The sequence below is a fragment of the Streptomyces sp. NPDC002004 genome (assembly GCF_053593975.1).
In genome coordinates this window covers 1-57,671 of sequence record NZ_JBSFDP010000005.1, presented here as the reverse complement: position 1 = coordinate 57,671, position 57,671 = coordinate 1, and the positions used below count along the sequence as shown (strand labels likewise).

At 73.1% G+C, this 57,671-nt stretch carries 44 protein-coding genes and 1 rRNA gene; 23 read left to right on the top strand and 22 right to left on the bottom strand.

What is annotated here, in order from left to right:
• The first annotated feature begins 64 nt into the window (after window positions 1–64).
• From ACWCP6_RS10555 to fxsA, 3 genes are all read left to right on the top strand, one after another.
• Window positions 65–1,681, top strand: coding sequence for an amidohydrolase (locus tag ACWCP6_RS10555; RefSeq protein WP_450931997.1), 1,617 nt, complete (start codon window positions 65–67; stop codon window positions 1,679–1,681).
• A gap of 524 nt (window positions 1,682–2,205) precedes the next feature.
• Window positions 2,206–3,015, top strand: coding sequence for a polyprenol monophosphomannose synthase (locus tag ACWCP6_RS10550; protein ID WP_450931996.1), 810 nt, complete (start codon window positions 2,206–2,208; stop codon window positions 3,013–3,015).
• Between the two features lie 83 nt (window positions 3,016–3,098).
• Window positions 3,099–3,674, top strand: coding sequence for an FxsA family membrane protein (gene fxsA, locus ACWCP6_RS10545; RefSeq protein ID WP_450931995.1), 576 nt, complete (start codon window positions 3,099–3,101; stop codon window positions 3,672–3,674).
• Window positions 3,675–3,952: 278 nt separating this feature from the next.
• Here the strand turns inward: fxsA and ACWCP6_RS10540 are convergent, their stop codons facing one another.
• The 4 genes from ACWCP6_RS10540 to yczE form a co-directional block, all read right to left on the bottom strand.
• Entirely contained in the window at window positions 3,953–4,327 is a 375-nt protein-coding gene (locus tag ACWCP6_RS10540) for an RNA polymerase-binding protein RbpA (protein WP_003977404.1), read from the bottom strand.
• A 255-nt stretch (window positions 4,328–4,582) separates the two neighbouring features.
• A complete protein-coding gene (locus ACWCP6_RS10535) occupies window positions 4,583–5,944 on the bottom strand; it encodes an MFS transporter (RefSeq protein ID WP_450931994.1) in 1,362 nt (453 codons plus the stop codon).
• 47 nt (window positions 5,945–5,991) lie between these two features.
• Complete coding sequence (locus ACWCP6_RS10530; protein WP_450931993.1) at window positions 5,992–6,759, bottom strand: glycerophosphodiester phosphodiesterase; 768 nt, start codon at window positions 6,757–6,759, stop codon at window positions 5,992–5,994.
• Window positions 6,756–7,448 (bottom strand): membrane protein YczE, encoded by a 693-nt coding sequence (gene yczE / locus ACWCP6_RS10525; protein ID WP_450931992.1) that lies wholly within the window; start codon window positions 7,446–7,448, stop codon window positions 6,756–6,758. The genes ACWCP6_RS10530 and yczE overlap by 4 nt, the downstream gene beginning before the upstream one ends.
• 116 nt (window positions 7,449–7,564) lie before the next feature.
• Here yczE and ACWCP6_RS10520 point away from each other — a divergent pair, with 116 nt between their 5' ends.
• Window positions 7,565–9,064 (top strand): SCO1417 family MocR-like transcription factor, encoded by a 1,500-nt coding sequence (locus tag ACWCP6_RS10520; protein ID WP_450931991.1) that lies wholly within the window; start codon window positions 7,565–7,567, stop codon window positions 9,062–9,064.
• Window positions 9,065–9,284: 220 nt separating this feature from the next.
• Here ACWCP6_RS10520 and ACWCP6_RS10515 read toward each other — a convergent pair whose 3' ends face one another.
• Window positions 9,285–10,919 carry a hypothetical protein gene (locus ACWCP6_RS10515; protein WP_450931990.1) on the bottom strand — a complete coding sequence of 545 codons (1,635 nt, stop codon included), beginning with the start codon at window positions 10,917–10,919 and terminating at the stop codon, window positions 9,285–9,287.
• A gap of 40 nt (window positions 10,920–10,959) precedes the next feature.
• Window positions 10,960–11,154: a hypothetical protein gene (locus ACWCP6_RS10510; protein WP_450931989.1), complete on the bottom strand. Its 195-nt coding sequence runs from the start codon at window positions 11,152–11,154 to the stop codon at window positions 10,960–10,962.
• A 330-nt stretch (window positions 11,155–11,484) separates the two neighbouring features.
• Here ACWCP6_RS10510 and ACWCP6_RS10505 point away from each other — a divergent pair, with 330 nt between their 5' ends.
• From ACWCP6_RS10505 to ACWCP6_RS10485, 5 genes are all read left to right on the top strand, one after another.
• A complete protein-coding gene (locus ACWCP6_RS10505) occupies window positions 11,485–11,877 on the top strand; it encodes an ankyrin repeat domain-containing protein (protein ID WP_450931988.1) in 393 nt (130 codons plus the stop codon).
• 302 nt (window positions 11,878–12,179) lie between these two features.
• Entirely contained in the window at window positions 12,180–13,604 is a 1,425-nt protein-coding gene (locus ACWCP6_RS10500; RefSeq protein WP_450931987.1) for a HEAT repeat domain-containing protein, read from the top strand.
• A gap of 438 nt (window positions 13,605–14,042) precedes the next feature.
• Complete coding sequence (locus tag ACWCP6_RS10495) at window positions 14,043–15,167, top strand: glycosyltransferase family 4 protein (RefSeq protein ID WP_450931986.1); 1,125 nt, start codon at window positions 14,043–14,045, stop codon at window positions 15,165–15,167.
• Entirely contained in the window at window positions 15,164–16,360 is a 1,197-nt protein-coding gene (locus ACWCP6_RS10490) for a glycosyltransferase (protein WP_450931985.1), read from the top strand. Before ACWCP6_RS10495 ends, ACWCP6_RS10490 begins: the two co-directional genes overlap by 4 nt.
• Window positions 16,357–17,208, top strand: a complete 852-nt coding sequence (locus ACWCP6_RS10485; RefSeq protein WP_450931984.1) for an SGNH/GDSL hydrolase family protein — start codon at window positions 16,357–16,359, stop codon at window positions 17,206–17,208. The genes ACWCP6_RS10490 and ACWCP6_RS10485 overlap by 4 nt, the downstream gene beginning before the upstream one ends.
• A gap of 93 nt (window positions 17,209–17,301) precedes the next feature.
• On the opposite strand, the gene ACWCP6_RS10480 is transcribed toward ACWCP6_RS10485, so the two are convergent.
• From ACWCP6_RS10480 to ACWCP6_RS10460, 5 genes are read right to left on the bottom strand one after another with little or no spacing between them, the layout of a single operon-like run.
• The gene (locus tag ACWCP6_RS10480) at window positions 17,302–18,159 is read right to left on the bottom strand and encodes a 5-oxoprolinase subunit C family protein (RefSeq protein WP_450931983.1); all 858 of its coding nucleotides are present in this window, start codon (window positions 18,157–18,159) and stop codon (window positions 17,302–17,304) included.
• Window positions 18,156–18,773 (bottom strand): 5-oxoprolinase subunit PxpB, encoded by a 618-nt coding sequence (gene pxpB / locus ACWCP6_RS10475; protein WP_450931982.1) that lies wholly within the window; start codon window positions 18,771–18,773, stop codon window positions 18,156–18,158. Before pxpB ends, ACWCP6_RS10480 begins: the two co-directional genes overlap by 4 nt.
• Window positions 18,770–19,534, bottom strand: coding sequence for a LamB/YcsF family protein (locus tag ACWCP6_RS10470; protein ID WP_450931981.1), 765 nt, complete (start codon window positions 19,532–19,534; stop codon window positions 18,770–18,772). The genes pxpB and ACWCP6_RS10470 overlap by 4 nt, the downstream gene beginning before the upstream one ends.
• 27 nt (window positions 19,535–19,561) lie before the next feature.
• Window positions 19,562–20,392 (bottom strand): putative hydro-lyase, encoded by an 831-nt coding sequence (locus tag ACWCP6_RS10465; RefSeq protein WP_450931980.1) that lies wholly within the window; start codon window positions 20,390–20,392, stop codon window positions 19,562–19,564.
• Window positions 20,389–21,705 carry an MFS transporter gene (locus ACWCP6_RS10460; RefSeq protein ID WP_450931979.1) on the bottom strand — a complete coding sequence of 439 codons (1,317 nt, stop codon included), beginning with the start codon at window positions 21,703–21,705 and terminating at the stop codon, window positions 20,389–20,391. Before ACWCP6_RS10460 ends, ACWCP6_RS10465 begins: the two co-directional genes overlap by 4 nt.
• Window positions 21,706–21,822: 117 nt before the next feature.
• Here ACWCP6_RS10460 and ACWCP6_RS10455 point away from each other — a divergent pair, with 117 nt between their 5' ends.
• From ACWCP6_RS10455 to ACWCP6_RS10440, 4 genes are all read left to right on the top strand, one after another.
• On the top strand, window positions 21,823–22,512 hold the full coding sequence (locus ACWCP6_RS10455; RefSeq protein ID WP_450931978.1) for a GntR family transcriptional regulator: 690 nt from the start codon (window positions 21,823–21,825) through the stop codon (window positions 22,510–22,512).
• Window positions 22,513–22,606: 94 nt separating this feature from the next.
• The gene (locus ACWCP6_RS10450) at window positions 22,607–24,133 is read left to right on the top strand and encodes a hypothetical protein (RefSeq protein ID WP_450931977.1); all 1,527 of its coding nucleotides are present in this window, start codon (window positions 22,607–22,609) and stop codon (window positions 24,131–24,133) included.
• Window positions 24,134–24,188: 55 nt separating this feature from the next.
• Window positions 24,189–25,082, top strand: coding sequence for a hypothetical protein (locus ACWCP6_RS10445; RefSeq protein ID WP_450931976.1), 894 nt, complete (start codon window positions 24,189–24,191; stop codon window positions 25,080–25,082).
• Window positions 25,083–25,128: 46 nt separating this feature from the next.
• Window positions 25,129–29,811: a hypothetical protein gene (locus ACWCP6_RS10440; protein WP_450931975.1), complete on the top strand. Its 4,683-nt coding sequence runs from the start codon at window positions 25,129–25,131 to the stop codon at window positions 29,809–29,811.
• A gap of 115 nt (window positions 29,812–29,926) precedes the next feature.
• Here ACWCP6_RS10440 and ACWCP6_RS10435 read toward each other — a convergent pair whose 3' ends face one another.
• Window positions 29,927–30,352 carry a hypothetical protein gene (locus ACWCP6_RS10435; RefSeq protein ID WP_450931974.1) on the bottom strand — a complete coding sequence of 142 codons (426 nt, stop codon included), beginning with the start codon at window positions 30,350–30,352 and terminating at the stop codon, window positions 29,927–29,929.
• Window positions 30,353–30,798: 446 nt separating this feature from the next.
• Between ACWCP6_RS10435 and ACWCP6_RS10430 the strand changes: the two genes are divergently transcribed.
• The 5 genes from ACWCP6_RS10430 to ACWCP6_RS10410 are packed head-to-tail and all read left to right on the top strand — an operon-like array spanning window position 30,799 to window position 38,696.
• Window positions 30,799–33,621 (top strand): sensor histidine kinase, encoded by a 2,823-nt coding sequence (locus ACWCP6_RS10430; protein ID WP_450931973.1) that lies wholly within the window; start codon window positions 30,799–30,801, stop codon window positions 33,619–33,621.
• A complete protein-coding gene (locus ACWCP6_RS10425; protein ID WP_450931972.1) occupies window positions 33,618–34,058 on the top strand; it encodes a roadblock/LC7 domain-containing protein in 441 nt (146 codons plus the stop codon). Before ACWCP6_RS10430 ends, ACWCP6_RS10425 begins: the two co-directional genes overlap by 4 nt.
• Before the next feature lie 9 nt (window positions 34,059–34,067).
• A complete protein-coding gene (locus ACWCP6_RS10420; protein ID WP_450931971.1) occupies window positions 34,068–34,463 on the top strand; it encodes a DUF742 domain-containing protein in 396 nt (131 codons plus the stop codon).
• Window positions 34,464–34,486: 23 nt separating this feature from the next.
• On the top strand, window positions 34,487–38,110 hold the full coding sequence (locus tag ACWCP6_RS10415; protein ID WP_450931970.1) for a hydantoinase B/oxoprolinase family protein: 3,624 nt from the start codon (window positions 34,487–34,489) through the stop codon (window positions 38,108–38,110).
• Entirely contained in the window at window positions 38,091–38,696 is a 606-nt protein-coding gene (locus ACWCP6_RS10410) for a GTP-binding protein (RefSeq protein ID WP_450931969.1), read from the top strand. The genes ACWCP6_RS10415 and ACWCP6_RS10410 overlap by 20 nt, the downstream gene beginning before the upstream one ends.
• Window positions 38,697–38,807: 111 nt before the next feature.
• On the opposite strand, the gene glpK is transcribed toward ACWCP6_RS10410, so the two are convergent.
• The 6 genes from glpK to ACWCP6_RS10380 form a co-directional block, all read right to left on the bottom strand.
• Complete coding sequence (gene glpK / locus ACWCP6_RS10405; RefSeq protein ID WP_450931968.1) at window positions 38,808–40,328, bottom strand: glycerol kinase GlpK; 1,521 nt, start codon at window positions 40,326–40,328, stop codon at window positions 38,808–38,810.
• Window positions 40,329–40,354: 26 nt separating this feature from the next.
• A complete protein-coding gene (locus ACWCP6_RS10400; protein WP_450931967.1) occupies window positions 40,355–41,080 on the bottom strand; it encodes an MIP/aquaporin family protein in 726 nt (241 codons plus the stop codon).
• Window positions 41,081–41,498: 418 nt separating this feature from the next.
• Window positions 41,499–43,124 carry an EAL domain-containing protein gene (locus tag ACWCP6_RS10395; protein WP_450931966.1) on the bottom strand — a complete coding sequence of 542 codons (1,626 nt, stop codon included), beginning with the start codon at window positions 43,122–43,124 and terminating at the stop codon, window positions 41,499–41,501.
• A 116-nt stretch (window positions 43,125–43,240) separates the two neighbouring features.
• Complete coding sequence (locus ACWCP6_RS10390) at window positions 43,241–44,431, bottom strand: lipid-transfer protein (protein WP_450931965.1); 1,191 nt, start codon at window positions 44,429–44,431, stop codon at window positions 43,241–43,243.
• On the bottom strand, window positions 44,428–44,874 hold the full coding sequence (locus ACWCP6_RS10385; protein WP_450931964.1) for a Zn-ribbon domain-containing OB-fold protein: 447 nt from the start codon (window positions 44,872–44,874) through the stop codon (window positions 44,428–44,430). The genes ACWCP6_RS10390 and ACWCP6_RS10385 overlap by 4 nt, the downstream gene beginning before the upstream one ends.
• A 289-nt stretch (window positions 44,875–45,163) precedes the next feature.
• Window positions 45,164–45,970 carry a M15 family metallopeptidase gene (locus tag ACWCP6_RS10380; protein WP_450931963.1) on the bottom strand — a complete coding sequence of 269 codons (807 nt, stop codon included), beginning with the start codon at window positions 45,968–45,970 and terminating at the stop codon, window positions 45,164–45,166.
• 71 nt (window positions 45,971–46,041) lie between these two features.
• On the opposite strand from ACWCP6_RS10380, the gene ACWCP6_RS10375 reads away from it, so the two are divergent.
• Window positions 46,042–46,578: an NUDIX domain-containing protein gene (locus ACWCP6_RS10375; protein ID WP_450931962.1), complete on the top strand. Its 537-nt coding sequence runs from the start codon at window positions 46,042–46,044 to the stop codon at window positions 46,576–46,578.
• A 49-nt stretch (window positions 46,579–46,627) separates the two neighbouring features.
• Here ACWCP6_RS10375 and ACWCP6_RS10370 read toward each other — a convergent pair whose 3' ends face one another.
• Complete coding sequence (locus ACWCP6_RS10370; protein ID WP_450931961.1) at window positions 46,628–48,976, bottom strand: glycoside hydrolase family 31 protein; 2,349 nt, start codon at window positions 48,974–48,976, stop codon at window positions 46,628–46,630.
• 212 nt (window positions 48,977–49,188) lie between these two features.
• Here ACWCP6_RS10370 and ACWCP6_RS10365 point away from each other — a divergent pair, with 212 nt between their 5' ends.
• Entirely contained in the window at window positions 49,189–51,156 is a 1,968-nt protein-coding gene (locus ACWCP6_RS10365; RefSeq protein WP_450931960.1) for an acetoacetate--CoA ligase, read from the top strand.
• Here ACWCP6_RS10365 and ACWCP6_RS10360 read toward each other — a convergent pair whose 3' ends face one another.
• On the bottom strand, window positions 51,157–52,476 hold the full coding sequence (locus ACWCP6_RS10360; RefSeq protein ID WP_450931959.1) for an aminotransferase class I/II-fold pyridoxal phosphate-dependent enzyme: 1,320 nt from the start codon (window positions 52,474–52,476) through the stop codon (window positions 51,157–51,159).
• Between the two features lie 45 nt (window positions 52,477–52,521).
• On the opposite strand from ACWCP6_RS10360, the gene ACWCP6_RS10355 reads away from it, so the two are divergent.
• Together ACWCP6_RS10355 and ACWCP6_RS10350 are read left to right on the top strand one after the other, a co-directional pair.
• A complete protein-coding gene (locus ACWCP6_RS10355) occupies window positions 52,522–53,793 on the top strand; it encodes an MFS transporter (RefSeq protein ID WP_450931958.1) in 1,272 nt (423 codons plus the stop codon).
• Between the two features lie 24 nt (window positions 53,794–53,817).
• A complete protein-coding gene (locus ACWCP6_RS10350) occupies window positions 53,818–54,711 on the top strand; it encodes a hypothetical protein (RefSeq protein ID WP_450931957.1) in 894 nt (297 codons plus the stop codon).
• 127 nt (window positions 54,712–54,838) lie between these two features.
• On the opposite strand, the gene ptsP is transcribed toward ACWCP6_RS10350, so the two are convergent.
• Both ptsP and ACWCP6_RS10340 read right to left on the bottom strand, forming a co-directional pair.
• Window positions 54,839–56,509 carry a phosphoenolpyruvate--protein phosphotransferase gene (gene ptsP, locus ACWCP6_RS10345; RefSeq protein ID WP_450931956.1) on the bottom strand — a complete coding sequence of 557 codons (1,671 nt, stop codon included), beginning with the start codon at window positions 56,507–56,509 and terminating at the stop codon, window positions 54,839–54,841.
• 73 nt (window positions 56,510–56,582) lie between these two features.
• Window positions 56,583–57,032 carry a PTS sugar transporter subunit IIA gene (locus ACWCP6_RS10340; RefSeq protein ID WP_450931955.1) on the bottom strand — a complete coding sequence of 150 codons (450 nt, stop codon included), beginning with the start codon at window positions 57,030–57,032 and terminating at the stop codon, window positions 56,583–56,585.
• A 555-nt stretch (window positions 57,033–57,587) separates the two neighbouring features.
• Here ACWCP6_RS10340 and ACWCP6_RS10335 point away from each other — a divergent pair.
• Window positions 57,588–57,671, top strand: a 16S ribosomal RNA gene (locus tag ACWCP6_RS10335); the annotation flags it as partial.

The window sequence follows — 57,671 nt, the reverse complement described above, 5'->3', positions numbered from 1 at the left end:
CGCCGGACGTCACCGCGGTGACCTGCGTACGGACCACCGCGGGCGGGGCGGGACACTGTTGTCCATGACAGAGCGCACGGTCCTCCTCCGCGGGGGCGACATCCACAGCCCCGCCGATCCCTTCGCCACCGCGATGGTCGTGGAGCGCGGCCATATCGCCTGGGTCGGATCGGAGGGCGCGGCCGACGCCTTCGCCGGCGGAGCCGACGAGGTCGTCGACCTGGACGGTGCCCTGGTCACCCCCGCGTTCACCGACGCACACGTCCACACGACGTCGACGGGATTGGCCCTCACCGGACTGGACCTGACCGGCGCGAGCTCCCCGGACGAGGCGCTGGAACTGGTCCGCTCGCACGCCCGTGAGCGCGCTTCCGACCGTGTCCTGCTGGGCCACGGCTGGGACGCATCGCGCTGGCCGGGCGGCCGCCCCCCGACCCGCGCCGAGCTCGACGCGGCCACCGGCGGGCGCCCGCTGTACCTGTCCCGGATCGACGTCCACTCGGCGGTCGTGACCACGGCGCTGCTCGACCTCGTGCCCGGCATCACGGACCGCGCCGGGTACCGGCCGGACGGTCCGCTGACCGGCGACGCCCACCACGCCGTCCGCGGGGCCGCCCTCGGAGCGATCACCCCGCAGCAGCGCACCGAGGCCCAGCGCGCCGCCCTGCGGCACGCCGCCTCCCTCGGCATCGGATCCGTGCACGAGTGCGGCGGCCCCGAGATCTCCAGCGAGGACGACTTCACGGGCCTGCTGAAGCTCGCAGCCGATGAGCCGGGGCCCCGGGTGGTCGGCTACTGGGCCGAACAGCTGGCGAGCGCGGCCGACGCCGACCGCATCCGCGAACTCGGGGCGATCGGAGCCGCCGGGGACCTCTTCGCGGACGGCGCCCTCGGCTCGCACACCGCCTGTCTGCACGAGCCGTACGCCGACGCCGGCCACCGCGGCACCGCCTACCTCGACGCCGCCGCGATCGCCACCCATGTCACGGCCTGCACCGAGGCGGGGCTGCAGGCCGGCTTCCACGCCATCGGCGACGCGGCCGTGACGGCCGTCGTCGAAGGGGTCCGGGCCGCCGCCGACAAGCTGGGGACGGCCCGTATCCGCGCCGCCCGGCACCGGGTCGAGCACGCCGAGATGCTCAGCCCCGAGACGATCGCCGCGTTCGCCGAGCTCGGCCTGACCGCCTCCGTACAGCCGGCGTTCGACGCCCTGTGGGGCGGTGAGGACGGTATGTACGCCCAGCGGCTCGGCGTCGAAAGGGCCCGCACCCTCAACCCGTTCGCGGCCCTGCTGCGCACCGGAGTGCCGCTCGCCTTCGGTTCCGACAGCCCCGTCACGCCGCTCGACCCGTGGGGCACCGTCCGCGCCGCAGCCTTCCACCGCACGCCCGAGCACCGGGTGTCGGTGCGCGCCGCGTTCACCGCGCACACGCGGGGCGGCTGGCGGGCCATCGGCCGCGACGACGCGGGCGTCCTCGTGCCCGGCGCGCCCGCCGACTACGCCGTGTGGCGCACCGGCGACCTCGTGGTCCAGGCCCCGGACGACCGGGTCGCGCGCTGGTCGACCGACCCGCGCTCCGGCACGCCCGGGCTGCCCGATCTCACCCCGGACACCGCGCTTCCGGTCTGCCTGCGCACCGTGGTCGGCGGCCGGACCGTCTTCGTGCGCCCGGACGAGTGATGTGCCGGGGCGGCGTACCGCCGAACGCGGTCCGCGGCCCCGTCGCGCGACCTGCGTGTCCTGGGCCCTGACCAGGAGACTTTCCGAATCGTCGCAGTTCAAGGGGCTGTTGACAGAACGCAGCCGTCGGCCGGTAGGTTCGGCCGGGTCCACCACTGGACGTCCGACCGGGGAACCTCCACGCAGTCGTCGAAAGCGGCTGGGTCATGGGGTGGTGCACCGCACCGGGGCACCACCGCTGGGAGCCAGGCCCAGCGCCCGCACCACGGGGGCGAGGGAACGTTCCGGCCGATTCGGGGGTCCCTCCTGCTCCTCGGGAGCCTGGGGGTAGGTGTGACCCGGGTCGGGCCCGGACGCTCAGTAGACAACGGCTCTCGGTCGATCCGCAGCCAGCGGGTACCAGGTCGGCCCGAAGGGCGCCGGGCCCCGATCCGCAGAACGTCGGCCGTTCCCGTCGTGCCGCGGCAACACCGCAGGCCGTGGCCACTATGGTGGTGCTCTGCGTACGACATGAAGGGGCAGCAGTGAACGACGGCGACGGGACCCCCGCGGCTTCCACGGCCTCGGCGGGAGAGACCCGGACGAGGCAGTTCGGCCCGCTCGGCACGACCTTGGTGATCATCCCGACCTACAACGAGGCGGAGAACATCAAGCAGATCGTCGGCCGGGTGCGCACCTCAGTCCCGGAGGCGCACGTCCTCGTCGCGGACGACAACAGCCCCGACGGCACCGGCAAGCTCGCCGACGAGCTGTCCGTCGGCGACGACCATGTGCACGTCCTGCACCGCAAGGGCAAGGAAGGCCTCGGCGCGGCCTACCTGGCGGGCTTCCGCTGGGGCATGGAGAACGGCTACGGCGTGCTCGTCGAGATGGACGCCGACGGCTCCCACCAGCCCGAGGAGCTGCCGCGGCTGCTGACCGCGCTCAAGACCGCCGACCTGGTGCTCGGCTCCCGCTGGGTGCCCGGCGGGCGCATCGTGAACTGGCCCAAGTACCGCGAGTTCCTCTCGCGCGGCGGCAGCACCTACTCGCGGCTGATGCTCGACGTACCCGTGCGCGACGTCACCGGCGGCTACCGCGCCTTCCGGCGCGAGACCCTCGAGGGGCTCGGCCTCGACGAGGTCGCCTCGCAGGGGTACTGCTTCCAGGTCGACCTGGCGCGCCGCGCGGTCAGGGCGGGCTACCACGTCGTCGAGGTGCCGATCACCTTCGTCGAGCGCGAGCGCGGCGACTCCAAGATGAACCGCGACATCGTGGTCGAGGCCCTGTGGAGGGTCACGGCCTGGGGCGTGGGGGAGCGGGCGGGCCGGCTGCTCGGGCACAAGCGCACCTGACCGCACGCCGCACGGGCTCCCCGCCCGGCCGGGACGAGCACCTGCTTACGCGGCACTGAGACGGAGCCAGGCACACTGGGAGCATGACGACTGGCGCATCCTCCGTCCGCCCCCAGCCCCGCCCCCGATCCCGTGTCCGTACGTTCCTGCCGCTCGGCATCGCCGCGTGGCTGGTGCTGGAGATCTGGCTGCTGACCCTGGTGGCACATGCGGCCGGCGGGCCGACCGTCTTCCTGCTGCTGGTCGCCGGGGGTGTCGGCGGCGCCGCCGTGATCAAGCGGGCCGGGCGCCGGGCCTTCCGGAACCTGACGGAGACCCTCCAGGCGCAGCAGCGGGGCACGGCCCCCGAGAGCGGTGGACAGGGCGAGGGCAACGGCCTGCTGATGCTGGCCGGACTGCTCCTGATGATTCCGGGGCTGATCTCGGACCTGTTCGGTCTGCTGCTGCTCCTGCCGCCGGTGCGCGCGGTGGCGGGGCGGTTCACCGGGCGCGCCGTCGAGCGCGGGATGCGGGGCGCCTCGCCGGGCACGCTGGGCAACGCCTTCCAGCAGGCACGCATCCACCGTCCCGACGGGAAGGTCGTCCAGGGTGAGGTCATCCGCGACGACGCACCGCCGGCATGGCGCGAGGCCGATTCTCGGCCGCCGCTGAACCCGTAGCGGAGCGTCGCACCGGGGCCCGGCCGGCCGGGGGCCCCGGGAATCACGTTCCCCGGGCCCTGGGAATGCGGCACGGCACCGCGTCGCGTGCCGCAGCAGCCATGCTCCGGCCGGGGGACGACCGGATGCACCGCAGCCGCTCTGCTGCAGTCGGCGGACAACCGGCCGGCACGGAACGCCGACGGCACGGCGGAGACGTGAAAAACCGCGGGCGCCGCACACACGAAGTGTGCGGCGCCCGCGGTATTGACGTATGCCGCCCGGCCCCGGAAAGGGGGCTATGCGGACTTGCGGCTGTCCCGCGGATGTACGGCGATGTTCATGGCGCCGGAACGCAGGACGGCAAGACGCTCCTCGAGGACCTCTTCGAGCTCCTCACGGGTGCGCCGCTCCATGAGCATGTCCCAATGCGTTCGGGCGGGCTTCGCCTTCTTCTCCTCGGGACCGTCGCCATCTACCAGGAGTGCCTGGGCCCCGCAGACCTTGCACTCCCACTCCGGCGGGATCTCCGCCTCGACCGAGAAGGGCATCTCGAAGCGGTGCCCCTTCTCGCATGCGTACTCCACGGCCTGGCGCGGGGCCAGGTCGATGCCGCGGTCCGTCTCGTAGCTGGTCACCACGAGGCGCGTGCCGCGAAGAGCTCGCTCACTCATGAATCGTGCCTCCCGGGCTTGTCGCCCACAGGACAGGTGTCGCTGTCGTCGTCATCCGGTCAACGTCCGGTCGGCGGTAAAGATTCCCGTTCCGGGTCATGCGTCGCCGTCGTAGCCGCCCCTTGTTCTACCCACCGACGCCCGGTTTGTCACATCTGGCAGGAGATGTCACCCAACGCTGATCGTACTTTGGCGCGCAGTAACGGTACGCCTGGCAGGCCAAAGGCGTACACTACCGGCCTTTGGCCCCAGTTGTTAAATCCGGTCCGGAACGGGGTTGCCCGCGTCGCGCACCGCGCGCCGCACCGGAACCCTCGCGAGCAGGGCGAATCCGATCACGAAGAAGGCCACCAGCGAGATGATCGCGTCGCGGTAGCTCCCGGTCAGCTGGTAGGTCAGGCCGAAGAGCAGCGGCCCCAGCCAGGACATCCCCCGGTCGCTCATCTCGTACGCCGAGAAGTACTCCGCCTCCTTGCCCGGCGGCACCAGATGCGAGAAGAGCGAGCGCGACAGGGCCTGGGAGCCGCCGAGCACCAGCCCGATCCCGCCGGCCAGCACGAAGAACCCGACCGGCGCACCGGCAGGCAGGAAGTACCCCGCCCCGAGGGTCAGCGTCCAGGCGACGAGCGAGCCGAGGATCGTGCGCTGCGCGCCGTAGATCCGGGCCAGGCGGCCCATGCCGAGGGCTCCGACCACTGCCAGGACCTGCACCAGCAGCACCGCCACGATGAGCGTCGACTGGCTGAGCCCCAGCTCCTGGGAACCGTAGACGGACGCCTGCGAGATCACGGTCTGGATGCCGTCGTTGTAGATGAGGTAGGCCAGCAGGAAGGAGAGCGTGAGCGGGTGGCGGCGCATGTCCCGCACGGTCGCCGCGAGCTGCCGCCAGCCCGCGGCCGTCGGTGCGTCCCCGCTCGCCGCGGGCCGGCCCCGGTCCCTCAGCCGTCGCAGCGGCACCAGGGTGAACGCGCCCCACCACAGGCCCGCCGACGCGAGACAGATCCGCACCGCCGTGCCCTGCGAGACCCCGAAGGTGTCGTGGGCGGTGAACAGCAGCAGATTCGCCAGCAGCATGCTGGATCCGGCCCCGTATCCGAAGGCCCAGCCCTTGGACGACACCGCGTCCCGTTCCTCGGGCGGTGCGATCTGCGGCAGATAGGAGTTGTAGAGGACCATCGAGACGGCGAGCGAGGCGTTCGCGACGATCAGCAGCAGGCCGCCCAGCAGATAGCGGTCGCCGTTCAGGAAGAACATGCCCGTGGTCGCGGCCGCACCCACGTAGGCGGCGGCGCCGAGCAGCGGCTTCTTGCGGCCCGTGCGGTCGGCGGCGGCGCCCGCGAGCGGCATCACCAGGATCGACAGGATCACCGACGCGGACACGGAGTACGCGAAGAACGAGCCCGCGCGGACGGGCACGCCCAGCGGATGGACGTAGCCCTCCGGGTCGGCGGCCGACTCGGCGACCGCCGTGAGGTAGGGGCCCAGGAACACCGTCAGGACGCTCGTCGAGTAGACGGAGCACGCCCAGTCGTAGAAGTACCAGCCGCGTTGTTCGCGCCGCCGCTCGGCCGTCTCGTCGCCGGCCTCTGTCCGTGCCCGCACGGTGTCGGTCCCCACCCGTGCCCTCGCTTCCCCGTTGAACGCCCCCGCGCGCGTGGCGGCCCTCAGACCCAGGTGCCCCGGTCCTTCAGCACCGCCCGCAGCGTGTCGATGTGGTCGGTCATGATGCCATCAACACCGAGGTCGAGGAGCCGGTGCATCCGCTTTTCCTCGTTCACCGTCCACACATGGACCTGAAGCCCCCGCGCGTGGGCGGCACGCACGAAGCGGCGGTCGACCACCCGGATGCCCGACTGGACCTCGGGAACCTGTGCGCAGACCGCGGAGGAGCGCAGCGGGAACGGTACGCCGTACGACCGCAGGCGCAGGCCCACGACGCCCCGGGTGCCGTACGAGGTCGCGAGCCGGGGCCCGGCGATGCGCTGCGCGCGGGCCACCCGGTCCTCGGAGAACGAGCCGACGCAGATCCGGTCCCAGGTGTCCGTGCGGCGCATCAGGTCGAGAAGCGGGAGCAGCGCGGGTTCGGCCTTGACGTCGATGTTCCAGCGGACGTCGGGGAACGCTTCGAGGAGCTCCTCGAAGAGTGGCACCCCTTCGGTGCCCGCCACGCGCGCCTGCTCCACCTCGGACCACGGGAGGTCGGCGATCCGGCCGGACGCGTCGGTGACCCGGTCGAGCGTCTCGTCGTGGAACGCGACGAGCCGGCCGTCGGCCGTCAGGTGCACGTCCGTCTCCATGTAGCGGTAGCCCGCGTCGACCGCCCGCCGGAAGGCGGCCACCGTGTTCTCCAGGCCGTCGGCGGCGCCGCCGCGGTGGGCGAAGGCCAGCGGGCCCGGGTGGTCGAGATAGGGGTGGCGTCGTTGCGTGGTCACGGCCGCAGTATCGCCCGAACGGGTGACCCACCGGCAACCACGGTGCTGCGCGACGGTGCAGGCCGGACGGCGAAGAGGCGCAGGAAGAGCTGGGCGAGCGGGCCGATGGCGAGCGCGTACAGGACGGTGCCGACGCCGAGGGTGCCGCCGAGTGCGAAGCCCGTCCCCACGACGGCCAGCTCGATCGCTGTGCGCACCAGACGGATCGAGCGGCCCGTGCGCCGGTGCAGTCCGGTCATCAGACCGTCGCGTGGGCCGGGGCCGAAGCGTGCGGCGATGTAGAGGCCGGTCGCCGCGCCGTTCAGCACGATCGCCGCGGCCATCAGGGGAATCCGCACGGCGAATGCGTGCAGGCCCGGGACGACGGCGAGGGTGCCGTCCATCGCGACACCGACCACGAACACGTTGCACACCGTCCCGAGCCCGGGACGCTGGCGCAGCGGGATCCACAGCAGCAGCACCGCGGCGCCGACGACGATCGACACGACCCCTATGGTCAGCCCCGTCAGCCTCGCCAGACCCTGGTGCAGTACGCCCCAGGGCTCCAGGCCGAGCCCCGCCTCCACCAGGAGCGCGGAACTCACGCCGTACAGGGCCAGCCCGAGGTAGAGCTGGAGGAGCCGGCGTGCGAGCCTGCGGGTGGCCGGCGGCGCCGCCCGTGTCACGGGGATCTCACCTGCATCGGACATGGACGTCGTGGACAAGATGGTCCCCCCATATGGTGGTAGTGGCCCTGGCCATGTCACTCTGTGGCTTGGAAACTAGAGCCATCCATGGCCAATTCGGGGAAGGTGGACTGGACGCAATGGCCCAGTGGACTTCGGCGGTCGGCTCGGCTCAGCTGGCGCGGCTCCTCAACTCGCAGCAGGCCCGCCCGGCGGGCCCGGGTACCCGGCGCCCGCCCGCCTACCGTGCGCTCGCCGACGGCATCCGGCTGCTCGTGCTCGAAGGCCGGGTCCCCGTCGCCGCCCGGCTGCCCGCCGAGCGGGAGCTCGCCCTTGCGCTCGCGGTCAGCCGTACGACCGTGGCCGCCGCGTACGAGGAGCTGCGGTCCGAAGGGTTCCTGGAGTCCCGTCGGGGCGCGGGCAGTTGGACCTCCGTGCCCGCCGGGAACCCGCTGCCCGCGCGAGGCCTCGAACCGCTGCCGCCCGAGGCCCTCGGCTCCATGATCGACCTCGGCTGCGCGGCGCTGCCCGCACCCGAACCCTGGCTCACCCGGGCCGTCCAGGGCGCTCTGGAGGAGATCGCGCCCTATGCGCACACGCACGGCGACTACCCGGCGGGGCTCCCTGCCCTGCGGGAGATGCTCGCCGAGCGCTACACCGCGCGCGGCATCCCGACCATGCCGGAACAGATCATGGTCACCACCGGGGCGATGGGGGCGATCGACGCCATCTGTCATCTCTTCGCCGGACGCGGCGAACGGATCGCCGTGGAGTCGCCGAGCTATGCCAACATCCTCCAGCTGATGCGCGAGGCGGGGGCCCGGCTGGTGCCCGTCGCCATGGCCGAGGGGCTGAGCGGCTGGGACCTGGACCGCTGGCGCCAGGTGCTGCGCGAGGCGGCACCGCGCCTCGCCTACGTGGTCGCCGACTTCCACAACCCCACGGGCGCCCTCGCCGACGAGGACCAGCGGCGCCGGCTGGTCGAGGCCGCGCGTTCCGCGGGCACCGTGCTCGTCGCGGACGAGACCATGAGCGAGCTGCACCTCGACCCCGGCCTGGAGATGCCGCGGCCCGTCTGCGGATTCGACCCCGCCGGGTCGACGGTGATCACGGTCGGCTCGGCCAGCAAGGCGTTCTGGGCGGGCATGCGGATCGGATGGGTGCGGGCCGCTCCCGATGTGATCCGCAGCCTGGTCGCCGCACGCGCCTACGCCGACCTGGGCACCCCGGTGCTGGAGCAGCTGGCGGTCAACTGGCTGCTCTCGGGCGGGGGCTGGGAGAAGGCCGTCGACATGCGGCGCGAGCAGGCGCGGCAGAACCGTGACGAGCTGGTCGCCGCGGTGCGGCGGGAGCTGCCCGGCTGGGAGTTCGAGGTCCCCGCGGGCGGGCTGACCCTCTGGGTCCGCACCGGCGGACTGTCCGGTTCGCGGCTCGCCGAGGTCGGCGAGCGCGTCGGTGTCCGGGTCCCATCCGGTCCCCGCTTCGGCGTCGACGGCGCCTTCGAGGGCTATGTGCGGCTGCCGTTCACGGTCGGCGGAGCCGTGGCCGAGGAGGCGGCGACCCGCCTCGCGGCGGCCGCCCGTCTCGTCGAGGGCGGCGCGAACGGGTCGGGGGAGCCGCCCCGGACGTTCGTGGCGTAGCCACCGGGGGCCCCGTCGGGCGACGGCGCCGGGTCCCGCCGTACGGCGAGACCCGCCCGCCGTACGGCGAGCGGGCCTGTCACGGGGCCGGGGAGCCGGTGGCGGTTCGGGTGGGACATCCTCCCGCCCCTCGCGGGGGATCCCGGACACCTGGTCCCCCGGTCCGCGAGCCGCTCGGCCGGGTACGCCCGGAGGGAACGCGGCCGGGGGCCCGGCGGGGTCAGCCCTCGGCGGCCACCGCACGCATCGGCGTGGTCTCACGCGACTGGCCGGCGCCGGCCGGCTCGGCCTCCACGAACTCCGGCGCGGCCTCGAGCACCGGGTCCGTCTGCGTCGGGGCGGTGCTGCCGGAGCGCTCCGGCAGCAGGTCGAGTACTGCCCTCCGGTGCGCCTCGGACGTGGCGTCGTCGTACGGATCCGGCGTGGCCGGCACCTGGATCCGGTGGACGGCTCCGGTGCCCAGCCGGGCGTACCCGCGGCCGGCCGGCGTGTCCACGGCGGCCGTCGTGTTCGGCGCCGTGCCCAGCACCGCCTCCGCGTGCTCGGGCGAGACGCCGCCGAGCACGACCCGCGCCCGGGTGTGCTGGAGCACGGCGTCGCTCAGCGAGCCCAGACCGTCGAACTGTTCGGCGACGACGACCGTCACGTTCGCCGCCCGCCCGTGCCGCAGCGGCACCTGGAGCGAGGCCTGCGGGTCCCGGCGTCCGTCCGCCGCGGCCAGATGCCCGAGGACGCTCGGCCTGTCCAGCAGGATCCACAGCGGCCGCCGGGTGTCGTCCGGCGGCGGGTGCCCCGCCTGCCGGGCCCGGTTCGCCGCGATCAGCCGGCGCTCCGTCTCGTGCGCCGCCCACTCCAGGCTGGCCAGCGCCCCGGCGAGCCCGCACTCGACGGCGAGCACCCCGCGCCGGCCGGTCAGACACGCGTACTCACCGCTCCCGGTGCCCTCCACGACCAGCACGTCGCCGTGCTGGAGAGCCTGGAGGGCGATGGACCGCAGCAGCGTCGAGGTGCCGGTGCCGGGCTGTCCGACGGCCAGCAGATGCGGTTCCGTGGACCGCGGCCCCGTGCGCCACACGACCGGCGGCACATCGCGCGGGCCGTCGTCGCCGAGCACGGGCAGGGTCCGCTGCACCCCGGTCGCGTCGGTGAACCCGAGCACGGTCTCGCCGGGCGCCGTCACGAACCGCTGTGCCGCGATGTCGGTGGGCAGGGGCGCCAGCACCGCCACGGTGAGCTCGTTGCCCTCCTCGTCCCATGTGAAGTGGTACTCGCGTCCCCGCCCCGACTTGGCGCGCAGCAAGTGCTCGATGCGGGCCCGCTCCGTGCCCTCGCCGTCCATGAAGTACGCGGGATAGCGCACGACGAGCAGCGAGATCCGCCCGGTGCGGTCGAATTCGTAGGCCCCGAAGGCCTTCTCCCACTCGCCGCCGTGTGCGTACAGCGGAGTCGGGTCCTCCGGGACGGAGAAGAACGGCACGAGCGCCTCGTACAGCGATCGCAGCCGTTGCACCTGGGACTCGTCCGGCCCCTCGGGTGCCGCCGGGGTGCGCTCCCGCCCCATCCAGGCCGCCGCCCCCATCAGCGCGATGAGGGCGAGCGACGGTCCGTACGGCAGCAGCGTCACGATCAGCAGCACGGAGGCCGCCAGGAACAGCAGCGGCCCGCGCCGGTCCTTCGGCGTCTCGGCCCACTTGCGCCGCCCGACGGCTGCCAGCCGGCGCAGTCCACGACTGATCGTGATGAGCGGATGGAGGACATCGGTGGCGCTGTCGGCCGCCGTCCGTGCGAGCTCCCGGCCTCGGGCGAGCTGCGCGCTGCCGTTGCTCAGAATGCGGGGAAGGGGGCGCCGGGCCACGTCTGTCTCCTGAAGGTGTGTACGACGGGGGCTGATGCGGTCAGAACTTGATGCCGCCGATGAGGCTGGCGAGGCTCTCCCCGCCGGCCTTGATGCTCGGAGCGATGGCGGTGCTCGCGAGGTAGAAGCCGAACAGCGCGCAGACGGTCGCGTGCGAGCCCTTGAGTCCGTCCTTGCGGAAGAACAGGAAGACGATGATGCCGAGCAGCACGACGCCTGACATGGAGAGGATCATGGGGTTTCTCCTGGTCGGTGGGGGACAGTCACCATGAGTTCTTCCAGGCTCACAGAATGTATCCATACGATAAAAGGTGCAAATGGGTGAAATTCTGACGTTTTCACCCGACTAGAAGGCCTGCCCGGCTCTTCCGGTCCGCCGGGCGCCGTGCCCGTCCGGTCCGTGCCGCTGTCCGGGCGGGCCCGTGGCGCTCGGACGATCCTTGCCGCGGACGGGGCCCGCCGTGTGTACGGCAGGGCAGTACTCTGTCGATTCACTCGTACGGCCGCACCCGGCGCGAACAGCGCGCATAGGGGCGGCCACCTGCAAGGAAAGGCGGTTGCGGCGATGAGCGAAGCCCCCGACCCGGAGGTCGTGGAGCTGGCCTCCAAGGTCTTCGACCTGGCGCGGCAGGGCGACGCCGAAGCGCTCGCCGCGTATCTGGACGCAGGTGTTCCGGCGAATCTCACGAACGACAGGGGCGACTCCCTCGTCATGCTCGCCGCGTACCACGGCCACGCCGACGCCGTTCGCGCCCTCCTGGAGCGCGGCGCCGATGCCGACCGCGCCAACGACCGTGGCCAGACGCCCCTCGCGGGGGCCGTCTTCAAGGGCGAGGAGGCGGTGATCCGAGCCCTCGTCGACGGGGGCGCCGACCCCGCGGCGGGAACCCCGTCCGCCGTCGACACGGCCCGGATGTTCGGCAGGCACGAGCTGCTGGAGCTGTTCGGCGCTCACTGACCGGAGCGCCGCTGACCAGGGGGAACGGGGGTTGAACCAGGCAGGGCGACGGGTCGCGCGAAATGTGGTCGCGGCGGGAAGAACCGCTGGGTCATCATGACGTCGTGATTCACGGACGCGACGGCTGGGCAGGTGTTGCCGCACCGCGCGGCCCGTGACCGGCCCGACGCGGGCCACCGACGAGAGGCAGGAAAATGGTCTACAACGAGCAGCGGACGACGGGTGCCCCGACGTGTTGTCGCGCGACCAGGTAGTGCACACGATCCCCGGTTGCGTCGACGCTTGATGTGAGGCTGTTTCCCATGTTCGATCCGGTCATAGCGCCCAGCGGCACGCTGCTGGGCCTGCTCCAGAGGGGCCGCGGCGATGGCACGCTGCATGCGCTCACCGCACCACGGCCCGAGGCCCTCGCGGCCCTGAACCACTGTGTGCTGCGCGATCCCCGCCACGACTGGCAGGTGGAGAACCGCTCCCTGTACTACGCCCGGCTCTTCCTGGACCTGCACGGTGGTCTCGGCGAGATCGAGCGGCACCTGTTCGAGCCCGAGGACGCCCTCGACACCGACGAGAACCGCACCGGCCTCGCCCTTTCCGTCCTCGGCCACCTCGCTTCGTACGGCAGGCGCGACGCGCTGGAACTGCTCCGGCGGTACGCGGCGTCCGGCTCCAACTGGGCCTGGGCCCTGGACGAGCTGGCGCTGCGCGACGACGACGCCGGACTGCGCGCCCTCGCCGTTCCCGTCCTCGGCAGATTCCCCGAGAACCCCGAGGGCGACGCCGCCCTCGCCACGGCCGTGCGCGACGCCTTCGAGCCGCGGCCCTGGCGGTTGTGGGCCGACGATCCACGCCCGTCCGTCGGCACCCGGGTGCGGGCCGCCGGCGAACGGGGCTCATTCGACCGCTGGCAGCGCCAGCTCCGCCCCACCGGGCCGCGACCCGGCTGGAGCGTCGCCGCCGTCTTCGACTGGGCCCAGCAGGGCCTCGACCGCGGCGCCCAGCTGCACGTCCCCGCCGCCCGCTGCCTCACCGCCGTAGCGGGACCCGAGGACCGTCCGGAGATCGTCGCGGCCGCCCGGGACGGCGGCGACGGCGCCCGCTGCACCGCCCTGCGCTACCTCGCGGACACCCAGGACCCCGAGGTGCTCGACCTCATCGAGGCCGCCGTGTCGGCCCCCTCCGCCGTCGTCGTCGACGCCGCGCTCGACGCCTTCGAACGCATGCGCAGCGTCGCCGCCGTCGACCGGGCGCGCGGCTGGGCCCACCGGCCCGACGCGCTCGGCGCCGCCGCCGGACGCGTCCTCGCCTGCCGCGGCGGCGCACAGGACCGCGACCTGGTGCTGGGCGCCCTGCGCGAGGCGGTCCGGGGCGAGGGACCCGACGCGCCGACGCTGTGGACCCTCGTCGACGGAGCCGGACGGCTCGGCATCGCGTGCGCGGCGCCCGTACTGCGGCACATCTACCGAGAGACCGCCTCGTCCCATCTGCGGGGCCGTGCCGCCCGGGCCCTCGCCGCCACCGCCCCCTCGTTCGCCGCGGGCTTCGCCGTCGAATGCCTGTGGGACTGCGAGGAATCCACCCGCGAGGTCGCCGCGCGGCATGCCGAGACGGGCGATGCGCGCGTGGTCGACCGGCTGCGCAGGCTGGCCGCGGACCCGGCCGAGGAGGACGAGGTGCAGACGGCGGTACGGAGCCGGATGGTCGGGCCCGACGCGCCGGCGGCCCAGTAACGGGGGGCGTCCTGGCGGGGCGTACCGGGCCCGCGGGTCCGGTACGAGCTCCAGGGACGCCCCAGGGCCCGCGGACGGCTCCGGGCCGACCGGTGGCTTCCGGTGCCGGCTCCCCCCGAGGGCCGGCCCGACGGATTCCCGGGGTGCCCCCGCTCCCCCCGACGGGAGGCGGCCGCGATCGGCCCGGCACCGCCCCGCATTCCGGCAAACCCGGCAGGAGCCCCGTCCGCCCCGCGGCGCCGGCTCGACCCGCGACGCAGACCGCTGCGGGGAGCTCTTCGTCGGGAGGCGCACCGGGATGCCGCGGTGCGCCTCCACCATCCGTGCGGCGGACGTCCCCGCCGTTTGGCCGGAAGACGACGGAACGCTCATGGGACGTTCCTCGTCCGGAAAGATCCACGTTGACGAGGCCACGTCCGGCGCGACGACAACACCGGTATGCGTGTCGTCCTCGTCACCGAATCCTTCCCGCCCGATGTCAACGGCGTGGCCCACTGCGCCCTGCAGACCGCCCGGCACCTCGTCGCACGCGGTCACGACCCGCTCGTCGTCGCCCCGGCCACCGCACCCGGGGCGGGCACGGACGCCTCCGCGCCCTGCCCCGTGGTCCGGGTCCCCTCCCTCCCGCTCCCCGGATACCCCCAGGTCAGAGTCGCTCTGCCGAGCCGCCGCCTGGCCGCGGCCCTGATCTCCCACCAGGCCGACCTCGTGCACCTCGCCAGCCCCTTCGTCCTGGGTGTCCGCGGTATGGCCGCGGCCTCCCGGCTCGGCATCCCCGCCGTCGCCGTCTACCAGACCGACCTCGCCGGATACGCCCGCACCTACATGGGAGCCGGCGAAGCCGCCGCCTGGCGGCGTATCCGCAGCGTCCACGCCGCTGCCGACCGCACCCTCGCCCCCTCCACCGCCGCTCTGCGCGACCTGGAGGAGCACGGGGTGCCCCGGCTGCGGCTCTGGCCCCGCGGCGTGGACACCAAACGCTTCCGCCCCGAGCTGCGTGACCCTGCTCTGCGCCGTGAACTCGCCCCGAACGGGGAGGTCATCGTGGGATACGTGGGCCGGCTGGCCCCCGAGAAGCACGTCGAACTCCTCGCCGGGGCCTGCGGCCTGGACGGCGTCCGCGTCGTCGTCGTGGGCGACGGCCCCAGCGGCGACGGGCTGCGCGACGCCCTGCCCGGCGCCGTCTTCCTGGGCCGCCGCACCGGCGACGAACTCGCCCGGATCTTCGCCTCGCTGGACGTCTTCGTGCACACCGGGCCGTTCGAGACCTTCTGTCAGACCGTGCAGGAGGCCATGGCGAGCGGCGTCCCCGTCGTCGCGCCCGCCGCGGGCGGACCGCTGGACCTGGTGGACCACCGCCGCACCGGGCTGCTCGTGCCGCCCCGCGACGAGCACGCCGTCCGCGAGGCCGTCCGTACCCTGGCCGCCGACCCGGCGCTGCGCACCGCTTACGGGGCCGCGGGCCGGACCACCGTCGAGGGCCGCACCTGGGAGGCCGTCGGCGACCGGCTCCTCGGCCACTACGCCGACGTCCTCGCCGCGCGGACGGCGGTGGCGGCATGAGCGGCCCGATGAGGATCGTGCGGCTCGCGAACTTCGTCGCGCCCGCGTCGGGCGGACTGCGCACCGCGCTGCGCGAACTGGGCGCCGGGTACCGCGCCGCCGGGCACGAACCCGTGCTCGTCGTGCCCGGACCGCACATGACCGACCGTGACACCGAACAGGGCCGGGTGATCACCCTCCCCGGACCGCTGCTGCCCGGCACCGGCGGCTACCGCGCGCTCACCGACCGGCGGCGCGTCGCCCGGCTCCTGGACCGTCTCGCGCCCGACCGCCTGGAGGTCTCCGACCGCACCACGCTGCGGTGGACCGGGGAATGGGCCCGCCGCGCACGCGTCCCCGCCGTGATGGTCTCGCACGAGACCGCACACGGCGTGCTGCGCACCTGGGGCCTGCCCGAGGCGGTCGCGCAGCGGGCCGCCGACGCGCTCAACACCCGCACCGCGCGGGCGTACACACGCGTCGTGTGCACCACCGAGTGGGCCGAGCGCGAGTTCGTCCGCATCGGGGCCCGCAACGTCGTACGCGCCCCCCTGGGTGTGGACCTGACGGACCGCCACCCGGGCCTGGGGGACCCGGGCCTGCGCGGGACGTACGCGCGCGGGGACGAGGTGCTGCTCATGATGTGCTCCCGGATGTCCGTCGAGAAGCGCCCCGGCACGGCGCTGGACGCAGTGGAGGAGCTGCGCCGGCGCGGTGTGCGGGCGCAGCTCGTCGCCGCGGGCGACGGCCCGCTGCGCGCCCGGCTCGAACAGCGGGCCACGGAGCGGCGGCTCCCGGTGACCTTCCTGGGGCATGTGCGCGACCGGGAGGCTCTCGCCGCGCTCCAGGCCACGGCCGACGTCTGCCTGGCTCCCGGCCCCGCCGAGACCTTCGGTCTCGCCGCCCTGGAGGCCATGGCGTGCGGCACGCCGGTCGTCGCCAGCGCGTCGTCCGCACTGCCGGAGATCGTCGGCGCGAGCGGCGCCACGGCCGCGGACAGCGGGGCGGCCTTCGCCGACGCGGTCCTGGAGGTCCTGGAACGCCCCGCGGCGGCGCGGCGCGAGGCGGCACGCGCGCGTGCCGAGTGCTTCGGGTGGGGCGCCGCGGTGGAGGGGTTCCTGCGGGCCCACGACACGGAGGTCCTGGTGAGCCGGGCGGCCGGGCCCGGGCCGCAGGCCGCTTCCGCGCCGGTGCGCCCGGAGCGTGCCGCATGAGAACCGTCCGGTTCGTCGCGCTGGGGGACTCGCTCAGCGAAGGTGTGGGGGACCCCGTCGGCGACGGGTGGCGCGGCTGGGCCGCACTGCTCGCCGACGGGCTCGCCCGCCCCGACGCCGAGGTGCTGTTCCACAACCTCTCGGTCAGCGGCGCACAGACCCGGGAGGTGCTGGAGAACCAGACCCCCGCCGCCCTGGACCTGAGCCCGGACCTCGTCTCGGTCGTCGTCGGGGTCAACGACACCCTGCGCTGCACCTTCGACATCCACTCCGTGGCCGCCCGGCTCGACCGCGTCTACGGCGCCTTCACCGCCCGGGGCGCCGTGCTGCTCACCGCCTGCCTCCCGGACCCGGGCGCGATGCTGGGGCTGCCCGGCACCCTGGCCAGGCCGCTCGCCCGGCGTCAGCGGGCCGTCAACACCGTGGTGCACGCGCTCTCCGAGCGCCACGGCGCGGTCCATCTGCATGCCGCCGAGGGCGACTGGGTCACCGACCGGGCCATGTGGAGCGCCGACCGGCTCCACCCGGGCGAGCGCGGGCACCGGGTGCTTGCCCTGCGCTTCCAGGCGGCTCTCGCCGACGCCGGATTCGCGGTGGGCGACCCCGTCCCGTCCGAGCCGCAACTCCCGCCGCCCACGCGGGCGGCGAGCCTGCTGTGGCTCGCCACCGCCGGTACGGGGTGGGTGGTGCGGCGCTGCACCGACCTGCTGCCGCAGCTCGCCACGCTGGCCGCGGACGAGGTGCGCCACCGGGCGTGGGGGACCAGTGCCCGGCTGGACCTGCGGGCCTCGCACGCCGTGGCCGCGGCGCTGGCGGCCCTGCCGACGGGGACACCGGACGCGGCATGAGCACGCGCGGGGCCGGCTGCCGTCCCCGGCACGCGGTACGGCCGGCGCCGCCCGCAGGTCGCCCCTGCGGGCGACCGTGTGCGACGCGGGCGGTCAGCGCACGAACCGCACGGGTGTCCCCGGAACCGCCTGCGCGGCCGCCGCCAGGTCCGCCTCGCGGACGACCGCCACCACCGGGTACCCCCCGGTCGTCGGGTGGTCCGCGAGGAACACCACGGGCCGTCCGTCCGGGGGTACCTGGACCGCGCCCAGGACCATGCCCTCACTGGGGAGTTCCCCGGGGACCGCACGCTCCAGGGGCGGTCCCTCCGTGCGCAGGCCGATACGGTTGCTCGCCGCCGACACCCGGTACGCGCGGGTGGTCAGCGTGCGCAGGGCCGAGTCCGTGAACCACGCGTGCCGCGGTCCGAGCGTGACCCGCAGGACGAGTTCCCGGGGAGGGGCGGGCTGCGGAGCGACGTCCAGACAGGCCCGGGGACCCACGACCGGGCCGAGGGGCAGCACGGCACCGTCGGTCAGGGGCGTCGGTCCGAGGCCCGACAGAAGATCGGTGGCGCGGCTGCCCAGGACCGGTTCGACGGCCACTCCGCCCGCGAACGCGACGTATCCGCGCACTCCGTGCACGGCGGGGCCGACGTCGAGCACGGCCCCCGCGGGCACCGCGACGGGCGCGCCCCAGGCCACCGGCCGCCCGTCCACGGTCACGGAACTCGGTGCCCCGCCGACCGCGACGGTCACCGCACAGCGCGGCCGCACCGCACAGCCGGTGAGCGTCGTCTCCAGGACGGCCGCGTCCGGCGGGTTGCCGACCAGCCGGTTGACGAGGGCGGCGGCCGGCCCGTCGAGGGCGCCGGAGCGGGGCACCCCGAGGTGGGCGTGACCGGGCCGCCCCCGGTCCTGCACGGTCGTCAGCGCCCCCGCCCGTACGACGGCCAGCGCACGGTCGGTCATGGCCGCCCCTCCGGTACGAAACGGACGGCCGCCCCCGGTGCCAGCAGCGCGGCGGGCACCCGCGCCGGGTCCCACAGCACCGCATCGGTGGTGCCGATCAGCTGCCAGCCGCCCGGCGACGACCGCGGATACACACCGGTGTACGGGCCCGCGAGCGCGACGGAGCCCGCGGGGACGGCGGTGCGCGGTGTCGCCCTGCGTGGGACGTGGCGGCGGGCGGGCAGGCCCGTCAGATAGCCGAAACCGGGCGCGAATCCGCAGAAGGCGACCCGGAATTCGGCCGCCGAGTGGATCCGCACCACGTCGTCCTCGGACACGCCCCACAGCGCCGCGACGTCGGCGAGGTCCGGACCGTCATAGCGCACCGGGATCTCCACGACGTCCCCCGCGCGCGGGGGCTGCGTCGGCACGTCCCAGGAGGGCAGCAGGGAAGCGACGGCCCGGGGGTCGTCGAGGCCGTCGAGGAGCACCGTCCGGGCGGCCGGCACCACCTCGCGTACGCGCAGCTCCCCCGACGCGCGGCGGCGCAGCACCTCGGCGTGCAGCGCCTGCGCCCCTTCGCCGTCGGCCAGTTCGACGAGCAGGGCCCGCTCACCGACGGGAAGAACCCTCATGCGAACGCCGCCACGCGGACCCCGGCCTCCTCCAACCGCGCCCGGACCCGCCGGGCCAGGCCGACCGCGCCGGGGGTGTCGCCGTGCAGGCACAGCGAGCGGGCCCGCAGCGCCAGCGGCTGCCCGTTCAGCGACGTGACCCGGCCGAACCGTGCGAGACCGACCGACCTTTCGACGACCGACTCCGGGTCGGTGACCAGGGCGCCCTCCGTGCCGCGCGGCACGAGGGTTCCCTCCTCGGTGTACGCCCGGTCCGCGAACGCCTCGTGCACCACCGGCAGTCCGGCCTCGGCCGCGACGTCCAGGAACCGCGACCCGGGCAGGCCCAGCACGGGCAGTGAGCCGTCGGCGACGAGGACGCCCTCGACGACCGCATGTGCCTGCTCCTCGTCATGGACCACCCTGTTGTAGAGGGCCCCGTGCGGTTTCACATAGGACACGCGGGTGCCGGCCGCGCGCGCGAAGACCTCCAGGGCGCCGATCTGGTAGGCCACTTCGGCGGCCAGCTCGTCGGCGGGCACGTCCATCGCGCGGCGTCCGAATCCCGCCAGGTCGCGGTAGGAGACCTGGGCGCCGATGCGTACGCCGCGTTCGGCCGCCCGCGCGCAGACGCGTCGCATGGTGGCCGCGTCCCCCGCGTGGAAGCCGCAGGCGACGTTGGCGCTCGTGACGACGGACAGCAGCTCCTCGTCGTCGGTGAGGCGCCAGCGGCCGAAGCCCTCCCCGAGGTCGGCGTTGAGGTCGATCGGGAGCGAGGTCATGGGTATTCGGTTCTCCTGGTCGGGCGGTCAGGCCACGCGGTACTGCTCGTCGCGGGCGTCGGTGAGGAACATCTGCCCGGGCGCATGGGTGATCGCGAACGGCGGGCGCGAGGCCATCACCGCTGCCTGGGGCGTCACACCGCAGGCCCAGAACACCGGGATGTCGTCCGGGTGCGCGGCCACCGGATCGCCGAAGTCGGGGCGGTCGAGATCGGTGACGCCGAGCCCGGCCGGGTCGCCGCAGTGCACGGGGCTGCCGTGCACCGCGGGCAGCAGGGAGCTCTCCCGGATGGCCGTCCCGAGGTGCTCGGGCGGGACCGGGCGCATCGAGACGACCATGGGCCCGTGCAGCCGGCCGGCGGGACGGCAGGGACGGTTGGTCACGTACATCGAGACGTTGCGTCCCTGCTCGATGTGGCGCATCGGCACCCCTGCCTCGGTGAGCGCCCACTCGAAGGTGAAGCTGCACCCGATGAGGAACGACACGAGGTCGCCGCGCCAGTGGGCGAGGACGTCGGTGGGTTCGTCGACGAGTTCGCCGTGCTCCCACACCCGGTAGCGAGGCAGATCCGTGCGCAGATCGGCGCCGGTCGCCAGGGGAGTGGTCCAGGCTCCCGCGTCCGTCACGTCCAGTACGGGGCACGGCTTCGGATTGCGCTGGCAGAACAGGAGCATGTCGTAGGCCCAGTCGGCGGGCACCGCGATCAGGTTGGCCTGGGTGTGGCCTGCCGCCCAGCCGGCGGTCGGCGTCGACAGTCCCGCGCGGAAGCGCGCCCGCGCCTGCGCGGGGCTGCACGCGCGCGTGGCGGCCGTCGGCTCCGCCGCGGGTCCCTTCGTGCGCTCCGTCGTGGCGCTCACAGCAGCTCCCTGCCGCGGGTCTCCGGCAGGCCGAGCAGCGCCACCACGGCGAGCCCGTAGCCGATGGCGCCGAACACCAGAGCCCCGCCGACACCCCAGCTGTCGGCCAGGAAACCGACCAGCGTGGGGAAGAGCGCACCGACGGCACGTCCCGTGTTGTACGTGAAGCCCTGGCCCGTGCCCCGGACCGCCGCCGGATACAGCTCGCTCAGGAACGACCCGAATCCGCTGAAGATCGCCGACATGCAGAAGCCCAGCGGGAAGCCGAGGACGAGGAGGAGGGTGTCGGCGCCGCTCGGGATGTGCGTGTACGCGAGGATCGCGGCCGCGGACAGGAAGGCGAACAGGGCGATGTTGCGCTTGCGTCCGAGGACGTCCGTGAGGTGGCCGCCCGTCAGATAGCCGATGAAGGCGCCCGAGATCAGGAGCGTGAGATAGCTCCCCGTGCCGACCACGGACAGGTGCCGCTCGGTCTTGAGGTAGGTGGGCACCCAGGTGGCGAGTGTGTAGTAGCCGCCCTGGACGCCCGTCGACAGCAGGACCGCGAAGACGGTGGTGCGCAGCAGACCGGGTGCGGCGGCCGTGCCCGGCCTGAAGATCGCCGCGAAGGAGCCCTTGTCGGTGCTCGCCGCCCGCTGCTCGGCCGCCTCCGGGGCGTCCTGCACCCGGCGTCGCACCCAGACGATCAGGAGGGCCGGGAGGGCGCCGGTCCAGAACATCACGCGCCACGCGATGTCCTCGTCCAGGAACTGGAAGACGAGCGTGTAGACGACCGCGGCCAGAGCCCAGCCCACCGCCCACGAGCTCTGGACCGCCCCGAGGGTGCGGCCCCGGTGCCGGGCCGTGGCGTACTCGGCGACCAGGACCGCGCCGACCGCCCACTCCCCGCCGAAGCCCAGTCCCTGGAGGGCGCGGAAGACGAGCAGCATCTCGTAGCTGGGCGCGAAGCCGCAGGCCACCGTGAACACGGCGTACGTGACGACCGTGATGAGCAGGGCCCTCACCCGGCCTATCCGGTCCGCGACGATTCCGGCGACGGCGCCGCCGACCGCCGACACGGCGAGGGTGACCGTCGTGATCAGCCCGGTCTGGCCGCTGCTCAGGCCGAAGTAGGCCGAGAGCGCCACCATGCTCAGCGGCAGCGTGAAGTAGTCGTACGAGTCGAGCGCATAGCCGCCGAAGGCGCCCGCGAAGGCGCGGCGCCCGCGCGGTCCGAGGGCGCGCAGCCAGCCGAACGGCCCGTCGTCACCGCGCAGTCCACCGGAGGGTGGGGCGTGGTCCGCCAGGGATCGGGGCGGAGGGGTTGTGCTCATGGGCACCTCGCAGAAGGGGGGAGGGTGCTTGCGAACACCCGACAAGGTAGAGGATCGTTGAACGATCCCTCAATACCCCTGTTGTTTCGATCTCATGTCTGCGGTTGAATTCCGGCTATGTCAGAACTGACGGGACTGGCCGACGACCGCGCGCTGCTGAGCCGCACGAGCACGGCGGAACGCGTCGCGGACATCCTCAGGAGCCGCATCGCGGAGGGGTATTTCCTGCCCGGAACGCGGCTGTCGGAGGACAGCATCGGCGGCGCCCTCGGCGTCTCCCGCAACACCCTGCGTGAGTCCTTCCGGCTGCTCACCCATGAACGGCTGCTCGTCCACGAGCTCAACCGGGGCGTATTCGTACGGGTCTTGACAATTCAGGACGTAGAGGACATTTACCGCACCCGGCGGCTCGTCGAGTGCGCCGTCGTCCGCGGCCTCGGCGAGCCGCCGTTCGCCCTGGACACGGTGGCCGCCGCGGTCGCCGCGGGCCGCGCGGCCGCGCAGGAGGGCGAGTGGAAGGGCGTCTCGACCGCCAACATCCACTTCCACCGCGAACTGGTCGCCCTCGCCGGGAGCGAACGCACCGACGAGGTGATGCGCAGCGTGTTCGCCGAACTCCGGCTCGCCTTCCACATGGTGGACGACCCCCGGCTCCTCCACGAGCCCTACCTCGCGCGCAACGAGCGGATCCTGCACACCCTCGAGGCCGGGCGGAGCAAGGAGGCGGAACGGCTTCTCGCGGAGTACCTCGACGACTCGCGGCGACAGCTCGTCGCCGTGTACGGGGAGCGCGTCGCCGAGGCGTGACGCCCTCGTTCCGCAGCGCTCGGGTGCCGGTCCGGCGCCGGTCGTATCTGCGTCGTTTCGACCGTTGTCGGACCGAGGACCTACTCTGTGCACCGTGACTTCGCCTGCCGCTTCGGACACCGCTCCGCCCCAGCTCAGCGCGGGGCCGCGGCCCGCCCCGGGCCCGGCCGCCGACGAGGGCCTGGCGCGGCGGCTGCGCGCGCTCGCCTGCACGGCGCCGCTGCACGACCTCGACGTGCGCAAGGCCAACCTCGCGGGCGAGTACTCGGTGTACGGAATGGCGGAGGTGGCGCTCTCCGCCATCGACCTCGTCACCCTCCACATGGACTTCGACACGGGCGCCGACCACGAGCAGATAGTGGCCCGGCTCGTACCGCGCATCGCCGCCCAGGCCCCGCAGCGCCCCACGGCCGAGCATGAGCGCGTCGCCCGCTGGGTGCTGGAAAACCTGGTCAACGTCGGCAGCGTCGACCGCGGCTTCCGTGCGGTTTACGGGACTTTCGCCCCGGACGGCACCTATGTCCGCCGTGACTACGACTTCAAGCTGATCGAGGAAGTGCCGGGTTACGGCGGCGGGGTCTATCTGCGGACCACCGACGAGGCCGTCAACGTCCTCGTGGGCGCCCTCGACACCGACGTCACGAGCGCCCAGATCGCCGCCGAGGTCAAGCTCGAGGTGCTGGTCAGCCGCGGCCGCCTCGCCGACGCCCAGCTCGCCGCCGAGCAGGCCCGCTACCGCACCGTGCAGTACTCCGAAACGCTGCGCAGGGCCCTGGACGCCACCCGGCGCAACGTACGCGCCGTCGACTGGCTGAACGCCGTACCGGACATGATCGCCGAGGCGCTCGACCATGTCGCCGACCGCTACCGCCACGAGAACGCGATCCTCACGAACATCCGCAAGGCCCGCGACGAGTCCGAGGACCCGGAGAACAAGCGCCGCGCCGCCGAGCTCGTCGACATCGTCAAGGACTGCATCCGCCGCCACACCCAGTTGCAGTCCCGGCTCCTCGAGGCCGGCCCGCTATTCCGTGCCGAGCAGGACCGGCAGGCGTTCGCCACGCCCACCGCGCGCGCCGGACTCGACCTGTACGGACAGCTCGTCGCCCCCGTGCTGCCCCTCCCCGCCGAACAGGCCACCCGGGTGACCGACGCCTTCTTCGCGCACGGCACCGGACTGCGCACGCCCGTGTCCGTCCGCGTCGCCGACCTCGTCGACATCCTGCTCACGCCGCCCGTCGAGCGCGAGCACCTCGGTGCGGAGATGCCCGAGCCCGATCTGATCGCGACCCCCGACGACAGCAGGTTCAGCGAGGAGCAGCTGGCGAGCGCCATGGAACTGCTCGACCTGCCCGCCGACGCACCGCGCCGGCTCTCCGGACTCCTCGCCGACGCCCGGCGCCGCGACCCGGAACTCCCGTACCTGGTGGCCCTGCTGGCCGTGCACGCGGCCAGCCCGCCCGTCGGCACGGCCTACCGCCAGGGCGAGGAGAAACTGCTCTTCGCCGTCGACGACGGAACCGACCTCGACGACCCGGAGTTCGGCGGCGCCGACCTCGTCGTCGGCACCGCCCTGCTGGACGCCGCCGGCATGGCCGCCGACCGGACGGAGGCGGCGTAGTGCAGGACGCCCCGTCCCCCGTGACCCAGCACCACCGCAGTGAGGAGCAGCAGCCGTGACCGAGCACCACGCAGAGCACGCCGCGTGGGGCGAGCCGGAGACCCCGACGGTGCCCCGCGCGTCGGCCGCCGTCACACCGGCCGACGCCGCCGACGCCGCGCGGCTCGTCGCCTTCGGACTGCAGCCCAAGCTCCAGCCCGCCCGGGACCAGGAGTACGCCGACCTGCTGCGCCGCTACCGCGAGTACCCGCCGTTCGCACGGCTCGCCGACGCAGTCGCCACCGGACTCGGCCTGATCGTCCTGGAGGTCTCCCCGCGCGCGGGCATGGCCGTGACCGCCGCCGAGGACTCCGTCTTCGCCGTCCGGATGGGCGACTACGCGCGTCGCGCATCCACCGACTCCGCCGACCGCTTCCTGCACGGACTCGCACATCTCGCCGTCGCCGCCCTCGCGTTCCCGCGCCCGGAGGACCTGGCCGACGACGGCTACATCGGCCGCGTCACCGTCAACGGCGTCGACGCGTTCGTCCGGCAGGCCTGCCGCCGCCTGGAGGAACGCGCCGCGCAGCAGGGCGAGAACACCGACCCGGCCACCGACGCCCCCGGACTCGAAGCGGCCTGGCGGATCTGGGCACGGCGCAGCTCCACCGGCGCCACCAAGGACGCGCGCCGGCTCGCCGGCTCCACCACGGGCATCGTCGGCAAGGCCGTCGCCTTCCTCACCGACTCCGGGTTCCTCCAGCGCACCGGCGACGACGCCGGAGGGACGTACCGCACCACCGCGCGCTACCAGCTCCAGGTCCGCGACATGGCCGGCAGTGCCGCCATGGCCGAACTGCTGGAACTCGGCGTCGTGCCCGTCACCGACGGCAGCGCGACGCTGCTGCCCGCCGAGGACACCGACGACCTGGAACTGGTGGCCGACTCCGGCCTGCCGTTCCACTCCTGACCGCCGCACCCCCTTTTCGCTCACGAAGTCACGAGAGTCCGCCGCCATGTACGAGCTGTCCCGGGTCCGCCTCTACTCCATCGGGCCTGCCGGTGCGCGCTACGCCGACACCGTGCTGGACCTGCGGGGTGTCGGCGGGCCCGTGCCCGACCCCGCGCCGACGCAGGCGGAGTTCTTCGAGGAGGAGCCCGTCGGGCCGCCGCGGCGCCCCGCGCCCGCGGGCGTGCTCTTCCTGGAGAACGGCGGCGGCAAGTCGGTGCTGCTCAAGCTGATCTTCTCGGTGATGCTGCCCGGCCACCGCAACACCCTGGGCGGCGCCAGCTCCGGTGTGCTGCGCAAGTTCCTGCTCGCCGACGACTGCGGGCACGTGGCACTGGAGTGGCAGCACACGCTCACCGGTGAGTGCGTCGTGGTCGGCAAGGCCAGCGAGTGGCGCGGACGGCAGGTCTCCAACGATCCCCGGAAGTTCGCGGAGGCCTGGTACTCCTTCCGGCCCGGACCCGGACTGAGCCTGGACAACCTCCCGGTCGCCGAGTCGACCGCCGTGCGTCCGCCCGTCGAGGGCGCCTCCGGTGCACAGGGCCGGCGCCGGACCATGAAGGGCTTCCGCGACGCGCTCACCGAGGCCGGGAAGACGTATCCGCACCTCGACGTGCACTGGGAGGACATCCACGAGCGCTGGACCGAGCACCTGGGCGAACTCGGTCTCGACCCCGAACTCTTCCGCTACCAGCGGGAGATGAACGCCGACGAGGGCGAGGCGGCCGGCCTCTTCGCCGTGAAGAAGGACTCCGACTTCACGGACCTGCTGCTGCGCGCGGTCACCGACACCCGGGACACCGACGGGCTCGCCGACCTCGTCGGCGGCTTCGGCAACAAGCTGGGCCGCCGCGCCGAACTCATCGCCGAACGCGACTTCACCGCGGGCTCCGTGGACCTGCTGGGCCGCATCGTCGAGGCCGCGGAGGCCCGTACCCGCGCCCGGGACATCCACGCCGGGGCCGAGCGGCGCACCCGCACCCTCGCGCGACGGCTGTCGGCGCGGGCCGTGCAGGAGCGCGGCCGGGCCGCCGACCTCGCCCAGCGTGTCACCGCCGCCGCCCACACCGTCACCGAGGCGGAGACGGCGCGCGAGCGCAGCGCCCTGGTCGCCGCCGAACTCGCCTACCGGCACGCCTCCCTGGCCCTCGCCGGAGCGGAGCGGGCGGCCGCCGCGCAGAAGCGGGAGCTCGCCGACGCGCGCACCCTGTACGCCGCCTGGCAAGCCGCCGAGACCGTCCTGCGGCACCGGGCCGCCGCCGACCGCTCCGCACGCGTGGCCGCCGCGATCCGTGAGGCCGAGCGGGACGCCGCACCGGCCCTCGCCGCCCGCGCCAAGGCCGCGGCCGACCTCGTCCGGGCGCTGCACGCCGCCGCCGAGGACGCCGAAGGACTCGCCAACGAGGGCGAGGAGCGGTCCGCCGCACTCCAGGAGGCCGGCGAGGCCGCCCACCGCGACGCGACCGCCGCCGCCACCGAGGCACAGCGCGCCCGCAGCGAATCGGTGCATCTGCGCCAGCGCCTCGGCGAGGTCGAGCAGGAGACCGCCGAGGCCGTCCGTGCGGGCTGGCTCGATGACTCCGCGCCCGACGCCGACCCCGCGCGCGCCGCGCTCGCCGCCAGCGACGCCGAGAAGACCGCCGTCGCCACCTGGGACACCGCGCGCGAGACGTCCCGCAGGGCCACCGAGACCGCCAGGGAGGCGGCGGCCGCCGAGTCCCGTGCCGAACTGACCGCCGCGCGCGCCGCGGACGCCGCCGAAGCGGCGCAGCGCGCCCACGACGCGGAGCGCCGCGCGGCCGAGGCCCTGGCGGGGGAGGAGCGCCTGGCCGAGCTGCTGGGTCTCGCCGGTGCCGTCGCCCCCGTGGCCGGCGTCCCGCACCCCCGCACCTCCTCCGGTGCGGCCGAAGGGACGGCCCCACCGCACCGCGACGATGCGCACCGGGAGGGCGGCGCGCTCGCCCCCGAAGACCTCGACCGCAACGCCGACGACGTCAAGCGGCTCCTCGACGACGCCGTCGCCTCGGCCGAGCGGCAGCTCTTCGAGCTGCGGACCGCCGCCGCGGACGACGCCCGCATCCTCGGCGCCCTGGGTGACGGCGGACTGCTCCCGCCCGGCCCCGACGTGCTGGCGACCGTCGAGTTCCTCGGCGAACACGGCATCCCGGCGCTGCCCGGCTGGCGCTACCTCGCGCAGGCCGTCGACCCCGCCGACCACGCGCGCGTACTGGCCGCACGCCCCGAACTGGTCGACGGCGTGATCATCACCGATCCCGACACCCACGCCCGCGCCCGCCAGGCGCTGAGCGAGGCCGCCCTGCTGCCCCGCTCCGCCGTCGCCGTCGGCACCGCCGCCGCCCTCCTCGCCCCGGCACCGGACCCCGGCACGGGCGAAGGTGACGCCGGAAACGTCTTCCTGGTCCCGCCGAACCCGGCCATGCACGACGAGCACGCCGCCGACGAGGAGCGGCAGGCGCTGCGCACCCGGACGGTGGAGCGGGACGAGGAGATCCGGGCGCTCGCCGCACGGCTCGCCAAGGACCGAGAGCTGGCAGCCCGCCTCGCCTCCTGGCGCGGCGGATGCCCCGCCGGGCGCCTCGCCGAGCTCGCCGAGGCGGCGCAGACGGCACGCGCGTTCGCCGACGAGGCCGAGGAGGAGCTGGCCGAGGCACGCACCGCACGCGCCGAGGCCGACGAGACCGCCGCCGACGCGGCACGGGTGCGCGACGAGCGGCAGGAGGCCGCACAGCGCGCCCGCCGAGCCGCCGATGCCCTCGCCGGGCTCGCCTTCCGGCTGCGCGAGCGCGCCGGATGGCAGGTCAAGCTGCGTGAACTCGCCGACGAGGCAGTCGAGTCGGAGGCCCGCGCCCAGGCCTGTCTGGAGCGCGCCCGCGCCGCAGACGAGGATCGCCGCGCCGCCCAGCGCGCCGCCGACGACGCCCGCCGCACCGCCCGTGCGCTGCGCGCCGAGCGCGCCGAGATCGCGGGTGCCCCCGACGACGTGCCGGAGGACGACACCCCCGAGGAGCCCCGGGCCTCCCTGCCGGCGCTCCGTGAGGCGTACCGGGCGGCGTCCCAGGTGTACGAGAAGGTGGGCGTCGGCGCGGACCTGCGGGCCGAACAGGCGCGGGCCGAGAGCGACGAGAGCGCCGCACTCGCCGAGCTGGACCGGCTCAGCAACAAGGTGCGCACCCGCGCGGCCCAGCTCCTCCAGTCCCCCGACGGGGCCGACGGCCCCTCCCGGCAGGCCGCCGCCGCGCGCGCCGAGGAACTGGTCCAGCTCCTGGAGACCCGTACCTCCACCGCGTCCGAACAGCTCGGCCGGCTCCGCGGCGAGGCCGAACGGCACGCGCCCGAGGACGGCGAGGAGCACACCGGGCTCCCGGAGGACCTGGTGCCCTCCGACACCGAACACGCCCAGACGCTGCTGCGCACCGCCACCGCCGAACTCGCCACCCGCACCGAGGCGTTGGGCCAGGCGCGGGAGGCCCACGCCGAGCTGCTCACCGCGCACCGCACCACCGAGGACGCCGCCGGCGGTTTCGACGAGACGGCCGCGCTGCTGCGGGACCTGCTGCGGGAACACCAGGACGCCGAGGGAGCCGAGGGCAGCGAGGAGCCCGAGGCCTACCCCGGCGGCATCGAGGAGGCGCGGGGCTCCGCGGCGGAGGCCCGCCGGTCCCTGCGCGGCTGCGCCGCCGACCTCTCCGCCGCGGAGGCCGCGGTCCGCGAGGCGAGCGACATCCTCGTCCGGCACGCCAACTCAACCCGCTACGAGCAGGTGCGCACACCCGCCCGTCAGCAGATCCGCGAACTGCCGGCCTCCGCACTTCCGGAGCATGCGCAGAAGTGGGCCGAGGCGTTCGCGCCCCGCCTGCGCGTCCTGACCGACGAGCTGGCGCAGCTGGAGCGCAACCGCGACTCGATCGTGGACCGGATGCGCGGACTGGTGGAGTCCGCGCTCGCCACGCTCCGCTCGGCACAGCGGCTGTCCCGGCTGCCCGAGGGTCTCGGCGAGTGGTCCGGGCAGGAGTTCCTGCGCATCCGCTTCGAGGAGCCGGACCAGGCGACCCTCACCGAACGGCTCGGCGAGGTCGTCGACGAGGCCACCCGCGCCGCCGTCCGGAAGAACTCCGACCTGCGCCGGGACGGTATGTCGCTGCTGCTGCGCGGGGTCGGCGCCGCACTCCAGCCGAAGGGCGTCTCCGTCGAGATCCTCAAGCCGGACGCGGTGCTGCGCGCCGAGCGCGTCCCCGTCGGGCAGATGGGCGACGTGTTCTCGGGCGGCCAGCTGCTGACCGCCGCCATCGCTCTGTACTGCACGATGGCCGCACTCCGCTCCAACGACCGCGGCCGCGACAAGCACCGCCACGCGGGCACCCTGTTCCTCGACAACCCCATCGGCCGCGCCAACGCCACGTATCTGCTGGAGCTCCAGCGTGCCGTGTCCGACGCGCTCGGTGTGCAGCTGCTGTACACGACGGGCCTGTTCGACACGACCGCACTAGCCGAGTTCCCGCTGGTCATTCGGCTGCGCAACGACGCCGACCTGCGGGCCGGGCTGAAGTACATCAGCGTGGAGGAACACCTGCGGCCGGGGCTCCCGCAGCAGGCCCCGGCCGGGGAGACGGTGCACGGCGAGATCACCGCTACGCGGATGTTCAAGCGTCCCCCGGCCCAGGGCGCCTGACGGTCCGCGCCGCCGGCGGCGGGGCGCGGCCTCCGTCCCGGCGCCGGCGGTCCCGGCGGATGTGTGCGGGGCCGGGCCGGTGGCACGGACCACGTACCCGGGGCGTTGGCGCGGACTACGTGTGCGACAACTGGTGCGACCGGCTCCGCCCGCGTATGTGCTCCTGCGTGCCGTCCGGTGCGGCCCGCTCCTGAGGGGTGGCCCGCCGCTCGCGGCGGGCCTGCCTGACCGTACTGCTGGGTGCCGACACGACCCCGTACCGCTGCTTCCACACCTGGCGGGTGATCCAGACGTCGAGCACGCTCCACGTCGCGACGACGGTGCAGCCCACGCTGCTCAGCACCATCGGGAAGGCCAGCCACGAGCCGGCGAGCGTGCAGAGGAACGCGATCATCGCCTGTATCAGTGTCACGGCCACGATGATCACGGCACGGACCGCGGCGGTCCGTACCGGATCGGGCATCCGGAACCGACGCGCGGGCTCCTCCACCCACAATGGCTTGTGGGGCACCGGGTGCTCCCGGTCCTCGACCCTGTCCATCACTGATTCACTCCCCACCGTCCTGCAACTGCTCGTCCGGTGCACCGGACAGGCGGCTCACCGCATCCGACTCCCTGTGGCTGCCCGGCTTCCGCCGCTTTACGCCGCCCGGAAGCCGCATGAGGTACATGTGGCCCCATCCCGCGCCCCATCCGGATCTCGACTCCCGTATGGATGGACGTACGAGTCGGGCGGAAGATTCCCGTTCGGCGAAGAATTCCGGCCAACTGGTCTCAACAGCCGGACGGATGGTGCCGCGTGTCAGGTGCAACCACCGGGGATGCAATCTCCCCCAATGAGTGGACAACTCGGGACCACGGTTTTGGGTCATGGCCCGAAAGCGTCCGGACACGTCTTCGAGTTGGTCCCACGTCAGTAGTAGGCTCACGCCGTTTGTTGACGCACGCGTGCACCCCCGGCCGCAGGGGGTCGAGCTGGGGGAGGCCATGCGCTTTCGCGGGAAGTCCATCCGCCGGAAGATCGTGGCGTTGCTACTGGTCCCGTTGGTGTCCCTGACCGCGATCTGGGGCTTCGCCACCGTGGTGACCGGCGAGGAGGCGAGACAGCTCTTCGGTGTGGCCCGGGTCGTCGACAAGTTCGGCTACCCCATCGAGGACACGATCCGCGCCGTCCAGCAGGAGCGCCGCCAGAGCCTCGTCTATCTGGCCGATCCGCGCGCCTCCGACGCACTGACCGCGCTCCGCCGCAGCCGCGCCGCCACCGACAGGCTCGTGGCGAAGGTCCGCGCGAACGCCGCGGACGCCGATCTCCGTGACGAGCTGACCGCGGACTCCGACAGCCGCCTCACCTCGATACTCGACGCCTTCGACGGCATGAAGTCGCTGCGCGGCGCCGTCGGCCGGCGCACCGTCAGCAGGGCCACCGCCCTGGACATGTACGACAGGCTGATCCAGCCCTGCTTCGGCTTCCAGTCGGCGCTCCACGGCCTCGACGACGCGGAGCTCGACAAGCAGGGCCGCGCCCTCGTCAGCGTCGGCCTCGCGCGTGAACTGCTGTCCCGCGAGGACGCGTTGATCGGCTCGACGCTCGTCGCCCATCGCATCACCAGGGCCGAGGTCCGGCAGGTCTCGGACCTGATCGCGCAGCGCACCATCCTGTACGACGTGAACCTGCCGCTCCTGCCCGAGGACGACCGCGGCCGCTACGAGCGCTACTGGCAGAGCCCGGACACCACACCGCTGCGGGACGCCGAGACGGCCATCACCGGCTCGGCCGCACGCCTTCCGGACGAGGTCACCGGCGCGAGCTGGAACCCCGCGGCGGGCAAGGTCCTCGACGACCTCGCGCGCCGCGACGAGGCGGCCACCGACCGGTACGAGCGCCGCGTCCAGCCCGTCGCGATGGGCGTCCTCCTGCGTGCGGCCGTCGCGGGTGTACTCGGTCTGGCCGCGCTCCTGTTCTCCTTGTTCCTGTCGGTGCGCATCGGCCGCAGCCTCGTGCGCGACCTGCGCCGTCTGCGTCTGGAGGCCCACGAGGCCTCCGGGGTCCGGCTGCCCGGTGTGATGCGCCGCCTCGCCGCCGGCGAACAGGTCGACGTGGAGACCGAGGTCCCCCGTCTCGAATACGGCGAGGACGAGATCGGACAGGTCGGGCAGGCCCTCAACACCCTGCAGCGGGCCGCCGTCGAGGCCACCGTCAAGCAGGCCGAACTCCGCCGGGGTGTATCCGAGGTGTTCGTGAACCTCGCCCGCCGCTCCCAGGTGCTGCTGCACAAGCAGCTCACCATGCTCGACAGCATGGAACGCAGGACCGAGGACACCGACGAACTCGCCGACCTGTTCCGGCTGGACCACCTCACCACCCGTATGCGGCGGCACGCCGAGGGCCTGGTGATTCTCTCCGGCGCCGCCCCGTCCCGACAGTGGCGCAAGCCCGTACAGCTCATGGACGTCGTCCGCGCCGCGGTCGCCGAGGTCGAGGACTACGAGCGCATCGAGGTGCGCAGGCTGCCGCGCCTGGCCATCACCGGTCCGGCCGTCGCCGACATCACCCACCTGGTCGCGGAACTCCTCGAGAACGCCACCGTGTTCTCGCCCCCGCACACGGCCGTGCAGGTACTCGGCGAGCGCGTCGCCAACGGCTTCACTCTGGAGATCCACGACCGCGGCCTCGGCATTCCGCCCGAAGCGCTCCTCGACGCCAACCTCCGTCTCGCCGAGACCCCCGAGTTCGAACTCTCCGACACCGACCGGCTCGGCCTCTTCGTGGTGAGCCGGCTCGCGCAGCGGCAGAACGTCCGTGTCTCCCTCCAGCCCTCGCCCTACGGCGGCACGACCGCAGTCGTCTTCATCCCGGACGCGCTCCTCACCGACGCCCCCGACACCGAGGGCGCCGGGTTCCGGCTCGACCGGCCGGGCCGCGACGCCGGGCAGCGCCCCGGCCGCGACACCTCCAGGGCCGCGCTCACCCAGGTGCCGGCACGGCTGCCGGGCCTGCCCGCCTCCGTCCTGGACGGACCGGTGGAGCTGGAGGCCCCGGTCGCCGCCGTCGACCTGGACGAGTTCCCGGGTGCCATCGACGACGAGGACAGCGAACGAGGTGGGCTCTTCCGCCCGCGTGGTTTCGCCGCGACACCCGGTGGTCAGCACCAGCAGGCCGCCGACGCGCAGGAGCCGCACGGACCCCCGGCACGGCCCGGTGCCGACGGTCCGGCGGACGGCCCCGTGCCGCTGCCGCGCCGCCGTACCCCGAAGCTGGTCAGTTCCCACGGCCGCCCGGTCTCCCACGGCGTCTCCCGGGAGAGGGACCCGGCCGACCGGGGCACGGAAGGGGCGAGTCCGCCCGAACCCGCGGAGCGCGGTCCGGGCCGTGCGCTCTCCGGCGGCACACCGGAGCCCGGCCGTCCCGGCGGCGGCACGCCGCCGGAACTGCCCAGGCGCCGACGCGGCCCGCGGCCTGCCGCCGAGACGGCGCCACCGGACGGCGAAGCGGCCGTTCGCACCACCGACGCAGGGACCGGCGGCCGGGGCGGTGACGACACGCTGGGTAGGGTCGGAGGGCTGCCCCGCCGGGTACGTCAGGCGAACCTCGCACCCCAGCTCAAGGCGGGCCCCGACCGGCGCACGGACCGCGAGGCCGGCCCGGGCACCGAGCTGTCCGGCCCGGTCGAGCGCGACGCCGACGAGGTACGCAGCCGGATGGCCTCGCTCCAGCGCGGCTGGCAGCGAGGCCGCGAGGAGAACGCCGCGGGCGACATCGCACCCGACGGCACAGCACCAGGAACGACATCTGAGGGGGACGGTCGATGACCGCACCGAACGCCACCGGCCACACCGCGACGCCCGGAGCAACCGGCGAGCTCAACTGGCTGCTGGACGAACTGGTGGAGCGTGTCGCCAGCATCCGCAAGGCGGTGGTGCTCTCCGGCGACGGCCTGCCCACCGGGGTGTCCAAGGACCTGACCCGGGAGGACGGCGAGCACCTCGCCGCCGTGGCTTCCGGCTTCCACAGCCTCGCCAAGGGCGTGGGCCGCCACTTCGAGGCGGGCAGCGTCCGCCAGACCGTGGTCGAGCTGGACGACGCCTTCCTGTTCGTCACGGCCGCCGGGGACGGCAGCTGCCTGGCCGTCCTGTCGGACGCCGACTCCGACGTCGGCCAGGTGGCGTACGAGATGACGCTGCTGGTCAAGCGAGTCGGCCCGCATCTGGCCACGGCACCACGCGCCGACGTGCCCGCAGGTGGGTAGTGGGATGGCATGAGAGCTGACGGTCTCGGGACACCCCACTGGTTCGACGACGACGCCGGACCGGTGGTGCGTCCGTACGCCATGACCCGCGGCCGCACCACGGCCGCGGGCCAGCACCGCCTCGACCTGATCGCCGTGGTCGTCACCGAACCCCGGGTCGGCGACCCGGAGGCGGACCAGACCCTGTCCCCGGAGCACGTCGACATCGTCGAACGCTGTCGCAGCACCCCCCAGTCCGTCGCCGAGCTCGCCGCCGAGCTGGACCTGCCGATCGGCGTGATACGCGTCCTCATAGGGGACCTGGTCGCCGACAGGCTGGTGCATGTCACCCGGCCCGTTCCGCCCGCCGAACTACCGGACGAGAGTATTCTGCGCGACGTGATCAATGGCCTCCGGGCACTCTGAGCAGTGCGGAAGCGGAGACAGACGTGACAGGCTGGCAATTCTGGGTCGACCGAGGCGGCACCTTCACCGATATCGTCGCGCGCCGCCCCGACGGCGGTCTGCTCACCCACAAGCTCCTCTCCGACCATCCCGCCCGGTACCGCGACGCCGCCGTCGCCGGCATCCGTGCGCTCCTCGGTGACTCCGCGGACACCGCCCGGATCGACGCCGTCCGGATGGGCACCACCGTCGCCACCAACGCCCTCCTGGAACGCAAGGGCGAACGCACCCTCCTCGTGATCACGCGCGGCTTCCGCGACGCCCTGCGCATCGCCTACCAGAACCGTCCCCGGATCTTCGCCCGCGAGATCGTCCTGCCCGAGCTGCTGTACGAGCGGGTCATCGAGGTCGACGAGCGCGTCACCGCCGACGGCGAGGTACTGCGCGGCCCCGACCTGGAGGCCCTCGCCGCGCCGCTGCGGCAGGCGTACGAGGACGGGATCCGCGCCGTCGCCGTCGTCTGCATGCACAGCCATCTGCACCCCGGGCACGAACGTGCCGTCGGTGAACTCGCCGCGCGCATCGGCTTCCCGCAGATCTCGCTCTCCAGCGAGGTCAGTCCGCTGATGAAACTGGTGCCCCGCGGCGACACCGCCGTCGTCGACGCCTATCTGTCACCCGTGCTGCGCCGGTATGTACGGCACATCGCCGACGAACTGTCCGGTGTCCGGCTGATGTTCATGCAGTCCAACGGTGGCCTCGCCGAAGCCGGACAGTTCCGCGGCAAGGACGCTGTCCTGTCCGGCCCGGCCGGCGGCATCGTCGGCATGGCCCGGATGTCGCAGCTCGCCGGATTCGACCGGGTCATCGGCTTCGACATGGGCGGCACCTCCACGGACGTCTCCCACTTCGCCGGCGCGTACGAGCGGGTCTTCACCACGCAGATCGCCGGAGTCCGGCTGCGGGCACCGATGCTGGACATCCACACCGTCGCCGCGGGCGGCGGATCCGTCCTGCACTTCGACGGCAGCCGCTACCGCGTCGGCCCCGACTCCGCGGGAGCCGACCCCGGACCCGCCTGCTACCGGGGCGGCGGCCCGCTCACGGTCACCGACGCCAATGTCGCCCTCGGCCGCATCCAACCCGCCCACTTCCCGCGGGTCTTCGGCCCCGACGGAGACCAGCCGATCGACGACGCGCTCGTCCGCGAACGGTTCACCGCCCTCGCCGAGGAGATCCGCGAGCACACCGGCGACGACCGCAGCCCTGAGCAGGTCGCCGAGGGTTATCTGCGGATCGCCGTGGCCAACATCGCCAACGCGGTCAAGCGGATCTCCGTGCAGCAGGGCCACGACGTCACCCGCTACGCCCTCACCACCTTTGGCGGCGCCGGCGGACAGCACGCCTGCCAGGTCGCCGACTCGCTCGGCATCCGTACCGTGCTCGTGCCGCCCATGGCCGGCGTGCTCTCCGCTCTCGGCATCGGCCTCGCCGACACGACCGCCATGCGCGAACAGTCCGTCGAGGCCGCCCTCGAGCCCTCCGCCATGCCCCACGTCCTCAAGACCGCGGAGGACCTGGAGAGCGCCGCCCGCGAGGAACTCCTCGCCGAGGACGTCCCCGTCGACCGTATCCGCGTCACCCGCCGCGCCCAGCTCCGCTACGACGGCACCGACACGGCCCTCACCGTCGAACTCGCCGAACCGGCCGCGATGATCCGCACCTTCGAGGACCGCCATCGCGCCACCTACTCCTTCACCCTCGACAGGCCCGTCGTCGTCGAAGCCCTCTCCGTCGAAGCCACCGGACTCACCGATCCCCCCGATCTGTCCGCACTCGCCGAGCACTCCACCACCCCCGCCCCCGCACGCAGTGCCCGCCTCCACACCGGCGGCTCCTGGCGCGACGTACCCCTGCACCACCGCGAGGAACTGCCCCCGGGCGAGACCGTCACCGGCCCCGCGATCATCACCGAGGCCGGCGCCACCACGGTCGTCGACGACGGCTGGCAGGCCGCCGTGAACCCCGACGGCCATCTGGTCATGGAACGGGTGGCGGCGCCGGAGGGTTCCGCGGCCGGGACGGAAGCCGACCCCGTGCTCCTCGAGGTCTTCAACAACCTCTTCATGTCCATCGCCGAACAGATGGGCGCCCGCCTGGAGTCCACGGCCCAGTCCGTGAACATCAAGGAGCGGCTCGACTTCTCCTGCGCCCTCTTCGACCCCGAGGGCAACCTCGTCGCCAACGCCCCCCACATCCCGGTCCACCTCGGATCGATGGGCACCAGCGTCAAGGAGGTCATCCGGCGCCGCGGGACTGCCATGCGCCCCGGCGACGCCTATGCCGTCAACGACCCGTACCACGGCGGCACCCACCTGCCCGACGTCACCGTCGTCACACCCGTGTTCGACGCGGCGGGGGAGCGGGTCCTCTTCCACGTCGCCTCCCGCGGCCACCACGCCGAGATCGGCGGCATCCAGCCCGGCTCCATGCCCGCGCACAGCCGCACCATCGACGAGGAGGGCATCCTCTTCGACAACTGGCTCCTCGCCGAGGGCGGCCGCCTCCGCGAGGACGAGACCCTGCGGCTGCTCTCCGACGCTCCCCATCCCTCGCGCAGCCCCCGCACCAACCTCGCCGACCTGCGCGCCCAGATCGCCGCCAATCAGAAGGGCGTCGACGAAGTCGCCCGTATGATCGACGACTTCGGTCTCGACGTGGTCCAGGCCTATATGAAGCACGTCCAGGACAACGCCGAGGAGGCGGTGCGCCGCGTCGTCGACACCCTCGACGACGGCCACTACGCCTACGAGACCGACGCAGGGGCCGTCATCCGTGTCCGCGTCACCGCGGACCGCCCCGGCCGCCGCGCCACCATCGACTTCACCGGTACGTCGCCCCAGCTCGCCACCAACTTCAACGCGCCCTCCTCCGTGGTCAACGCCGCCGTCCTGTATGTGTTCAGGACCCTCGTCGCCGACGACATCCCCCTCAACGACGGCTGTCTGCGCCCACTGGACATCGTCGTGCCGCCCGGTTCCATGCTCGCCCCCGAACCGCCCGCCGCGGTCGTCGCCGGCAATGTGGAGACCTCACAGTCGATCACGGGTGCCCTGTACGCGGCCCTGGGCGTGCAGGCCGAGGGCTCCGGCACCATGAACAACGTCACCTTCGGCAACGAACGGCACCAGTACTACGAGACCGTCGCCTCGGGCTCCGGCGCCGGCGACGGGTTCGACGGCGCGTCCGTCGTCCAGACCCATATGACGAACTCGAGGCTCACCGACCCCGAGGTCCTGGAGTGGCGGCTGCCCGTGCTGCTGGAGGAGTTCGCGGTGCGGCGGGGGAGCGGCGGCGCCGGGCGCCGGCGCGGAGGCGACGGGGCGGTGCGCCGCATCCGGTTCCGTGAGGCCATGACCGTGTCCACACTCTCCCAGCACCGCCGGGTGCCCCCGTACGGTATGGCGGGAGGCGAGCCGGGCGCACTCGGCGCCAACCGCGTCGAGCGCGCCGACGGCACGGTCCTGCGACTGCGGGGCAGCGACACAGCGGAGGTCGGCCCCGGCGACGTACTGGTCATCGAAACCCCCGGCGGCGGCGGATACGGTCCACCGGCGCACGAGCACACCGAGGCAGGAGAAGAGACCGATGATCCTGGGGCGTTCTGAGCGCGCCACGGCTCCCGTCGAGCCCGTCACGCTCAAGATCCTCGTGGCCGGCGGATTCGGCGTGGGCAAGACGACCCTCGTCGGCGCGGTCAGCGAGATCAGACCGCTGCGCACGGAGGAGCAGCTCAGCGAGGCGGGCCGCCCGGTCGACGACACCAGCGGCGTCGAGGGCAAACACACCACCACGGTGGCGATGGACTTCGGCCGGATCACCCTCAGGGAGGATCTGGTGCTGTACCTCTTCGGCACGCCCGGTCAGGACCGCTTCTGGTTCCTGTGGGACGAGCTCGCCACGGGCGCGCTCGGAGCGGTCGTGCTGGCCGACACGCGCCGTCTGGAGGACTGCTTCGCGGCCGTGGACTACTTCGAGCGCCGCTCCATACCCTTCGTGGTCGGCGTCAACTGTTTCGAGGGAGCCTCGCGCTACCCGGCCGATTCGGTGCGCCGCGCACTGGACCTGGATGCCGAGGTCCCGGTGGTGCTGTGCGACGCGCGCGACCGGCAGTCCGTCAAGGAAGTCCTCATCAAGGTCGTGGAGCACGCGATGACGCTCGGCGCGGCCGCCCGCGAGCCGGCCGCCACCTGACGTAGCCCCGTACGCGCACATGCGGCCCGGACCGGGCGACCGGGACACGGGCCGCACTCCCGCGCGCGGGCGGCCTCGCAGGACGCCCGCACGCTTCGCCGATGCGGGGCGTCAGCCCGTACCCTCCTCCTGCCAGCCGAAGCTCTTCTCCACGGCCTTGCGCCAGTTGCGGTACTCCCTGTCACGCACCTGCGGTTCCATGGCCGGGACCCATTCGGCGTCCTTCTGCCAGTGCGCCTTCAGCTCGTCCAGGCCGTTCCACACGCCCGTGGCGAGACCGGCCGCGTAGGCGGCGCCCAGGCATGTCGTCTCGGACACCCGGGGTCGGATCACGGGTACTCCGAGGACATCCGCCTGGTGCTGCATCAGAAGGTTGTTCCTGGTCATGCCGCCGTCCACCTTCAGGGTGGTGATCTGCACCCCGGAGTCCTGGTACATGGCGTCGACGACCTCGCGGGTCTGCCAGCTCGTGGCCTCCAGCACCGCACGGGCCAGATGCGCCTTGGTGACGTACCGGGTCAGACCCGTGACGACGCCGCGCGCGTCCGAGCGCCAGTACGGCGCGAACAGACCGGAGAACGCCGGCACGATGTACGCGCCGCCGTTGTCGTCGACGCTCGCCGCCAGCGGTTCGATCTCATCGGCGCTGCGGATGATGCCGAGCTGATCGCGGAACCACTGCACCAGTGCTCCGGTGATAGCGATCGACCCCTCGAGGCAGTAGACGGGTGCCTCGCCGCCGATCTTGTACCCCATGGTGGTGAGCAGGCCGTTCTTCGAGGGCACGGGCCGGCTGCCGGTGTTGAGCAGCAGGAAGCTGCCGGTGCCGTAGGTGTTCTTGGCGGTGCCGGTGTCGTAGCAGGCCTGGCCGAAGATGGCCGCCTGCTGGTCGCCCAGCGCGGAGGCGACCGGGACGCCCGCGAGCTGACCGACCGCCGTTCCGTACACCTCGGCCGAGGACCGGATCTCCGGCAGCACCGCCTCCGGCACGTTCATCGCCGACAGGATCGACGTGTCCCACTGGAGGGTCTCCAGGTTCATCAGCATGGTCCGGCTCGCGTTGGTCACGTCCGTGACGTGGACCCCGCCGTCCGTGCCGCCGGTGAGGTTCCAGATCAGCCACGAGTCGATGGTGCCGAAGGCGATGTCGCCGCGCTCGGCGCGGGCCCGCAGCCCGGGCACGTTGTCGAGCAGCCATGCGGCCTTGGGGCCGGAGAAGTAGCTCGCCAGTGGCAGCCCGGTCTGGTCGCGGAAACGGTCCTGCCCGTCGGAGCCGCCCAGTTCGTTGCAGAGCGGGGCGGTCCGTGTGTCCTGCCACACGATCGCGTTGTGCACGGGCTTGCCGGTGGCGCGGTCCCACAGGACCGTCGTCTCGCGCTGGTTGGTGATGCCCAGCGCGCTCACCTGGTCCGCGCGCAGACCGGCCTTGGCGATCGCCCCGGCGACCACGGCCTGCACCTTGGACCAGATCTCGGTGGCGTCGTGCTCGACCCAGCCGGGCCTGGGGAAGATCTGGCGGTGTTCCCGCTGGTCGACGGCGACGATCGCGCCGTTCCGGTCGAAGATGATGCAGCGGCTGGAGGTGGTGCCCTGGTCGATGGCGGCGACATACTGCGCGGAGTTGCCGGGCATAACTACCCCTTCGTCGGATGCTGCGGTCAGAACGCTGCGTTGTAGATGACCCCCGCGAGAGCCCCGCCGATCAGCGGCCCGACGACCGGGATCCAGGCGTAGCTCCAGTCGGACGTGCCTTTGTGGGGGATCGGAAGGAACGTGTGCACGATGCGCGGACCGAGGTCACGGGCCGGGTTGATGGCGTATCCGGTGGGCCCGCCCAGCGACAGGCCGATCCCGACGACCAGCAGGGAGACGATCAGCACGGTGGTTCCGGACTCGCCCAGGCCCTTGGTGAGCCCGAAGGCGAGGATGGGCAGCACCAGGGAGATCGTCGCGATGACCTCGGTGAGGAGGTTCGCCACCGGGTTCCTGATCTCGGGGATCGTGGAGAAGACGCCGAGCGTGGGGGTCCGCGCGTCGTCGTCGGCGTTGGCCTGGAACTGCGCGAAATACACGAGGTACGCCAGTACGGCGCCGAGCATCGCGCCCACCATCTGACCGAGCAGATACACCCAGACCTTGTCCCACTTGCCGGTGTCGACGGCGATGCCGATCGTGACGGCCGGGTTGAGCTGACCACCCGAGAGCGGAGCGGCGGTGTAGGCGCCGGCCAGCACGCCGAAACCCCATCCGAATGCGATGACGACCCACCCGGCGGCCTTGGCCTTCGAGTGTTTGAGTGTGACGGCGGCGCAGACGCCGGCGCCGAACAGGATCAGGATCCCGGTGCCGATGACCTCACCGAGGAATATGTCTCCGTTGCTCATGGCGGCTCCTAGGCCCTCGCCCGGGGCGGTGCGCCCCGGTCCTCCGTGCAGGGTGCGTTTCCCATGGCTGGTACTGGCAACTTCGGCCGGAGGCAGGGGAGTCCCGCGCCCCGCCCGGCGTCCGTGACGTGTGTGCCGTGGCAGCCGAATCGCCCTGATCGCCCGTGGGGGGACGGCCCTGTTCCTTGAGCCCGGCAGGGAGCCTGATGGCCGGGCAGGGCCCTGCGTGGCGCGCTGTGCCGGAGTGCGGCGATGCCGACTGACACCCGGAAGTGTTCACCGGCGGTGTGGGAGCGTCAAGGTCGCGGACGACAACGTTTGCCCGGCGGCGGAGCCTCCGGTACCGGTTCGGCCAGGGCCCGCGCGTCCGGCCCGATCGGCGGGACGCCCCCTGGCCCCAGGGGGCGTCCCGCGTCCGTCAGCGCGCCCCTGCCGCGGCGGCGCCCGCCCCGCGACGCACCTCGTGGCCGGGCAGCCCGGCCCGGCCCAGTACCCAACTCGCCCCCTGCAGCGACTTGGCGGCCTGCTTCAGCGGCGCCAGACATGCGGCGGCCTGGCGGTGGTCGGCGACGGTGCCGGGTGCACACAGCACGGTCGCGAGCGACAGCGTGACGGGACGACCGCCCGCCGACCACGGGGCGTCGAGCACCGCGGACGCCACCGGGTCGACTCCGCCCGGCTCGGCGAGCACCAGGAAGTCGTCGCCGCCGATATGGCCCACCCGGGTGCCCCCGCCCGCCGCCCGCTGCAGTGTTCTGCCCACCGCTCGGATCAGCTCGTCGCCCGCCGCAAAACCGGCGCTGTCGTTCACCTGCTTGAATCCGTCGACGTCCAGCCAGCTCAGCGCGAACGTCCGGCCGTCCGCGATCCGCCGGTCCACCTCGCCGGTGATCGCGTCCGAACCGGGCAGCCGGGTCAGCGGATTGAGTCCGGCCGCCTCCTCCACCCGGTTCTCGGCCAGGGCTCGTACGAGATCGGCCAGCCGCACCACGCCGATGCAGCGGCCGAGCCGGTCCACGACCGCGACGTCGTCCGCGGTCCGGCTGTGCTCGCCGTCCGCCACCACGTCCAGGACCTCCCACGCGGTCGCGTCGATGCCGACGGTGCGGGGCTCGTCACCGAGGCGGGCGGCCGGGCGGTCGGCGTAGAGCGCGTGCCCGTAGCGGCCCGAGAGGGACAGCAGGAAGCGGTCGCGGTGCACGGAGCGCACGGGCACGCCGTGCACGTCGACCAGCAGTACCCCGGAGACGTCGGGCGATCCGGTGAGCAGTGCCCGCACCTGCCCGGCGGAGGCCGTGGCCGCCAGCACCGCGGCGGGCCGCAGGAACTCCCGTACCGCGGGCCCGGTCGCCGGCGGGCCCTGGGGCGCGGGGCAGAGCGGCGGAACGTACACCTCCGTCGTGGGCAGTCGCGAGGGCGGTGCGAGCAGGTCGCCCTGCGCCAACTGTGCACCCGCGGCGTGCGCGGCGGCGCACTGGGACTCGGTCTCCACGCCCTCCACGGCCAGCAGCGCGCCGAGCTCGTCGCACAGCATGCGCATGGCGCGGACCGCGGCGGTGCGCCGCAGCAGCGACGCGTCGAGCTTGACCATGTCGGGCGCGAGGTCGACGAGCAGGCGCAGGGGCGCGTCTCCGTCCCCGACACCGTCCGCGCAGATCCGGAAGCCCTCGCTCCGTACTGCCTCGACGGCATCGAGCAGCGCCCGCTGCGGCACATGTGTGAACGGGGGCCCGAGATCGACCGTCACTTCCCAGGGCCTGCGGCCCGCATCGTGCACGGCCTCCCGCAGCGCACCGAGCCCGCCCAGATCGGCGACGGTCGCCGCGAACACGTTCACGTGCAGCGGCAACAGAGCTTCCTTGCGGGCGGCGGCGCCGATCGCGAGCGCGGCGAGACGCCCGTCGAGCTCCGGGTCGCGGCGCGCCTGCGCCAGGATGTCGCCGGCCTCCGGGCGCGCGAGTATCTCCAGCGCCGTCACCGCTCCGGTGGTCAGGTTGACGACCGGCTGGAAGGCGAAGCGGAGAGCGTCCTGCCAGGAGAGCACGGGAGCATGATGGCGTCCTCGCCGTGGGCGTTGGGCCAGTTCACGAGCTGTTCACGCAGCGTTCCGAGCCATCACGCAGGGTGGGAGGGCCCTGGTCGGAGCGGCGGCCGAGCCCGTCAGCGCAGTGCGATCACGGAGGAACCGTGCCCGAACAGGCCCTGGTTCGCCGTGATCCCCACGCGTGCTCCGGGGATCTGACGGTCACCCGCCGTCCCCCGCAGCTGCCATGTCAGCTCGCACACCTGGGCGATGGCCTGCGCGGGGACCGCCTCCCCGAAGGAGGCGAGTCCGCCGCTGGCGTTCACCGGTATGCGTCCGCCGGGGGCGGTCGCGCCCTCCCGCAGCAGTTTCGCCGCCTCGCCCTCGCCGCACAGCCCCAGGTCCTCGTACCACTGCAACTCCAGTGCCGTGGACAGGTCGTACACCTCGGCGAGCGACAGGTCCTCGGGGCCGACGCCCGCCTCTTCGTATGCAGCGCGTGCGATGGACGCACGGAACGTCTCCGGAGCGGGGTGCACCGAGACTGCCGAATCCGTCGCGATGTCCGGCAGATCCAGCACCGTGTTCGGGTACCGGGGCGTCACCGTGGACACGGCCCGTATGCGCACCGGGTCCACTGCGCCGTGCCGCCGCGCGTACTCCATGCCGCTGAGGACGAGGGCGGCGGCGCCGTCGGAGGTCGCGCAGATCTCGAGCAGCCGCAGCGGATCGGCGACCACGGCGGAGGCTGCGACCTCCTCGACGGTCACCGGCTTGCGATAGCGGGCGTACGGATTGAGCGCCCCCACGGCGGAGTTCTTCACCTTGACCTGTGCGAAGTCCTCCGTCGTGTCGCCGTGCACGGCCATCCTGCGGCGCGCGTACAGACCGAAGTACGTCGGGTTCGTCGCCCCGAGCACCCGGAAGCGCAGCCAGTCCGGGTCGTCCGGCCGGTCCCCGCCGGCCGGCCGGAAGAACCCCTTCGGCGCCGCGTCCGCGCCGACCACCAGCACCACGTCCGCCAGCCCCGAAAGGATCTGGGCACGCGCGGTGTTGAGGGCCTGGGCGCCCGAGGCGCACGCCGCGTACACGCTCGCCACACGGGCCCCCTGCCAGCCCAGCGCCTTCGCGAACGTCGCCCCCGCCACGTATCCCGGGTAGCCGCCGCGCACCGTGTCGGCGCCGACGACCGAGTCGACGTCGCGCCAGTCGATCCCGGCGTCGGCGAGCGCCGCACGCGCCGCCGCCGTGCCGTACTCCACGAAGCTGCGCCCCCACTTGCCCCAGGGGTGCATGCCCGCTCCGAGCACCGCCACGTCGCCGGTCATGCCGTCACCCCCGTCGGCCGCCAGTACCAGGTCGTCCAGGTCGTCTCCGCGTCCTCGTGGAGCACGCCGGGGACGGCCACGACCTCCATGCCCACCGCCAGGTCGTCGACGGTGACCCCGGGAGGCGCCTGGCCCAGTACCACCATCCGCTCGGCCAGAAGCTCCGCAGCGATCAACGCCCGGGGCTGCCAGTCGAGTTCCCGGTCCGAGACATAGGGCTCGGGCGGCCGGTAGCGGCCGTCCGTGTACGACCAGATCCGGCCGTGCCGGGACAGCGGCACCTCCACCAGGTCCTCGCCGTGGCAGGAAGGGTTGCGGCAGAAGGTCTCCGCGCGCGGGAAGAAGACCGAGCCGCACTGTGCGCATCGCGTGCCCAGCAGCCGGAAGGCATCGCCGTCCCCCCTGAACCAGCCGTCCACGACCGGCGTCTGCGTGTGCGACACGGTTCCTCCCCGGAGCCACTATCTGACGAGACGTCAGAAGTCTGCCACGGGCCGTCCGATTTCGGCAGGGGCACTCCCTCCGTTCGGCGCAGGCAGGGTGCCGGTGCGTCGCGCGCGGAGCGGGGAAGGCCTGCGCGGGCCTTCCCCGCGGCGCCGGGGGCGGGGGCGATCCATACGGCATGAACATGTCGCGCAGGACGAGAACCGGGGATGCCCGCGGTGCGTCCGAATACCTGTGAGGGCGCCGGGGCCGACGGGGGTGGTTCCGGCGCCCTCACCCAGCCGCGGATCAGTGCCTTCCCGTCAGGGAGCGCCGTTCGACGGGGAAGTCGAAATAGGTGTCCGGGAAGGGCTCCGGCCGGAACGTGTAGTGCCACCATTCCTCCGGCAGGTTGACGAAGCCCTCCGCACTCAGCGCGTTCCGCAACAGATCGCGGTTCGTCCGCTGCTGCCCGGTGATACGGGGGTCGTCGGTGTGCGCGAGGGTGTCGAAGCAGTCGAAGCCGGTGCCCATGTCCAGGGAGTTGTCCGGGAAGCGCTGCTCCCTCGGGGCGAAGCACGGCACCAGCGGCTCCCCGGGAACATACGGACGGGTCGGTACCGCGGGCCGCTTCACGACCGTCAGGTCCACCGTGGAACCACGGCTGTGGCCCGACTTCTCGGCGATGTAACCGTCGGCGAACAGCCGGGTCTTGTCGACGCGCGGATAGAACTCCGCCTTCATCCGCTGGTCGTCGAGGTCCTTCGCCCAGCGCACGAAGTGGTCCACGGCCCGCTGCGGCCGGTAACAGTCGTACACCTTCAGCGAGTAGCCCTCGGCCCGGAGCCTCTGCTGCGCCTTGTGGAGCGCCTTCGCCGCGGGCGCGGTCAGGATGCACATCGGCTTCCGGTAGCCGTCGATCGGCGCACCCACGAAGTCGTGCGGGGTCGCATAGCGCATCTCCTGGACGATCGTCGGGTCTACGTCGCCGAGCGCCACGAACTCCTTCGGCGCCCTGGGCTCGGGACGGGCCGACGCGGGCGTCGACGCTGCGGGGACGGCGACGGCCGCCAGAGCGGCCGCGATGACGGGGAACTTCAGGAATGTTCGTGTCATGCGCCCTGCATCTATCAGTCCGGGGGCCTCCGCGGAAGACGCCCGCGGCGTGTTCGGATACAGTCCGCCGCGTGTCCGCATCCCAGCACTCCACCGTCACCCCCGTGCCGGACTCGCACTGTTCGAGCTGCGGGGCACCGTACGGGGCCGCCGTGTCCGGCTGGCCGCGCACCTGTGCCGCCTGCGGGACCGTCGCCTACCGCAATCCGCTTCCGGTCGCGGTCGCCCTCCAGCCCGTGTACGACGGCAGGGGCACCGCGCTGGTCGTCGTCACCCGGACCATCGCCCCCGCGCGCGGGGGCATCGCCCTGCCCGGGGGGTTCGTCGACCACCGCGAGGACTGGCGGCACGCGGTCGTCCGCGAACTGAAGGAGGAGACCGGCATCGAGGCGTCGCGCCGGGACGTCCGCCTCGCCGACGCCATGAGCGCACCCGACGGGTTTCTGCTCCTGTTCGGCCTGCTACCGGAGCGCCCGGCCCAGGACCTGCCCCCCTCGGTGCCGACGGACGAGACCGGCGGCTGGCAGCTTCTGCGCAGGCCCGGAGAACTCGCCTTCCCGCTGCACACGGCGGCGGCCCGGGCGTGGTTCGCCGGACGCTACGTCTGACCCGACCCGCGCGGGCCCCGCAGCGCCCGGTGTCCGACTCCCCGGCCCGTCAGAGGCCGCGCACCCGTACGGGGTACTCCGCTTCGCCCCCGCCCTGCCGGCGCACCACGACACGGTCGCCCTCCCGGCGTGCCGTGAACCGCTCGATCTCCGGCTCCTCCCAGCCGTCACCGGTGTCCCGGACCAGCAGGCCTCCGCCGGTACGCCCCAGGGCCGGCGCCCATGCCTCCAGCTCCGGGCCGCCGTCGGCGCCGCGCACCGGCAGCACGGCGCCCGCCCGCACGAGCACCGGGACGCGCGCGAGGGGGGCGTCCAGCAGGACCTGGCCGGGGCCCTCGTGGACCTCCTCGGTCACGCTGTCGTACCAGTGCCCCCGCGGCAGCCGCACCGCGCGACGGTGCGTCCCGCTCTCCAGCACCGGGGCCACCAGGAGCGAGTCCCCGAGCAGGAAGGCGTCCTCGCAGTCGCGCAGCGTCCGGTCCTCCGTGCTGCCCCACCACAGCGGGCGCACATACGGCGCCCCGGTACGTCGCGACAGGTGGGCCAGCGTCATGAAATAGGGCAGCAGCCGCCGTCGCTCCACGAGCGCGGCCCGCGCGTGCTCCAGCACCTCGTCACCGAACTCCCAGGGTTCCCGGCGTCCCGCCCGCATCGCCGCATGCGTACGGAACAGCGGCAGATACGACCCCAGCTGGAACCACCTCAGATAGAGCTCCGGTGACGGGCTCCCGTCGAACCCGCCGATGTCGGGACCCGAGTACGGCACCCCGCACAGCCCGAGCCCCAGCACCAGGGACAGCGACGCCCGCAGCCCCGGCCACCCGGTGGCCACGTCCCCGGACCACGTCCCTCCGTAACGCTGCAGGCCCGCCCAACCGGAGCGCGAGAACAGGAAGGGCCGCTCCTGCGGCTCCAGCCGGCGCAGCCCCTCGTAGCCGGCCCGTGCCATCGACAGCCCGTAGACGTTGTGCGCCTCCCGGTGGTCCCCGCCACGGCCCTCCAGACAGTGCCGAGCCGACCGCGGCAGGGTCGGCTCGCCGAAGGCGGCGAAGGACACCGGCTCGTTCATGTCGTGCCAGAAGCCGGCGAACCCCTGGGCGAGCCGCTCCTCGTAGAGCCCGCCCCACCACTCCCGCACCCGGGGATCCGTGAAGTCCGGGTACACCGACTCGCCCGGCCAGACCAGGCCGCGCACCGGACGCCCCGCCGTGTCCTTCACGAACACGTCGGCGGCCGAGCCGCCGTCGAAGGCGGCGTTGCCCGGTTCGGCCCCCACCGCGGGATCGACGATCGACACCAGCCGGATCCCGTCGTCCCGCAGCTCCTTCGCCAGCACGGACAGCCGCGGGAAGTGCTCGCGGTCCACCGTGAACACCCGGTGCGCGTCGTAGTGGTCGATGTCGAGGTGAACGGCGTCCAGGGGCAGACCGCGCGCCTGGTAGCCCGCCACGATGCGGCGCACCTCCTGTTCGCTGCCGAACCCCCACCGCGCGTGGTGATGCCCCAGGGCCCACGCGGGAGGCACGGCCGCGGCCCCGGTCAGCTGTGCCCACATGTGCAGCACACGCGCGGGAGTGCCCACCACGACCCAGCAGCGCAGCGGACCGCCCTCCATGCGCAGCTCGCTCACACCCGGCCGGTCGTGCCCGGAACCCGCGCCCTCGTCACCTTCGCGCAGCGTTACGCTGCCGTCCCACGTGCTGTCGTGGAAGGCCAGATGGGTGCCCACGTCGGCCACCACCATCTGCACCGGCATCGTGATGTACAGCGGATCGTCGTCCGGACCGAAGGAGCCCCCCGGATCGGTGTTCCACAGACGGTACGTCCCGTCGCGCAGCCGCGGCCCCGAAGCGCGGCCGCCGAGTCCGAAGAAACGGGCGTCCGCCGCCACCTCCGAGCGCTGCAGCCACCTCGCCGTACCGCCGCCGACCGGCTCCCACCAGCGTGGCGGCAGATCACGCCGCAGCACCACGCCGCCCGGAGTGCGCACCTCGACCGCACCGTGCCGGGACACGGCGACGGTGACCCGCTCGGCCACGACGCGCCAGCCGCCGTCCTTGTCCGGCTCCAGGACGGCTCGGGGGTCCCCTTCCGGAGCGCTGCCCGCCAGCGCGTACGAGGGCTCGGGACCGGCGCCGTCCCATCCCCAGAAGACCGCCCCGCCCGCCGTCACCGTGACGCGCAGCTCCGATCGGGCGAACCGGACGACACCACCGCCGGGCCCCGGCTCCACATCGGTCACGGCACCCGGCACCCGGGCCCGCTCGGCCCCGCGCGCGGGCAGTCCCACGGCGTCCGCCCGTCGTCTGCGCCACGCCGCCCGCACCGCACGCAGTCCCTGCCCCGGGCCCACCACGCCCACCGCCTTCACCGAACGCACCAGGTCACGACCGTCCATGGCGCCCACCCTGCCACCGTCCCGCATGCACGTGTGCGTCGTTCAACTGCCGTTCACCCGTGGTGGCAGCACATCTTCACCACCACGACTATGTGCGGCCCACCCTGGTGCCGCAGTCGATCACATGGCATCGTCCCTGTCAGCCGCGTACGCGCACACCCAGCTCGTGCGCGACGAACGCACACGACGCGTCACAGTCCGGGAGCCGACCGATGTCCGAAGCGAACCCCTCACCGCTCTGGGAGCCCGATCAGGAGCTCGTCGACCGCGCACAGGTCACGAGGTTCCAGACCTGGGCGGCCGAGCACCACGGAGCCCCCGCCGACGGCGGCTACGCGGCCCTGCACCGCTGGTCGGTGGAGGACCTCGAGGCCTTCTGGAAGGCCGTCGCGGAGTGGTTCGACGTGCGCTTCGCGAGCCCCTCCACGCGCGTGCTCGGAGACCGGAGCATGCCGGGCGCCGAGTGGTTCCCGGGGGCCACGCTCAACTACGCGGAACACGCCCTGCGCACCGCCGGGACCCGTCCCGACATGCCGGCCCTCCTGTACGTCGACGAGACCCACGAGCCGCGCCCGGTCACCTGGGCCGACCTGCGCCGCCAGGTCGGCTCCCTCGCCGCGGCGCTGCGGGCGCTCGGCGTACGTCCGGGCGACCGCGTCAGCGGCTACCTGCCGAACATCCCCGAGGCCGTGGTCGCCCTCCTCGCGGCCGCCGCGGTCGGCGCCGTCTGGACCTCCTGCGCACCCGACTTCGGTGCCCGCAGCGTGCTGGACCGCTTCCAGCAGGTCGAGCCGGTGGTGCTCTTCACCGTCGACGGGTACCGCTACGGCGGCAAGGAACACGACCGCCGGGACACGGTCGCCGAGCTGCGCCGCGAACTGCCCACCCTCCGCGCGGTGGTCCACATTCCGCTGCTGGGCACCGAGGCGCCCGACGGCGCCCTGGAGTGGTCCGCGCTGACCTCGGCGGACGTGGAACCCCTCTTCGAAGAGGTCCCCTTCGACCACCCCCTGTGGGTGCTGTACTCGTCCGGGACCACGGGCCTGCCCAAGGCCATCGTGCAGTCCCAGGGCGGCATCCTCCTGGAGCACTACAAGCAGCTCGGCCTGCACTGCGACCTCGGGCCCGAGGACGTCTTCTTCTGGTACACGTCCACCGGCTGGATGATGTGGAACTTCCTCGTCTCCGGTCTTCTCACGGGCACCACGATCGTGTTGTACGACGGCAGCCCCGGCTACCCCGACACGGGGGCCCAGTGGCGCGTCGCCGAACGCACCGGAACCACCCTGTACGGAACGTCCGCCGCGTACGTCATGGCCTGCCGGAAGGCAGGTGTCCACCCGTCCCGCGACTTCGACCTGTCCCGTGTCCACTGCGTCGCGACGACGGGCTCGCCGCTGCCGCCGGACGGCTTCCGCTGGCTCCACGACGAGGTCCGCGGCGACCTGTGGATCGCCTCCGTCAGCGGCGGCACCGACGTGTGCTCCTGCTTCGCGGGAGCAGTACCGACACTGCCCGTGTACATCGGGGAGCTGCAGGCGGCGTGCCTCGGCACCGATCTGCAGTCCTGGGACCCGCAGGGCGAGCCGCTCGTCGACGAGGTCGGCGAACTCGTCGTGACCCGGCCCATGCCGTCCATGCCGATCCGCTTCTGGAACGACCCCGACGGCAGCCGCTACCACGACAGCTACTTCGACACCTATCCCGGCGTCTGGCGCCACGGGGACTGGATCACCCTCACCTCGCGCGGCTCCGTCGTCATCCACGGCCGCTCCGACTCGACGCTGAACCGGCAGGGCGTGCGCATGGGGTCGGCCGACATCTACGAAGCCGTGGAACGGCTCCCCGAGATCCGCGAGTCCCTGGTCATCGGCGTCGAACAGCCCGACGGCGGATACTGGATGCCCCTGTTCGTCCACCTCGCCCCCGGCGCCGCGCTCGACGACGACCTGCGTGCGCGCATCACACGGACGATCCGTGAACAGCTCTCGCCGCGCCACGTCCCCGACGAGGTCATCGAGGTGCCCGGCGTTCCGCACACCCTCACCGGCAAGCGCATCGAGGTCCCGGTCAAGCGCCTTCTCCAGGGCACACCCCTGGAGAAGGCGGTCAACCCGGGCTCCGTCGACAACCTCGACCTGCTGCGGTACTACGAGGAACTGGCCCGCAAGCGCGCCTGATCAGCCGCCGTAGGTGGCCTCGGACTCGCCCAGCACGGAGGCGAAGTCCGAGGCCAGCCGCGCGGCATCGGACGGCGCGAGTCCGGCCGTCGTGATGCGGACGCCGGGGCCGGCCGCGATCCGGAACCGCGCACCCGCGGCGACCCACCAGCCGTGCGACCGGAGTCCGTTGACGACCGCGGACTCGTCCCGGACGGGAACCCACACGTTCAACCCGCTCGACCCGTGCACCGGGATCCCGTGTCGCGCCAGCTCGGCCATCAGCGAGCGGCGCCGCTCCGCGTAGGTCTCACCGGCTCCGGCGACCAGCACGCGCGCCCGGTCGTCGGTCAGCAGGGCCAGCACCGCCTCCTGGAGCAGATGGCTGACCCAGCCGGAGGTGAGCAGAAGCCGCCCGTCGTGCCGGGCCAGCGTCGTCGCGTCGCACGCGGCCGCGGCCCAGCGCAGATCCGTGCCCAGGTGCTTGCTGACGGTCCGCACATGCACCCAGCGCGCAAGGCCGCCCGACGTCAGGGTGTTGAGGGGCACTCCCGAGACGGCCGCCGCGTGGTCGTTCTCGACGACGACCACCTCGGGGCTCTGCCGCAGCACCTCCACGAGGGCGTCCCGCCGCGCGGCCGAGAAGGACCCGCCGTACGGGTTCTGGGCGCGGGGACTGCAGACCACGGCGCGCACCCCGGCCCGCACCGCCGAGCGCAGCGCCTCCGGCCGCATGCCCTCGTCGTCCACGCCGACCGGCACCGTGCGCAGTCCCAATGCCGTGACCAGGTCCAGCAGATGGTGGTATCCGGGGTCCTCCATGGCCACCGCGTCACCCGGCCGCAGCTCCACCGAGAGCAGCCGCCCGATCAGGTCGAGCGCGCCATGAGCGAAGGTCACCTGGCCGACCGGCACCCCGTCCGGCGCCAGCCACGCGCGGACCGCCTCCTCCAGGCCGGGCAGCCGCGGAGTGGTCCGGTGCGAGCGGGCACCCGTCGAGTCCCAGCGCGGCGCCCGGAGAACGGGCAGCAGCGCCGGATCGGGATGCCCGCCTGCCAGGTCGCGCAGCCCTGCGGGGACCTTGGGCGGGCGCCGCGAGGCCACGGCGGGGGCTGCGGCGACCACCGTGCCCCCGCGGCCCCGGGTGACGACGATTCCGCGACGCCGCAGCTCCGTGTACGCGGTCGCCACCGTCCCCGGGCTCACCCCCAGGTCGTCCGCGAGCCTGCGCACCGGAGGCAGCGCGTCTCCCGGCGCCAACGTGCCTTCCGCAACGGCCTGTTCAACGGACGCGGCAATTCCCTTGGCCGTCGTCCCAGTGATCGCATATTGTGTTGCCACAGAGCTGATTATGTATCAGTACATAACTTCGGGCAAGGGGGAGCCGTGAGTCTGACGCGCCGGGTGAGCGCCTGGACCGCACGCATACCGGGAGGGCCGGACGGCCGGCGCATGCTGTGGATCGCACTCGTCGACAGAACCGGCAGTGGTCTGTGGGCAGCGGTCTCCGTCCTCTATTTCACCTTCGTCACCCATCTGACCGTTCCTCAGATCGGCACGCTCGTCGCGGTCTCCGGAGCCGTCGGCATCGCCGGCTCACCCCTGGGCGGCCGACTGGCCGACCGACTCCCGCTGACCCGGCTGCTCATCGTCTTCCAACTGCTGCGGGCCTTCGCCTCGCTCGCCCTGCTCTTCACATCCGACTACTCCCTGCTCCTTGCCGTGTCGGCCGTCGGAAGCCTTGCCGACCGCTCCGCGAGCGTCCTCACCAAGCTCTACGCCGGCCGGGTCGCCGGACCCGACCGCGTGCGCTACCAGGCCTTCAACCGCACCGTCGCCAACGCCGGCTGGTCCATCGGCGGCCTCGCCGCGGCCATGGCGCTCGGCCTCGGCAGCGGCTCCTACCCCTGGCTCCTCGCCGGCGACGCGGCCTCCTTCCTCGGTGTCGCCCTGCTCACCGCCCGGTGCGCAGAGCCGCCCTCCCCGTCCCGCACCGTCGCCCGCGGCGGGGAACCCGCAGCCCCGACCGTCCGCGCCAACCCCTGGCGTGACCGCACCTACCTCGCGTACGTCACCACCGAAACCGTTCTCTTCCTCGACGACGCCGTGTTCAAGGTCGGCCTGCCCCTGTGGGCCGTGCACGCCACCGACGCACCCGAAGGCCTCGTGCCCCTGCTCCTGGTCCTCAACAACCTGATGGTGGTCGGCCTCCAGGTGCCCCTCGCCCGTCTCGGCGCCACCACGGCCGCGGCGCGCCGCCTGCTGCTGCCCCTCTCCGCTGTATTCACCGCCGGAGGCATCGCGATGGCCGCATCCGCCGCCGACGGCGCCGCGACCGCCGTGGTCTGCCTCCTCGCGTCCTCCGCCGTCTTCACCCTCGCCGAGATGATCCACGCCACCGTCTCCTGGGAACTCTCCCTCGCCCTCGCCCCCGAGGACGCACAGGGCGCCTACCTCGGCGTCCATGGCCTCGCCCAGTCCGCACAGCGCAGCGTGGGACCACTGGCGGTCACCGCCGCGATCGCAACCGGACCGCTCGGATGGACGGCCTTCGGTGCGGTCATCGGCCTGACCTGCATCGTTCAGCACCGCATCGTCCGCGACCGGCCCGGAGAGCCGACGTTGTCAGTGCCCGTGGTTACTGTGAGTGAGCATTGATCGACTGCTCACACAGGGGGACCCATGGCGCGCACCGAGCACGGCACCGAACGGCACGTCCTGCACCGCGAACTCGCCGGAACCATCGGCCTCCTGGTCGACGAGGAGGACTTCACCGCGATGCGGCGCTACCGCACCTTCACCTTCGACGACCACACCGTCTACCTCCGGCAGGCCGAGTCGCTGCTCAAGACACGCGCCGCGCAGGGCCGCCACACCAGCGTCGCCCTCTTCGACCCGGAGGAGTACGCGGAGTACTGCGCCCACACCGGCCTGGACGCCGACGCACCCATCAGCCGCTCCCGCTACACCGCCGAACTCGCGGCCGTCGGCCCGACCCTGCCCTACGAAGGGCAGCCCCTCGCGCACCTGCTCCCGGACCTCGTCGACGAAGCGGTCCGCCAGGCGACATGGCAGTACGCCACGACGCTCCTCGCCGACGTCGGCGACTGCGCCGTCTGCGGCGAGGACATCGGCCGCGCCGCCTTCACCCGGGCATCCCACCTGCTCGCCCGCATCCTGGAGACGGCCGCCCCCGGCGCACACCACCTCGTGTGCAATGTGTCCGCGCACCCGGAAAGCCTCTCCGCAGCCCTGACCGCGGAGAGCGACGCCCGCCGCGTCACGCAGCTCGACGAGACGGAGGCCCTGGAATTCGCCACCGTCCTCGCCGTCGGACTCGCCACCCGCAGCCCCGGGGGCCTCGTGATGCGCACCAGTGTCCAGGGCGCCGACGACCGCGTCTGCGGATGGCGGCTGCGCGGGGACACCCTCCAGCCGCTCACCGCAGCGGAGGTCTTCGACGCCTACTGCACCGACGTCGACACCGGCGACCTCATCGCCCCCGAGCCGGGCGTCGACTACGGCCCGCCACCGGACCTCGGCCCCGAGCCGCCCGCCGCACGCCACGACCACTGAGCCGCGGCCACCCCTTCCCGGACAGCCGGGGTGGCCGCGTGCATCGAGGAAGCAAAGGAGAAGGAGGGGCGCCCCACCCTCACGGTGGAGCGCCCCTCACACAACGGCGTGCACTGCCGTGCCGGCCCTACTCGCCGGACAGCACCGCCTGAGCCGCGCTGCGCGCCTCATCGGCCGAGTCCGCCGCCCGTGCCGCGGCCGCGGCACGCTCGCACTGCGCCAGCGTGTACTTGGCCAGCGTCGCCCGCACATACGGAATCGACGCAGCCCCCATGGACAGGGAGGTGACGCCCAGACCGGTGAGGACACAGGCGAGCAGCGGATCCGACGCAGCCTCGCCGCAGACGCCACAGCTCTTGCCCTCGGCCTTCGCCGCCTCGGCGGACAGCGCCACCAGGTCCAGCAGGGCCGGCTGCCACGGGTCCTGCAGACGCGACACCGCGCCCACCTGACGGTCCGCGGCGAAGGTGTACTGCGCCAGGTCGTTCGTGCCCAGGGACAGGAACTCGACCTCCTGCAGGATCGAGCGGGCGCGAAGCGCGGCCGACGGAATCTCCACCATGGCCCCGAACTTCGCCCGCAGCCCCGCCTCCCGGCAGGTGTCCGCGAATGCCTTGGCGTCGGCACGGTCCGCGACCATCGGCGCCATCACCTCGAGGTACACCGGCAGCCCCTCGGCGGCCCTCGCCAGCGCGGTCAGCTGCGTCCGCAGCACGTCCGGATGGTCGAGCAGCGCCCGCAGACCACGCACTCCCAGCGCGGGGTTGGGCTCGTCGGCCGGCGTGAGGAAGTCCAGCGGCTTGTCCGCACCTGCATCCAGCACCCGTACGACCACGCGACCCTCGGGAAAGGCCTCCAGCACCTGGCGGTACGCCTGGACCTGCTTCTCCTCGGACGGCGCCTTGGTGCTGTCGTCGAGGAACAGGAACTCGGTACGGAACAGACCGACACCCTCGGCGCCCGCCTCCACCGCGGCCGGCACGTCCGCCGGTCCGCCCACGTTGGCGAGCAGCGGCACCTTGTGCCCGTCCGACGTGGCACCCGGACCCGTCGCCGCTGCCAGTGCCGCCTTGCGCTCGGCAGCGACCGCCGTCAGCTGCGCCTTCTTCTCCTCGCGCGGATTCACGAAGATCTCGCCGGTGCTGCCGTCCACCGCGATGACCGTGCCCTCGGCCAGCTCACAGGCGCCGGGCAGCGCCACCACGGCCGGGACGCCGAGCGCCCGTGCCAGGATCGCGCTGTGGCTGGTCGGCCCGCCCTCCTCGGTGACGAAACCGAGGACCAACGTCGGGTCGAGCAGCGCGGTGTCCGCCGGAGCGAGATCGCGGGCGATGAGAACGTACGGCTCGTCGCTGTCCGGGACACCGGGCATCGGCACCCCCAGCAGACGGGCGACGATGCGGTTGCGCACATCGTCGAGGTCGGCCACCCGGCCGGCCAGATACTCACCGGCGCCGGCCAGCAGGGCCCGGTACGCCGCGAACGCGTCGTACACGGCGCGCTCGGCCGTGCTGCCGACCGCGATGCGACGCTCCACGTCCGCCATCAACTCGGGGTCCTGGGCCATCAGGGCCTGTGCCTCGAGCACGGCCTGGGCCTCGCCGCCCGCCAGATTGCCGCGCGCCATCAGGTCGGCGGCCACCGCTTCCACGGCCTGGCGGGCACGACCCTGCTCGCGCTCCGCCTCTTCCTTGGGAATCTGCTTCGCCGGCGGCTCCAGCACCGCCGTCCCCATGTGCCGGACCTCGCCGATCGCCACACCGTGGCTCACGCCGACGCCTCGCAGGGTTGTCTCCATCTCACCCGTCTCCGATAGTGCGGCGGCCCGGGCCGCCGCGATGGTCGTCTGCCTGCTGTTCAGGACGGGGGCGTCAGTTCCAGCCGAAGAGAACGTCTCCGGCCTTCGTGTCGCCGCCCTCCACCAGGTCGGAGAGGGAGTCGGTGGTGGCTTCGAGAGCGACGACCGGGCAGATCGGGGACTTGCCCGCCGCCTCGACGCCCGCAGGGTCCCAGCGCACGACGGACTGGCCGCGTGTAACGGTGTCCCCCTTGTTGACGAGCAGCTCGAAGCCCTCGCCGTTCAGCTGGACGGTGTCGATGCCGAGATGCGTCAGTACACCGTGACCTTCGGGGTCCACGACGACGAAGGCGTGGGGGTGGAGAGAGACGACGACGCCGTCGACGGGGGCCACGGCCTCCGCGCGCTCACGCACGGGATCGATGGCCGTACCGGGTCCCACCATCGCGCCGGAGAACACCGGATCCGGTACTGCGGAGAGTCCGATGGCGCGTCCGGCGATCGGGGACGTCACGGTGGTCATGGCAAACCTCCAAGGGGTGGAGTTTCCTCCTCGCCGTCACTGCCTGTCCTGGACGGCGGACTGTTCAGCAGCGTAAGTCATATGAAGTCGCCGTTCCGCATGAGAGAGCCCTGGTGGGAGCGGGTCGGACACGGCCCTCCCGATTTGCGCCCGCCGCGAGGCCCGCTGTAGAGTCGTACTCCTGCCCGAGCCCAGCGGCGCCTTGCGCCCGGCGGTCGAGCGGCCTCTATCAAGGTCAGATCCCCAATTCCGGATCCGATTCTGCATGCCTGCAGAGACGGTGGTCAGGAAGAGGAAAAAGACCTGGTAGAGTTTGAAACACCGAAGGGAAGCGCCCGGAGGAAAGCCCGAGAGGGGTGAGTACAAAGGAAGCGTCCGTTCCTTGAGAACTCAACAGCGTGCCAAAAATCAACGCCAGATATGTTGATACCCCGTCTCCGGCCGATCGGCTGGGACGAGGTTCCTTTGAAATACACAGCGAGGACGCTGTGTGCGAGAGGATCATTCCTCCTCTCGCACCGCTCTCGTGTGTGCGCACCGGATAACCGGTAAACATTCACGGAGAGTTTGATCCTGGCTCAGGACGAACGCTGGCGGCGTGCTTAACACATGCAAGTCGAACGATGAAGCCCTTCGGGG

What these genes read in the sequence shown, in the direction of transcription:
- ACWCP6_RS10455 (WP_450931978.1), top strand. Translation starts at nt 21,823, where the DNA reads ATGTCAGAACTGACGGGACTGGCCGACGACCGCGCGCTGCTGAGCCGC.
- pxpB (WP_450931982.1), bottom strand. Translation starts at nt 18,773, where the DNA reads ATGAGGGTTCTTCCCGTCGGTGAGCGGGCCCTGCTCGTCGAACTGGCC.
- ACWCP6_RS10410 (WP_450931969.1), top strand. Translation starts at nt 38,091, where the DNA reads ATGATCCTGGGGCGTTCTGAGCGCGCCACGGCTCCCGTCGAGCCCGTC.
- ACWCP6_RS10380 (WP_450931963.1), bottom strand. Translation starts at nt 45,970, where the DNA reads ATGACACGAACATTCCTGAAGTTCCCCGTCATCGCGGCCGCTCTGGCG.
- ACWCP6_RS10435 (WP_450931974.1), bottom strand. Translation starts at nt 30,352, where the DNA reads ATGGACAGGGTCGAGGACCGGGAGCACCCGGTGCCCCACAAGCCATTG.
- ACWCP6_RS10425 (WP_450931972.1), top strand. Translation starts at nt 33,618, where the DNA reads ATGACCGCACCGAACGCCACCGGCCACACCGCGACGCCCGGAGCAACC.
- ACWCP6_RS10555 (WP_450931997.1), top strand. Translation starts at nt 65, where the DNA reads ATGACAGAGCGCACGGTCCTCCTCCGCGGGGGCGACATCCACAGCCCC.
- ACWCP6_RS10460 (WP_450931979.1), bottom strand. Translation starts at nt 21,705, where the DNA reads ATGAGCACAACCCCTCCGCCCCGATCCCTGGCGGACCACGCCCCACCC.
- ACWCP6_RS10420 (WP_450931971.1), top strand. Translation starts at nt 34,068, where the DNA reads ATGAGAGCTGACGGTCTCGGGACACCCCACTGGTTCGACGACGACGCC.
- ACWCP6_RS10490 (WP_450931985.1), top strand. Translation starts at nt 15,164, where the DNA reads ATGAGCGGCCCGATGAGGATCGTGCGGCTCGCGAACTTCGTCGCGCCC.
- ACWCP6_RS10350 (WP_450931957.1), top strand. Translation starts at nt 53,818, where the DNA reads ATGGCGCGCACCGAGCACGGCACCGAACGGCACGTCCTGCACCGCGAA.
- ACWCP6_RS10505 (WP_450931988.1), top strand. Translation starts at nt 11,485, where the DNA reads ATGAGCGAAGCCCCCGACCCGGAGGTCGTGGAGCTGGCCTCCAAGGTC.
- yczE (WP_450931992.1), bottom strand. Translation starts at nt 7,448, where the DNA reads ATGTCCGATGCAGGTGAGATCCCCGTGACACGGGCGGCGCCGCCGGCC.
- ACWCP6_RS10400 (WP_450931967.1), bottom strand. Translation starts at nt 41,080, where the DNA reads ATGAGCAACGGAGACATATTCCTCGGTGAGGTCATCGGCACCGGGATC.
- ACWCP6_RS10500 (WP_450931987.1), top strand. Translation starts at nt 12,180, where the DNA reads ATGTTCGATCCGGTCATAGCGCCCAGCGGCACGCTGCTGGGCCTGCTC.
- ptsP (WP_450931956.1), bottom strand. Translation starts at nt 56,509, where the DNA reads ATGGAGACAACCCTGCGAGGCGTCGGCGTGAGCCACGGTGTGGCGATC.
- ACWCP6_RS10430 (WP_450931973.1), top strand. Translation starts at nt 30,799, where the DNA reads ATGCGCTTTCGCGGGAAGTCCATCCGCCGGAAGATCGTGGCGTTGCTA.
- ACWCP6_RS10520 (WP_450931991.1), top strand. Translation starts at nt 7,565, where the DNA reads ATGGCCCAGTGGACTTCGGCGGTCGGCTCGGCTCAGCTGGCGCGGCTC.
- fxsA (WP_450931995.1), top strand. Translation starts at nt 3,099, where the DNA reads ATGACGACTGGCGCATCCTCCGTCCGCCCCCAGCCCCGCCCCCGATCC.
- ACWCP6_RS10540 (WP_003977404.1), bottom strand. Translation starts at nt 4,327, where the DNA reads ATGAGTGAGCGAGCTCTTCGCGGCACGCGCCTCGTGGTGACCAGCTAC.
- ACWCP6_RS10480 (WP_450931983.1), bottom strand. Translation starts at nt 18,159, where the DNA reads ATGACCGACCGTGCGCTGGCCGTCGTACGGGCGGGGGCGCTGACGACC.
- ACWCP6_RS10510 (WP_450931989.1), bottom strand. Translation starts at nt 11,154, where the DNA reads ATGATCCTCTCCATGTCAGGCGTCGTGCTGCTCGGCATCATCGTCTTC.
- ACWCP6_RS10340 (WP_450931955.1), bottom strand. Translation starts at nt 57,032, where the DNA reads ATGACCACCGTGACGTCCCCGATCGCCGGACGCGCCATCGGACTCTCC.
- glpK (WP_450931968.1), bottom strand. Translation starts at nt 40,328, where the DNA reads ATGCCCGGCAACTCCGCGCAGTATGTCGCCGCCATCGACCAGGGCACC.
- ACWCP6_RS10365 (WP_450931960.1), top strand. Translation starts at nt 49,189, where the DNA reads ATGTCCGAAGCGAACCCCTCACCGCTCTGGGAGCCCGATCAGGAGCTC.
- ACWCP6_RS10440 (WP_450931975.1), top strand. Translation starts at nt 25,129, where the DNA reads ATGTACGAGCTGTCCCGGGTCCGCCTCTACTCCATCGGGCCTGCCGGT.
- ACWCP6_RS10390 (WP_450931965.1), bottom strand. Translation starts at nt 44,431, where the DNA reads ATGACCGGCGACGTGGCGGTGCTCGGAGCGGGCATGCACCCCTGGGGC.
- ACWCP6_RS10470 (WP_450931981.1), bottom strand. Translation starts at nt 19,534, where the DNA reads ATGACCTCGCTCCCGATCGACCTCAACGCCGACCTCGGGGAGGGCTTC.
- ACWCP6_RS10370 (WP_450931961.1), bottom strand. Translation starts at nt 48,976, where the DNA reads ATGGACGGTCGTGACCTGGTGCGTTCGGTGAAGGCGGTGGGCGTGGTG.
- ACWCP6_RS10485 (WP_450931984.1), top strand. Translation starts at nt 16,357, where the DNA reads ATGAGAACCGTCCGGTTCGTCGCGCTGGGGGACTCGCTCAGCGAAGGT.
- ACWCP6_RS10495 (WP_450931986.1), top strand. Translation starts at nt 14,043, where the DNA reads ATGCGTGTCGTCCTCGTCACCGAATCCTTCCCGCCCGATGTCAACGGC.